General features: G+C 67.3%; 51 protein-coding genes (1 of these 51 running past the window's edge). 35 read left to right on the top strand and 16 right to left on the bottom strand.

Annotated features, from left to right (window positions below):
* Window positions 1–225 precede the first annotated feature (225 nt).
* Window positions 226–1,584 (bottom strand): hydrolase, encoded by a 1,359-nt coding sequence (locus AC07WJ_RS22925; protein WP_494936981.1) that lies wholly within the window; start codon window positions 1,582–1,584, stop codon window positions 226–228.
* A 181-nt stretch (window positions 1,585–1,765) separates the two neighbouring features.
* Between AC07WJ_RS22925 and AC07WJ_RS22920 the strand changes: the two genes are divergently transcribed.
* Entirely contained in the window at window positions 1,766–3,631 is a 1,866-nt protein-coding gene (locus AC07WJ_RS22920; RefSeq protein WP_494936980.1) for an ABC transporter ATP-binding protein, read from the top strand.
* 1 nt (window position 3,632) lies between these two features.
* Here AC07WJ_RS22920 and AC07WJ_RS22915 read toward each other — a convergent pair whose 3' ends face one another.
* Window positions 3,633–4,529, bottom strand: coding sequence for a LysR family transcriptional regulator (locus AC07WJ_RS22915; protein ID WP_494936979.1), 897 nt, complete (start codon window positions 4,527–4,529; stop codon window positions 3,633–3,635).
* 186 nt (window positions 4,530–4,715) lie between these two features.
* Between AC07WJ_RS22915 and AC07WJ_RS22910 the strand changes: the two genes are divergently transcribed.
* Together AC07WJ_RS22910 and AC07WJ_RS22905 are read left to right on the top strand one after the other, a co-directional pair.
* A complete protein-coding gene (locus tag AC07WJ_RS22910; protein WP_494936978.1) occupies window positions 4,716–5,552 on the top strand; it encodes a carbon-nitrogen hydrolase family protein in 837 nt (278 codons plus the stop codon).
* Window positions 5,553–5,635: 83 nt separating this feature from the next.
* Window positions 5,636–6,976, top strand: coding sequence for an MFS transporter (locus tag AC07WJ_RS22905; protein ID WP_494936977.1), 1,341 nt, complete (start codon window positions 5,636–5,638; stop codon window positions 6,974–6,976).
* Between the two features lie 126 nt (window positions 6,977–7,102).
* Here the strand turns inward: AC07WJ_RS22905 and gabT are convergent, their stop codons facing one another.
* Window positions 7,103–8,386: a 4-aminobutyrate--2-oxoglutarate transaminase gene (gabT, locus tag AC07WJ_RS22900; protein ID WP_494936976.1), complete on the bottom strand. Its 1,284-nt coding sequence runs from the start codon at window positions 8,384–8,386 to the stop codon at window positions 7,103–7,105.
* A gap of 143 nt (window positions 8,387–8,529) precedes the next feature.
* On the opposite strand from gabT, the gene AC07WJ_RS22895 reads away from it, so the two are divergent.
* Both AC07WJ_RS22895 and AC07WJ_RS22890 read left to right on the top strand, forming a co-directional pair.
* On the top strand, window positions 8,530–9,105 hold the full coding sequence (locus AC07WJ_RS22895; protein WP_494936975.1) for a cupin domain-containing protein: 576 nt from the start codon (window positions 8,530–8,532) through the stop codon (window positions 9,103–9,105).
* Window positions 9,106–9,255: 150 nt separating this feature from the next.
* Window positions 9,256–10,683: an aldehyde dehydrogenase family protein gene (locus AC07WJ_RS22890; RefSeq protein WP_494936974.1), complete on the top strand. Its 1,428-nt coding sequence runs from the start codon at window positions 9,256–9,258 to the stop codon at window positions 10,681–10,683.
* A gap of 310 nt (window positions 10,684–10,993) precedes the next feature.
* On the opposite strand, the gene gcvA is transcribed toward AC07WJ_RS22890, so the two are convergent.
* Window positions 10,994–11,902 (bottom strand): transcriptional regulator GcvA, encoded by a 909-nt coding sequence (gene gcvA / locus AC07WJ_RS22885; RefSeq protein WP_494936973.1) that lies wholly within the window; start codon window positions 11,900–11,902, stop codon window positions 10,994–10,996.
* A gap of 157 nt (window positions 11,903–12,059) precedes the next feature.
* Here gcvA and AC07WJ_RS22880 point away from each other — a divergent pair, with 157 nt between their 5' ends.
* Together AC07WJ_RS22880 and AC07WJ_RS22875 are read left to right on the top strand one after the other, a co-directional pair.
* The gene (locus AC07WJ_RS22880) at window positions 12,060–13,274 is read left to right on the top strand and encodes an acyl-CoA dehydrogenase (protein ID WP_494936972.1); all 1,215 of its coding nucleotides are present in this window, start codon (window positions 12,060–12,062) and stop codon (window positions 13,272–13,274) included.
* A gap of 59 nt (window positions 13,275–13,333) precedes the next feature.
* A complete protein-coding gene (locus tag AC07WJ_RS22875; protein ID WP_494936971.1) occupies window positions 13,334–14,518 on the top strand; it encodes a CaiB/BaiF CoA transferase family protein in 1,185 nt (394 codons plus the stop codon).
* Window positions 14,519–14,538: 20 nt separating this feature from the next.
* Here the strand turns inward: AC07WJ_RS22875 and AC07WJ_RS22870 are convergent, their stop codons facing one another.
* Window positions 14,539–15,450 carry a GntR family transcriptional regulator gene (locus AC07WJ_RS22870; RefSeq protein ID WP_494936970.1) on the bottom strand — a complete coding sequence of 304 codons (912 nt, stop codon included), beginning with the start codon at window positions 15,448–15,450 and terminating at the stop codon, window positions 14,539–14,541.
* 88 nt (window positions 15,451–15,538) lie between these two features.
* Here AC07WJ_RS22870 and AC07WJ_RS22865 point away from each other — a divergent pair, with 88 nt between their 5' ends.
* The 6 genes from AC07WJ_RS22865 to AC07WJ_RS22840 all read left to right on the top strand — a co-directional run bounded on the left by AC07WJ_RS22865 (window position 15,539) and on the right by AC07WJ_RS22840 (window position 21,670).
* On the top strand, window positions 15,539–16,657 hold the full coding sequence (locus tag AC07WJ_RS22865) for an ABC transporter substrate-binding protein (RefSeq protein WP_494936969.1): 1,119 nt from the start codon (window positions 15,539–15,541) through the stop codon (window positions 16,655–16,657).
* 73 nt (window positions 16,658–16,730) lie between these two features.
* Window positions 16,731–18,356 (top strand): amidohydrolase, encoded by a 1,626-nt coding sequence (locus tag AC07WJ_RS22860; protein ID WP_494936968.1) that lies wholly within the window; start codon window positions 16,731–16,733, stop codon window positions 18,354–18,356.
* Window positions 18,353–19,204: an ABC transporter permease gene (locus tag AC07WJ_RS22855; RefSeq protein WP_494936967.1), complete on the top strand. Its 852-nt coding sequence runs from the start codon at window positions 18,353–18,355 to the stop codon at window positions 19,202–19,204. The genes AC07WJ_RS22860 and AC07WJ_RS22855 overlap by 4 nt, the downstream gene beginning before the upstream one ends.
* Window positions 19,204–19,992, top strand: a complete 789-nt coding sequence (locus AC07WJ_RS22850; protein ID WP_494936966.1) for an ABC transporter permease — start codon at window positions 19,204–19,206, stop codon at window positions 19,990–19,992. The genes AC07WJ_RS22855 and AC07WJ_RS22850 overlap by 1 nt, the downstream gene beginning before the upstream one ends.
* 36 nt (window positions 19,993–20,028) lie before the next feature.
* Window positions 20,029–21,126, top strand: coding sequence for an ABC transporter ATP-binding protein (locus tag AC07WJ_RS22845; RefSeq protein ID WP_494936965.1), 1,098 nt, complete (start codon window positions 20,029–20,031; stop codon window positions 21,124–21,126).
* A gap of 139 nt (window positions 21,127–21,265) precedes the next feature.
* Window positions 21,266–21,670: a DUF2147 domain-containing protein gene (locus AC07WJ_RS22840; protein ID WP_494936964.1), complete on the top strand. Its 405-nt coding sequence runs from the start codon at window positions 21,266–21,268 to the stop codon at window positions 21,668–21,670.
* Window positions 21,671–21,715: 45 nt separating this feature from the next.
* Here AC07WJ_RS22840 and AC07WJ_RS22835 read toward each other — a convergent pair whose 3' ends face one another.
* Window positions 21,716–22,636 carry a LysR family transcriptional regulator gene (locus AC07WJ_RS22835; RefSeq protein ID WP_494936963.1) on the bottom strand — a complete coding sequence of 307 codons (921 nt, stop codon included), beginning with the start codon at window positions 22,634–22,636 and terminating at the stop codon, window positions 21,716–21,718.
* A gap of 106 nt (window positions 22,637–22,742) precedes the next feature.
* Here AC07WJ_RS22835 and AC07WJ_RS22830 point away from each other — a divergent pair, with 106 nt between their 5' ends.
* The 10 genes from AC07WJ_RS22830 to AC07WJ_RS22785 all read left to right on the top strand — a co-directional run bounded on the left by AC07WJ_RS22830 (window position 22,743) and on the right by AC07WJ_RS22785 (window position 32,655).
* A complete protein-coding gene (locus AC07WJ_RS22830) occupies window positions 22,743–23,366 on the top strand; it encodes a glutathione S-transferase (RefSeq protein WP_494936962.1) in 624 nt (207 codons plus the stop codon).
* Window positions 23,367–23,374: 8 nt separating this feature from the next.
* Window positions 23,375–24,289 (top strand): pyridoxamine 5'-phosphate oxidase family protein, encoded by a 915-nt coding sequence (locus AC07WJ_RS22825; RefSeq protein ID WP_494936961.1) that lies wholly within the window; start codon window positions 23,375–23,377, stop codon window positions 24,287–24,289.
* Between the two features lie 222 nt (window positions 24,290–24,511).
* Window positions 24,512–25,645 carry a mandelate racemase/muconate lactonizing enzyme family protein gene (locus AC07WJ_RS22820; RefSeq protein WP_494936960.1) on the top strand — a complete coding sequence of 378 codons (1,134 nt, stop codon included), beginning with the start codon at window positions 24,512–24,514 and terminating at the stop codon, window positions 25,643–25,645.
* Window positions 25,632–26,663, top strand: coding sequence for an ABC transporter ATP-binding protein (locus AC07WJ_RS22815; RefSeq protein WP_494936959.1), 1,032 nt, complete (start codon window positions 25,632–25,634; stop codon window positions 26,661–26,663). The genes AC07WJ_RS22820 and AC07WJ_RS22815 overlap by 14 nt, the downstream gene beginning before the upstream one ends.
* Window positions 26,660–27,646, top strand: a complete 987-nt coding sequence (locus AC07WJ_RS22810) for an ABC transporter ATP-binding protein (RefSeq protein WP_494936958.1) — start codon at window positions 26,660–26,662, stop codon at window positions 27,644–27,646. Before AC07WJ_RS22815 ends, AC07WJ_RS22810 begins: the two co-directional genes overlap by 4 nt.
* Complete coding sequence (locus tag AC07WJ_RS22805; RefSeq protein WP_494936957.1) at window positions 27,627–28,601, top strand: NAD-dependent epimerase/dehydratase family protein; 975 nt, start codon at window positions 27,627–27,629, stop codon at window positions 28,599–28,601. Before AC07WJ_RS22810 ends, AC07WJ_RS22805 begins: the two co-directional genes overlap by 20 nt.
* An 8-nt stretch (window positions 28,602–28,609) precedes the next feature.
* Complete coding sequence (locus tag AC07WJ_RS22800) at window positions 28,610–29,068, top strand: RidA family protein (protein ID WP_494936956.1); 459 nt, start codon at window positions 28,610–28,612, stop codon at window positions 29,066–29,068.
* An 85-nt stretch (window positions 29,069–29,153) separates the two neighbouring features.
* Complete coding sequence (locus AC07WJ_RS22795) at window positions 29,154–30,746, top strand: ABC transporter substrate-binding protein (RefSeq protein ID WP_494936955.1); 1,593 nt, start codon at window positions 29,154–29,156, stop codon at window positions 30,744–30,746.
* Window positions 30,747–30,841: 95 nt separating this feature from the next.
* Window positions 30,842–31,786, top strand: coding sequence for an ABC transporter permease (locus AC07WJ_RS22790; RefSeq protein ID WP_494936954.1), 945 nt, complete (start codon window positions 30,842–30,844; stop codon window positions 31,784–31,786).
* Window positions 31,787–31,794: 8 nt separating this feature from the next.
* On the top strand, window positions 31,795–32,655 hold the full coding sequence (locus AC07WJ_RS22785) for an ABC transporter permease (protein ID WP_494936953.1): 861 nt from the start codon (window positions 31,795–31,797) through the stop codon (window positions 32,653–32,655).
* Window positions 32,656–32,672: 17 nt separating this feature from the next.
* Here AC07WJ_RS22785 and AC07WJ_RS22780 read toward each other — a convergent pair whose 3' ends face one another.
* The gene (locus tag AC07WJ_RS22780; protein ID WP_494936952.1) at window positions 32,673–33,392 is read right to left on the bottom strand and encodes a FadR/GntR family transcriptional regulator; all 720 of its coding nucleotides are present in this window, start codon (window positions 33,390–33,392) and stop codon (window positions 32,673–32,675) included.
* 247 nt (window positions 33,393–33,639) lie between these two features.
* Between AC07WJ_RS22780 and AC07WJ_RS22775 the strand changes: the two genes are divergently transcribed.
* The 6 genes from AC07WJ_RS22775 (at window position 33,640) to AC07WJ_RS22750 (ending at window position 39,329) form a co-directional block, all read left to right on the top strand.
* On the top strand, window positions 33,640–34,518 hold the full coding sequence (locus AC07WJ_RS22775) for an alpha/beta hydrolase (protein WP_494936951.1): 879 nt from the start codon (window positions 33,640–33,642) through the stop codon (window positions 34,516–34,518).
* Between the two features lie 44 nt (window positions 34,519–34,562).
* Window positions 34,563–35,201, top strand: a complete 639-nt coding sequence (locus tag AC07WJ_RS22770; RefSeq protein WP_494936950.1) for a hypothetical protein — start codon at window positions 34,563–34,565, stop codon at window positions 35,199–35,201.
* A 426-nt stretch (window positions 35,202–35,627) separates the two neighbouring features.
* Window positions 35,628–36,104, top strand: a complete 477-nt coding sequence (locus tag AC07WJ_RS22765) for a MarR family winged helix-turn-helix transcriptional regulator (RefSeq protein ID WP_494936949.1) — start codon at window positions 35,628–35,630, stop codon at window positions 36,102–36,104.
* Window positions 36,101–37,762, top strand: a complete 1,662-nt coding sequence (locus AC07WJ_RS22760; protein ID WP_494936948.1) for an MFS transporter — start codon at window positions 36,101–36,103, stop codon at window positions 37,760–37,762. Before AC07WJ_RS22765 ends, AC07WJ_RS22760 begins: the two co-directional genes overlap by 4 nt.
* A 25-nt stretch (window positions 37,763–37,787) precedes the next feature.
* A complete protein-coding gene (locus AC07WJ_RS22755) occupies window positions 37,788–38,882 on the top strand; it encodes an HlyD family secretion protein (RefSeq protein WP_494936947.1) in 1,095 nt (364 codons plus the stop codon).
* An 84-nt stretch (window positions 38,883–38,966) separates the two neighbouring features.
* Window positions 38,967–39,329, top strand: coding sequence for a hypothetical protein (locus AC07WJ_RS22750; protein WP_494936946.1), 363 nt, complete (start codon window positions 38,967–38,969; stop codon window positions 39,327–39,329).
* A gap of 57 nt (window positions 39,330–39,386) precedes the next feature.
* On the opposite strand, the gene AC07WJ_RS22745 is transcribed toward AC07WJ_RS22750, so the two are convergent.
* The 3 genes from AC07WJ_RS22745 to AC07WJ_RS22735 form a co-directional block, all read right to left on the bottom strand.
* Entirely contained in the window at window positions 39,387–40,685 is a 1,299-nt protein-coding gene (locus tag AC07WJ_RS22745) for a TRAP transporter large permease (RefSeq protein ID WP_494936945.1), read from the bottom strand.
* Window positions 40,686–40,689: 4 nt separating this feature from the next.
* Window positions 40,690–41,208: a TRAP transporter small permease gene (locus AC07WJ_RS22740; protein ID WP_494936944.1), complete on the bottom strand. Its 519-nt coding sequence runs from the start codon at window positions 41,206–41,208 to the stop codon at window positions 40,690–40,692.
* Window positions 41,209–41,301: 93 nt separating this feature from the next.
* Window positions 41,302–42,369, bottom strand: coding sequence for a TRAP transporter substrate-binding protein (locus AC07WJ_RS22735; RefSeq protein ID WP_494936943.1), 1,068 nt, complete (start codon window positions 42,367–42,369; stop codon window positions 41,302–41,304).
* A 379-nt stretch (window positions 42,370–42,748) separates the two neighbouring features.
* Between AC07WJ_RS22735 and AC07WJ_RS22730 the strand changes: the two genes are divergently transcribed.
* From AC07WJ_RS22730 to AC07WJ_RS22710, 5 genes are all read left to right on the top strand, one after another.
* Window positions 42,749–43,213 (top strand): DUF3237 domain-containing protein, encoded by a 465-nt coding sequence (locus tag AC07WJ_RS22730; protein WP_494936942.1) that lies wholly within the window; start codon window positions 42,749–42,751, stop codon window positions 43,211–43,213.
* A gap of 107 nt (window positions 43,214–43,320) precedes the next feature.
* Window positions 43,321–44,811 (top strand): amidase, encoded by a 1,491-nt coding sequence (locus AC07WJ_RS22725; RefSeq protein ID WP_494936941.1) that lies wholly within the window; start codon window positions 43,321–43,323, stop codon window positions 44,809–44,811.
* A 165-nt stretch (window positions 44,812–44,976) separates the two neighbouring features.
* Window positions 44,977–45,858, top strand: coding sequence for a class A beta-lactamase (bla, locus tag AC07WJ_RS22720; protein WP_494936940.1), 882 nt, complete (start codon window positions 44,977–44,979; stop codon window positions 45,856–45,858).
* Between the two features lie 176 nt (window positions 45,859–46,034).
* The gene (locus AC07WJ_RS22715; RefSeq protein WP_494936939.1) at window positions 46,035–47,606 is read left to right on the top strand and encodes an ABC transporter substrate-binding protein; all 1,572 of its coding nucleotides are present in this window, start codon (window positions 46,035–46,037) and stop codon (window positions 47,604–47,606) included.
* Window positions 47,607–47,736: 130 nt separating this feature from the next.
* Window positions 47,737–48,702: an alpha/beta fold hydrolase gene (locus tag AC07WJ_RS22710; protein WP_494936938.1), complete on the top strand. Its 966-nt coding sequence runs from the start codon at window positions 47,737–47,739 to the stop codon at window positions 48,700–48,702.
* 84 nt (window positions 48,703–48,786) lie between these two features.
* Here the strand turns inward: AC07WJ_RS22710 and AC07WJ_RS22705 are convergent, their stop codons facing one another.
* The 6 genes from AC07WJ_RS22705 to AC07WJ_RS22680 all read right to left on the bottom strand — a co-directional run bounded on the left by AC07WJ_RS22705 (window position 48,787) and on the right by AC07WJ_RS22680 (window position 54,295).
* Window positions 48,787–49,869 (bottom strand): pyridoxal phosphate-dependent aminotransferase, encoded by a 1,083-nt coding sequence (locus tag AC07WJ_RS22705; protein WP_494936937.1) that lies wholly within the window; start codon window positions 49,867–49,869, stop codon window positions 48,787–48,789.
* Between the two features lie 67 nt (window positions 49,870–49,936).
* Window positions 49,937–50,587, bottom strand: coding sequence for a type B chloramphenicol O-acetyltransferase (catB, locus tag AC07WJ_RS22700; RefSeq protein WP_494936936.1), 651 nt, complete (start codon window positions 50,585–50,587; stop codon window positions 49,937–49,939).
* A 146-nt stretch (window positions 50,588–50,733) separates the two neighbouring features.
* Window positions 50,734–51,537: a crotonase/enoyl-CoA hydratase family protein gene (locus tag AC07WJ_RS22695; protein WP_494936935.1), complete on the bottom strand. Its 804-nt coding sequence runs from the start codon at window positions 51,535–51,537 to the stop codon at window positions 50,734–50,736.
* Complete coding sequence (locus AC07WJ_RS22690; protein ID WP_494936934.1) at window positions 51,534–52,589, bottom strand: acyl-CoA dehydrogenase family protein; 1,056 nt, start codon at window positions 52,587–52,589, stop codon at window positions 51,534–51,536. Before AC07WJ_RS22690 ends, AC07WJ_RS22695 begins: the two co-directional genes overlap by 4 nt.
* Before the next feature lie 5 nt (window positions 52,590–52,594).
* Entirely contained in the window at window positions 52,595–53,755 is a 1,161-nt protein-coding gene (locus AC07WJ_RS22685; RefSeq protein ID WP_494936933.1) for an acyl-CoA dehydrogenase family protein, read from the bottom strand.
* Between the two features lie 78 nt (window positions 53,756–53,833).
* Window positions 53,834–54,295, bottom strand: a complete 462-nt coding sequence (locus AC07WJ_RS22680) for a response regulator (RefSeq protein WP_494936932.1) — start codon at window positions 54,293–54,295, stop codon at window positions 53,834–53,836.
* Between the two features lie 258 nt (window positions 54,296–54,553).
* On the opposite strand from AC07WJ_RS22680, the gene AC07WJ_RS22675 reads away from it, so the two are divergent.
* Window positions 54,554–55,758, top strand: the 5' portion of a protein-coding gene (locus AC07WJ_RS22675; protein WP_494936931.1) for a sensor histidine kinase. 928 nt of this gene lie beyond the right edge of the window; the window shows 1,205 of its 2,133 coding nt (coding positions 1–1,205); it begins with the start codon at window positions 54,554–54,556; its stop codon lies off the right edge, out of view.

Genomic DNA, 55,758 nt, shown 5'->3' with positions numbered 1-55,758 from the left:
GCCGCTTCATCGGCGCTCTCGGCGCATGCGTCGACCGCACTTTCGCAGCGTTGAAGCCGGAGCCCAGCGGCTCCTGGATCCCCTTCCCCTCGCCTCCGCAGAAGCAAGCGCTTCTGCTCGGGCTCGGCCGGGGATGACGTAGAGCATTTGCCGGCCGCCGGCAGATTCGCTCGGGCGTCCCTGGACAGCACCTTTTCGATGCCAACACCTCCTATGTCCGATCCTTCACCACGTCAGTTCGGCCACCGCGACATGGTTCTCCGCCGCCGGCCAGGCGCGCGCAACGATGCGCTCCTCGTTGAACAGCCCGACGACCGGCCGGCCGATATCGGCTGCGGCGAGCCGGAGCGTCGCCGTCGCGTCGGTCGGCACGCCACGGGTGACATCGGCGGGTTCCTTGCCGTCGAGCAGCACGACGTCGCGCGGAATGCCGAAATAGCCGCGCGGCCGCGTCAGCTGGACGATGGCGCCGGCCGCCTTCTCGGCTTCGGCAAAGGGCCGCGCCGGCCTCAGGTGCACGACATCCGACGCGCGTGGAAACGGTGAGCGATAGATGTGGCTGACCGGGTGGCCCGGCGCCGTCAGGACGAATTCGAGGCAGTCGGTCGGCGTCACCTTGACCGGCCCCCAGCGGCCGTCGGCGCCAGTAACCTTCTTCAGCAGCGCCTCACCCTGGCGCTCGCCGGTCTCGGCCAGGACGCGATAGATCTCCAGGCTCGCGCCGGCGACCGGTCGGTTGGTCGGCACGCCCGCCGGATTGCCGGTCACCAGGCCGTCGAGCGTGATCTGCGCTTCCGGCGCCACCGCGATGGTCTGCGGTTCGGTGCCGGCGATGAACCGATAGATCTCGCGGAAGGCGCGCGGGTGGAAGGCCACCTCGCGATGGTCCAGCTGGCTGAGCACGATATCGGTCGCACCGCGCAGCGACGGGCCTTCCGCGGTGATGCCGGTCGGCACGCCGGGCCGGCCGAGCAGCCGCCCGTCGGCCTGCGCATATTTGTCGTAGCCGTCGCTGCGCAATGTCAGGAAGGCGGTGCCGGGCACGACGTCGGTGTCATGGCCGTTCAGCCGCTTCAGGAAGGGCCCGCGCCCGTTGAACTCGCTGCCCGGATTGGCATCCCAGTCGAACACGCCCCGATTGGGCGTCCCGCACAGCACCGCATGGCTCACCTGGGCTCCGCCGCCGGCCTCGACCACCGCGTTGCGGATGGCATAGCCGCCCCGCGAGCTGCCGACCAGCGCGACCCGCGGCGCGCCGGTGCGGGCCCTGACCTCGGCGATCACTGCGGTCAACTCGCGCAACTGGTCCTCGGTGCCGGAACGGCCGGCCATCGGCACGGCGTCGTCATTGCGCGACAGGGGATCGGTGAAGTTGAACGCGGTGAGCCGGTCGCGCGGCCAGCCATTGCTCTCGAACCGCCACAGCGTGGTCTGCCAGAGCGCCGCGTGGTCGCCATTGCCATGGACGAAGATCACCGGCGGTCGTTGCGCGCCCTGCGCGAAGGCATCGGACAAGGGCCATGCCGCCGGCGCGAGCGTAACGGCGGCCATGCCGCGCAGTGCCTGGCGTCTGGTCATGGTCATGGCGTTTCTCCCCTCGGGGGATGGTCGGGTGTGGCTCGCCGGCGGTCAAGCGCGACCTGAGATGGTCGACTCCCGACCCTATCCAGGTCACAATCCCGGCCCATCCCTCTTCGTCCAACGAGTCGCGGCCGTGCCGCAGCGTATTTCGCGCTGCCGCGATGCTTTTTCGACCGGATTTTTCATGTTCCGCTTTTTTGAAAGTCGTATCGACCCGACCGCCGCGCCGCCATCCGGAGATCCGCCGGCCAACCTGCTGGCCTTCTATTGGTATTTCGCCCGGCAGGCGAAGGGCGTCTTCGCGGCCTTTTTCCTGGTCAGCCTGGTGCTGGCGCTTCTGGAGACGTCGGTCCCCTATTTCATCGGCCAGCTGGTCGGCCTGCTCGCCCATACGCCGCGCGACCAGCTGATCGCGACCGCCTGGCCGACGCTCGCCCTGATGGTGCTGGTCATGCTGGTGATCCGTCCCGGGGTGACCTTGCTGCACCGGCTGATCTCCAACCAGGCGATCGTGCCGCCGTTCAACACCTTGATCCGCTGGCAGAGCCATTTCCACGTCGCCCGGCAATCCCTCGGCTTCTTTCAGAACGACTTTGCCGGGCGGATCGCCAACCGGGTCATGCAGGCCGGCCCTTCGGTCCGGGAGACCCTGGTCGCGCTGATCCGCTCGGTGCTGCACATCATCTTCTACGGCCTCGGCGCGGTCGGCCTGATGCTGGTGCAGGACTGGCGCCTGGCTCTGCCGATGATCGTCTGGTTCGGGCTCTATCTGGCGCTGCTGGTCTTCACCATTCCGCGCCAGCGGGAACTGGCGCGGGAGGCTTCCGCCAAGCGTTCGGCGGTGACCGGCAAGGTGGTCGACAGCTATACCAACATCCTCACCGTCAAGCTGTTCGCCAAGTCGGACGACGAGGACCGCTACGTCCGCGACAGCATGCAGGAGCTGACCGACGCCTTCTTCGCCCAGCAGCGGATGAACACGCTCTTCATCTTCCTTTTGACCGGGCTCAACGCCCTGCTGCTGACCGGCACCGGCGCGGTCGCCGTCTATCTGTGGCAGCTCGGCCGCGTCGACATCTCGACGCTCGCGATGGTCCTGCCGCTGACCTCGCAGATCATCGCCATGTCCGGCTGGGTGGCCTTCGAGATCCAGGGCATTTTCGAGAATGTCGGCATGGTCCAGGAGAGCATGCTGTCGATCTCCAAGCCCCTGACCATGCAGGACGAGCCGGACGCCCGGCCGCTCGCGATGAGCCGGGGCGAGATCCGCTTCGACCAGGTCAGCTTCGGTTACGGCCGGGAGGACATGCCCGTCATCGACGACCTGACGCTGACCATTCGCCCGGGCGAGAAGGTCGGCCTGGTCGGCCGCTCGGGCGCCGGCAAGTCGACGCTGGTGAGCCTGCTGCTGCGTTTCCACGACGCCGAGCAGGGCACGATTGCGATCGACGGCCAGGACGTGCGCGGCGTCACCCAGGAGAGCCTGCGCGGGGCCATCTCGGTGGTGACGCAGGACACTTCGCTGCTGCACCGCTCGATCCGCGACAACATCCTCTACGGCCGGCGCGGCGCCAGCCAGGACATGGTCGAGGCAGCGGCCGAGAAGGCCCAGGCGGCCCGCTTCATCGCCAGGCTCGAAGATGCCGCCGGCCGCACCGGCTACGACGCCTATGTCGGCGAGCGCGGCGTCAAGCTGTCGGGCGGCCAGCGCCAGCGCATCGCCATTGCCCGGGTCATCCTCAAGGATGCGCCGATCCTGGTGCTGGACGAGGCAACGGCTGCGCTCGACAGCGAGGTCGAGGCGGCGATCCAGGACAATCTCGCCGACCTGATGGACGGCAAGACCGTCATCGCCATCGCGCATCGCCTGTCGACCTTGCAGATCATGGACCGGCTGGTGGTGCTCGACCAGGGACGCATCGTTGAGGAGGGCACGCATGAGGCCTTGATCGCCAAGGGCGGCCTCTATGCCGACCTGTGGGCTCGCCAGTCCGGCGGTTTCATCGTCGAGCCGAAGCTCATCGGCCAGCCGAAACAGGCCGCCGAATGAACTAGGCGGCGCTTGCCGCCTGGGCAAAGGCGATGAACTCGGTGGCGAGCCGCGTCTGGCGGCTCTCGTGCCAGGCGATGCTGATGTCGAAGCTGGCATGCGGGTCGCTGATCGGCACGGCGACGATATCGGGCTGCAGCATGGGCGTGATGGCCGAACCATAGAGCGTCACGCCGCGGCCGAGCGAGACGAGCTGCAGCAGCACCGGCACGTCATCGGCCTCCTCGGCGATGTCAGGCAGGAAGCCGGCGCCGAGGCAGATATTGGTGACCAGTCCCCGGAAGCTCAGCCAGCGTTTCGGCGTGCCGATGACGAAGGGCGTGTCGGAAAGCTCGCGGAGGCTGACGGAAGCGCGGCCCGCCAGCGGATTGTGGCGCGACATCAGCACGACGAAACGCTGGCGCGCCACCACGACATGGCGCAGCGGCGGCTTGCAAGCCGCCGACAGCATGAAGCCGATATCGATCTGGCCCGCCTCGATCGCCGGCAATTGTTCCTGCGACGACAGCGAGTAGAGGCTGACCTGGGCATTCGGATAGGCACTGCGGAAGCGGATGATGATCTCCGCCATCGGCCCGTGAGTGGCCTGGGCCGAATAGCCGATGACCAGTTCGCCGGCATCGCCCGCCGCGACCTGGGACGCATCCCTGACGGCGCGCTGCAATTGCCGCAAGGCCGCATTGGCCTCGCGCGCCAGCACCGCGCCGGCCGGGGTCAGCGCCACCCGCCGGGTGGTGCGTTCGAACAGCTTGAAACCGACCTCCGCCTCCAGCTGCTGCACGGCGCGGCTCACCGCCGGTTGCGCCACATTGAGGCGGCCGGCGGCTTCACGAAAGCTCAGGGTTTCGGCGACCGCGACGAAATAGCGAAGCCTGGAGAGATCGGGGAGGTGGTTCATTGATGCCTGCTTGGTATCAATTACGTCGTCATTGATCTTAGACTCGCCAGGAATTCTGTTGTCAAAGGCTTAACCGAGCCAAGGGCGCCACCGGCTGGCCGGTGGCGGCTCCTGAGAGGCGCGCGTGCCGCCCCGAAGGGCCGCGCCGCCGCTCGCCCAAAGTGCATTCGTCCCGGAGGCTGCCTGATGACCGATACGCCCTTGCCCGATGCCGCCCTGACCGTGGCGGTCGCCCAGTTCACCGGCACCGCCGACGTCGCGGCCAATCTCGCCGGCATCGAGCGGCTGGCGGCCGAGGCCGTGGCCGGCGGCGCCGCCATCGCGGTGTTTCCGGAAGCCGCGATGTATGATTTCACCGCCCCCGCATCGCGGATCGCCGAGGTCGCGCGCAGCGACGGCAGCCGTTTCGAGGCGGAAATTCACGCCATCGCGCGTCGGCATGGCATCGCCATCGTCGCCGGAATGTACAGCGACGGCGGCGGCCCGCTGGCGCGCAACACCCTGATCGTTGCCGGAGCCGGCGGCGAGCGCCTGGGACGCTACGAAAAACTGCACCTCTATGACGCCTTCCACTATCGCGAATCCGACAAGAACGAGCGCGCGCCCTTGCGCGACGGTTTCGGCGAACTGACCACCTTCGATCTCGGCGGCTTCCGCTTCGGCCTGCTCAATTGCTACGACATCCGCTTCCCGGAAATGGCCCGGCTGCTGGTCGATCGCGGCGCCGATATCCTGCTGGTCTCGTCCGGCTGGGTGGCGGGTCCCTTGAAGGAACTGCACTGGGAAACCCTGCTGAAGGCGCGGGCCATCGAGAACACCTGCTACGTCGCGGCATCCTGCCAGCCGGCGCCACTTTCGGTCGGCCTGAGCATGATCGTCGACCCCAGCGGCATCGCCACCGCCACAGCGGCCGGCGGCGATGGGCTGGCGATGGCGAGGCTGACATCGGCCCGGCTGAAGGCGGTGCGCGACGTGCTGCCGTGCCTTCAGCACCGCCGCTACGCGATCGTGCAGAAGCCATAGGCGAGGGCCGCGCCAGGCCCCTTCGCTCCTTTCAACATGTCAAGAAAGCCGGTTCTGAACCGGTCTGTCTCGGAGGACGTTTCATGAGCGCACAGTCAAGCGCAACGGCCGTGGCGGGCGTCGCCCCGCAGGTTCAGGACAAGAGCGCGCTGCGCCGGGTACTGACGTCGGCGGCGATCGGCCAGTTCGTCGAGTGGTACGATTTCGTCGTTTATGCCTATTCGGCCGCGATCATCGCCAAGCTGTTCTTCCCGAATTCGGATCCGACCGCCGCGCTCCTGTCGACCTTCGCGATCTATGCGGTCGGCTTCGTCATGCGCCCGCTCGGCGGTTTCATCTTCGGCAGCCTGGGCGATCGCATCGGCCGCCGGCGCGTGCTGTCCTTCGTCATCCTGATGATGGGTGTCGCCACCCTCGCCATCGGCCTTCTGCCGACCTACGCCCAGGTCGGCATTCTCGCGCCCATCCTGCTGGTGGTCTGCCGCCTGGTGCAGGGTCTTTCCGCCGCGGGCGAGACGGTCGGCTCCAACGCCTTCGTCGCCGAACATGCGCCGGGCGAGCGCCGCGGCCTCTATGTCGCCTTCACCTATTCCTTCGCCAATCTGCCGCCGATCGCCGCCGCGCTCCTGGTGCTGCTCCTGACCAATGCGCTGAGCGGCGAGGCCTATGCCTCCTGGGGCTGGCGCATTCCCTTCCTGATCGGCGGTCCGCTCGCCCTCGTCGGCCTCTACATTCGCCAGCAGGTCGATGAATCGCCGGCCTTCAAGGCAACCCAGGCCGCCAGGCGTGTCGCCGCCACCCCGATCAGCGATGCCGTGCGCGACCAGAAAAAGGCCATGGCCTTCTCCTTCGCGCTCGCCGCCTTTTCCAGCCTCGGTTTCTATACGCTGGCCGGCTATTTCGTCAGCTATCTCACCGCCACCGTCGGCCTCAACAGCAATGCCGCGCTGATCTCCAACAGCGTCGCGCTGTTCATCGCGTTCGTTGCGATGATCATCGGCGGCGGCCTGTCGGATCGCTTCGGCCGCAAGCCGATCCTGCTGGTCGGGCTTGCCATCAATGCCGCCGTCTGCATCCCCGCCTATCTGCTGGCGGCCCAGGGCAGCCTGGTCACCGCCATTGCCGGCCAGGGCCTGCTCGCCTTCGGCTGCGGCCTGTTCTGGGGTCCGGTCGGCATCGCCCTCCTGGAGCTGTTCCCGACCCGCACCCGCTTCAGCGCCGCGGCGATCAGCTACAATCTCGCCTATACGATTTTCGGCGGCACGGCGCCGTTCCTGGCCACCTGGCTGATCCTGCAGTCGGGCAGCAAGATCGCCCCGGCGATCTACATGGCGGTGGTGTCGGTCGCGGTGTTCCTGGTCGTGCTGATGATCCCGGAAACCTATCGCAAGTCGCTGGTCCATGCCGAGGATGTCGCCGGCTGAGGCCGGCCCATTCGGTCCGGCGGGCTCGAAACCGGTGGGCCCCCAACTGACGGGTTCAAAAAGAAAAGGCCGCATCCGGGGTTACCGGATGCGGCCTTGTTGTTGACGGTGTCGGAGCTGCGAAGCTCAGTTCTTCACGACGGCGGCGAGCGAAGCCTCGAGAATGTCCATGCCCTTCCTGGCCTGTTCCATCGGCGTGGTCAGCGGCGCGAGCAGGCGGATGACATTGGCGTCGGGGCCGCAGGACAGGAGGATCAGGCCGTTTTCCTCGGCCTTGGCGACCAGCGCCGAGGTCAGGGCCGCGTCGGGCTCGCGGGTCTCGCGGTCCTTGACCAGCTCGAAGGCGACCATGGCGCCGAGGCCGCGGACGTCGCCGATGCAGGAGAAGGAGTTGCGCTTGGCCATTTCCTTCAGCCGCTCGATCATCATGTCGCCGAGTTCGGCGGCGCGGGCGCAGAGATCTTCCTTTTCGATGACGTCGAGCACGGCATGGGCCGCGGCCACGCCCACCGGATTGCCGCCATAGGTGCCGCCGAGGCCGCCCGGCTGGGCCGCATCCATGATTTCGGCGCGGCCGGTGACCGCGGCGAGCGGGAAGCCGCCGCCCAGGCCCTTGGCCATGGTCACCAGGTCGGGCACGACGCCGGCATGGTCGACGGCGAACATCTTGCCGGTGCGCGCGATGCCGGTCTGGATCTCGTCCAGGATGAGGAGAATGCCGTGCTCGTCGCAGACCTTGCGCAACTCCTTCAGGAATTCCGCCGGGGCGATGTAGAAGCCGCCTTCGCCCTGCACCGGCTCGATGATGATGGCGGCGACCCGGGCCGGATCGACATCGGCCAGGAACAGCTGCTTCAGGTTGGCGAGCGCCTGGGCGGTGTCTATGCCGTGATAGGTTTTCGGGAAGGCGACGTGGAACACCTCGGCCGGGAACGGACCGAAGCCCTTCTTGTAGGGCGACACCTTGCCGGTGAGCGCCATGCCCATCATCGTGCGGCCATGGAAGGCGCCGTTGAAGGCGACGACCGCCGAGCGGCCGGTGAAGTGGCGCGCCGCCTTGATGGCGTTCTCGACCGCCTCGGCGCCGGTGGTGACCAGCATGGTCTTCTTGGCATGGGTGCCGGGAGTGGCGGCGTTCAGGCGCTCGGCGAGCGCGATATAGCTCTCATAGGGCGCGACGTGGAAGCAGGTATGGGTGAAGGCGTCGAGCTGGGTCTTGACCGCCTCGATGATCGCCGGGTGGCGGTGGCCGGTATTGACCACGGCGATGCCGGCGGCGAAATCGATATAGCTCTTGCCGTTGGCGTCCCACAGCGTCGCGTTCTCGGCGCGGACGGCATAGACGCCCTTGGTCGCGACGCCACGCGGCACGGCCTGGCTCTGGCGGGTTGCAAGGTCTGCTGTGCTCATGGTCATCTCCCTCACGCGTCAAAAGCGAGCGTCGTCGCCGTGATTAGCTGGTGCTCAAAATTTTGAGCAGACAGCAAAATGCACGGCAACTATGCTGCGGGTCAATGGGGCGCTCGACGCGCTTGGACTTCAGGGAAACGGTGATGGATTTCGACGTCGGTGCGCGACTGCGGGAGCTTCGAGCGGCAGCTGGCCTGTCGCAGCGCGAGCTGGCGACGCGGGCGGGCGTGCCGCATGGGCTGATCGCCACCGTCGAGCAGAACAAGTCGAGCCCGTCGGTCGCCTCGCTGCGCAAGATCCTCGATGGGCTGACGGTCAATTTCGTTGATTTTTTCAGCGCCGGGCCACCGCAGCAGGACAAGGTTTTCTTTGGTCACGACGAGCTGATCGACCTGACCTCGATCATTCCGGGCGCGATGAAAAGCAAAAAGGGCCGCATCACTTTCAAACAGGTGGGCGATGCCCGCGCCAACAACCTGCAGATCCTGCACGAAGTCTACGAACCGGGTGCCGACACCGGCAAGGCCATGCTGGCCCATGCCTCGAAAGAGGGGGGGGTGGTGATTTCCGGCCAGCTCGAGATCACCGTCGGGCAGTCGGTGCGCGTGCTGAGGGCGGGCGAGGCCTATCTGTTCGACAGTCAGACACCTCACCGTTTCAGGAATGTCGGCAGTGAGCCTTGCGAGGTGGTCAGCGCCTGCACGCCGCCCTATTTGTAGGCGGCGGTCGTTGCGCCGGATGACGTTACAATCACTTTGCCTCTGCATGAAATTTTGAGCAGTTCGCGCTTCCAAGAGACACCATACCTCCCAGAGACATCACGGCTCTTCCAGACCTCAAGCTTCCTCGATACCCCAAGGAAACGAACCATGTCGCAGCACAATCTCGAATTCTACATCAACGGCGCCTGGGTCGCCCCGATCAGCACCGTGACGCTCGATGTGTTTGATCCGGCCACCGAAGAGGCCTTTACCAAGATCGCGCTCGGCACCGTCGAAGACGCCGACAAGGCGATCGCCGCGGCCAAGAAGGCCTTTGCCTCGTTTTCGCGCACCAGCCGCAAGGAGCGCATCGAGCTGCTCGAGCAGGTCATCGCCGTCTACAAGAAGCGCTCGGGCGACATGGCGGAGGCGATTTCCCGCGAGATGGGCGCGCCCATGTCGCTGGCCAAGTCGGCCCATGTCGGCGCCGGTCTCGGCCATCTCGCCCAGGCGCTCGAAGTGCTGAAGACCTATGAATTCGACGAGATGATCAACAAGACCATGGTGACGCGCGAGCCGGTCGGCGTGGTCGGCCTGATCACTCCGTGGAACTGGCCGATGAACCAGATCGGCTGCAAGGTCGGGCCGGCGCTCGCCACCGGTTGCACCATGGTGCTCAAGCCGAGCGAGATCGCCCCGGTCTCCGGCCTGGTGTTCACCGAGATCATGCATGAAGCGGGCGCTCCCGCCGGTGTCTACAACATGGTCAATGGCGACGGCGCGACCGTCGGCCACCGCCTGTCTAGCCATCCCGATATCGACATGGTGTCGTTCACCGGCTCGACCCGTGCCGGCATCCTGGTCGCCAAGGCGGCCGCCGATACGGTCAAGCGTGTCGCCCAGGAACTCGGTGGCAAGTCGCCGAACATCATCCTGGCCGATGCCGATTTCACCCGCGCCATCACCCACGGGGCCCGCTCCTGCTTCGGCAATAGCGGCCAGTCCTGCAACGCCCCGACCCGCATGCTGGTGCCGGCCGACCGGCAGGAAGAGGTGATCGCCATTGCCCGCGGCGTCGCCGAGCAGACGGTGGTCGGCGACCCGCGCGCCGAAGGCACCACCATCGGCCCGGTCGCCAGCGACGTGCAGTTCGCCAAGATCCAGAAGCTGATCGAACAGGGCATCGCCGAGGGCGCGCGTCTCGTCACCGGCGGCACCGGCCGCCCCTCCGGCCTCAACAAGGGCTATTACATCCGCCCGACCATCTTCGCCGACGTCACCAATTCGATGACCATCGCGCGCGAGGAAATCTTCGGGCCGGTGCTGTCGATCCTGCCCTACAAGACCGAGGAAGAGGCGATCGAGATCGCCAACGACACGGTCTACGGCCTGTCGAGCTACGTCACCTCGGGTGATCTCGACCATGCCCGCACCGTGGCCCGCCGCATTCGCGCCGGCATGGTCCATATCAACGGCGCCGGCGGCGACCTGGCCGCGCCCTTCGGCGGCTACAAGCAGTCCGGCAACGGCCGCGAGTGGGGCCGCTACGGCTTCGAGGATTTCCTCGAGGTCAAGTCGATGTTCGGCCACCAGTGATCTGACGGGCAGCTCGCACCGTCCAGATCGACCAGCGCGGCTCCCGTTTCGAACGAAACGGGAGCCGTTCTTTTTAGGTCGATAGTACGGCCTGCAATTCGGTCAGCCGTCCTTCGAGGCTCGCGCAACGGCGCGAGCACCTCAGGATGAGGGGAAAAAGGTGAGTTGCATCAACGTTGATCATGAAGCGTCGAGCGTGTCGCTTATCTGGCATCGCCGCTGCTGCAATACTCCACAATCCTCATTCTGAGGAGCGAGCGCAGCGAGCCTCGAAGGACGGCTATCTTCGATGCAATGCCGCTCAATTGCTTCAATTCGGCTTGCCGGCCGTTTTCGCTTCCCTGACGATCCAATCACGGAACGCCTTGACCAGCGGCGCCTCCGCCTTGTGCTCGGGGCAAACGAAATAATAGGCCTTGGTCGAGACCAGCGTCTGCGGGAACAGCACTTCAAGCCTGCCGGCGGCGAGATCCGCCTCGACCAGGATATGCGGCACCAGGCCGACGCCGATGCCGGCGACCGCCGCCTCGGCGACCATGGAGAACTGCTCGAAGCGGTGACCGCGCAGCGCCTGGGGGGCTTCGACGCCGGCCTGCTCGAACCATTCCGCCCAGGCGGTCGGCCGGGTCATCTGCTGCAGCAGGCTGGCGCGAACGAGATCAGCCGGAGCTTCGATCGCCTGGGCTGCGCGATAGCGCGGGCTGCAGACCGGCACGCTCTCCTCGATCATCAACGGCTCGCAGACGGCGCCGGCCCAGTCCGGCCGGCCGACATGGATCGCCGCGTCGAACGGCTCCTGGGCGAAGTCGAAGGGCGCGACACGGGCGGTGCAATTGACGATCACGTCCGGGTTCTCGGCGAGAAAGCCCGGAAGACGCGGGATGAGCCAGCGTGCCGCGAAGGTCGGCAGCACGGCGAGGTCGAGCACGCCGCCGGCGCCTGCATAGGCCATCATCTTGTGGGTCGCGTCCGACACGCCGGTCAGCGCCTGGCGCAGGTCGCTCGCATAGATGCGGCCGGCATCGGTCAGCACGATGCGCCGGCGCACCCGGTGAAACAGCGCTACCCCCAGCGTCGCTTCCAGGTGCAGGATCTGGCGCGACACCGCGCTCTGCGTCAGATGCAGTTCTTCCGCGGCCCGCGATATGCTGCCATGGCGGGCGGCGGCCTCGAAGGCCAGGAGATTGCCGACCCCGGGGAGGAAACTGCGTCGAAGCATATCCATTCCTGTTTGGAATGATCTTTGTCGAACATGTCGCTTTTCGCCGGCGCCGTCCACCTGTAAGGGAGCGCCAACCGCATGGGAAGAACCGCTGTCTCTCCGGCAGGCGCCGACAGGCGTCGCCCGCGAGCACAAACCTCAAGGAGAATGTTTCATGGCCGCTCAGCTGAAAGCCAAGGACCGTCCGGACCTCGCCGAGTTCTCCTGGGACGACGCCTTCCTGCTCAACGACCAGTTGACCGAGGACGAGCGGTTGATCCGCGACGCGGCCCGCGCCTATGCGCAGGAAAAGCTGATGCCGCGCGTCTCCGACATGTATCTGGAGGAAAAGACCGACCGCTCGATCTTCAACGAGATGGGCGAGATGGGTTTCCTCGGACCGACAGTGCCGGAAGAATATGGTGGCGCCGGCGCCAATTACGTCAGCTACGGCCTGGTGGCGCGCGAGATCGAGCGCGTCGATTCCGGCTATCGCTCGATGATGAGCGTGCAGTCCTCGCTGGTGATGTATCCGATCTATGCCTATGGCTCGGAAGAGCAGCGCAAAAAATACCTGCCCAAGCTCGCCTCGGGTGAATGGGTCGGCTGCTTCGGCCTGACCGAGCCCGATGCCGGTTCGGACCCGGCCGGCATGAAGACCCGCGCCGAGAAGGTCGCCGACGGTTATCGCCTGACCGGCTCGAAAATGTGGATTTCCAACTCGCCGATCGCCGATGTCTTTGTCATCTGGGCGAAGTCGGCGGCCCATGACAACAAGATCCGCGGCTTCGTGCTGGAAAAGGGCATGAAGGGCCTGACCGCTCCGAAGGTCGGCGGCAAGCTGTCGCTGCGCGCTTCCATCACCGGCGAAGTGGTGATGGATGGCGTGATCGTGCCGGAAGAAAACCTGCTGCCCAACGTCTCCGGCCTGAAGGGGCCTTTCGGCTGCCTCAACCGCGCCCGCTACGGCATTTCCTGGGGCGCGCTGGGCGCCGCCGAGGACTGCTTCCACCGGGCCCGCCAATATGGCCTGGACCGCAAGCAGTTCAACAAGCCGCTGGCCCAGACCCAGCTGTTCCAGAAGAAGCTCGCCGACATGCAGACCGAGATCTCGCTCGGCCTGCAGGCATCCCTGCGCGTCGGCCGGCTGTTCGACGAGGGCAAGGCGGCGCCCGAGATGATCTCGATCGTCAAGCGCAACAATTGCGGCAAGGCGCTCGATATCGCCCGCCAGGCCCGCGACATGCACGGCGGCAACGGCATCCAGATCGAATATCACGTGATGCGCCATGCGCAGAACCTGGAAACCGTCAACACCTACGAGGGCACGCATGACGTCCATGCGCTGATCCTCGGTCGTGCGATCACCGGTCTGCAGGCATTCTTCTGAGACCAGGATTCGTCCAAGTCCGCGACCAAGAAACCAACCGCATCGGGAGCAAGCCGGGAATGACGACGAAACCTCTTGCCGGCTTGCGCGTGCTCGAACTGGCGCGCGTGCTCGCCGGTCCGTGGTGCGGGCAATTGCTCGCCGATCTCGGCGCCGACGTGGTCAAGGTGGAGCGCGCCGGCGTCGGCGACGATACCCGGGAATGGGGGCCGCCCTTTGTCGAGGACAAGGACGGCGGCTATCACGGCTCGGCCTATTACCACTCGACCAACCGCGGCAAGCGGTCGATCGCGCTCGACTTCAACAGCGCCGACGACCAGGCGACGATCCGCCGTTTCGCCAACCACGCCGATGTGGTGATCGAGAATTTCAAGGTCGGCGGCCTGGTCAAATACGGGCTCGATTATCCGAGCCTCAAGGCCATCAATCCGCGTATCGTCTATTGCTCGATCACCGGTTTCGGCCAGACCGGGCCCTATGCCCCGCGTCCGGGTTATGACTTCATCATCCAGGGCATGGGCGGCATCATGTCGCTCACCGGCGACCCGCAGGGCGAGCCGCAAAAGGTCGGCGTCGCCTATGCCGACATCTTCACCGGGGTCTATTCCACCGTCGGCATCCTGGCGGCGCTGCGCCATCGCGACGCCACCGGCGAGGGCAGCCATATCGACATGGCGCTGCTCGATACCCAGGTGGCTTTGCTGCAGAACCACTCGATGAACCACATGATCGCCGGCATCGATCCCAAGCGCATGGGCAATGCCCACGCCAATCTGGTACCCTATCAGGTGGTGCCGGTCAGCGACGGCCACATCATCCTGGCGACTGGCAATGACGGCCAGTATCGCCGGACCTGCGAAGTGCTGGGCGTGGCGGAACTGGTGACCGATCCGCGCTTCGTCGACAACGAGCAGCGGGTCAATAATCGCGAGCTGCTGATGCCGCTCTTGATCGCCCGCACCGTGCTGTTCAGCAAGGCCGACCTGATCGAGAAGCTGGAAGCCGCCGGCGTTCCGGTCGGCCCGATCAACAAGGTGCCGGAAGTGTTCAGGGATCCACAGGTCATCGCGCGCGGCATGCGCGTCGATCTGCCCGCGCCGGAGACCAAGGCCGGCACGGTGCCGAGCGTGCGCCAGCCGATCATCATCAACGGCGAACGGCTCTACGGCGCCCATGGGTCGCCGGCGCTGGGCGAGAACCAGGACGACGTGCTCAACGATCCGAACTGGGGTGCGGGGGCCTGAGGCGCGCCTGTGCTGAGGCCTCAGACCTCGGCCAGTTCGGCGGTGATGACCGCCTTGGTGAAGTTTTCCATCGCTTCGAGAAACACCTCGGTCGCGGCGACCGCCGCGGCCTCGTCGCCACGGCCGATCGCCTCGATCGCCTCGGCATGCGACAGCGCGATCGGCACGTTGGTCGTTTCGAGGTGGGTGAAATAGAAGCGGCGCGAATGGGCGTGGATCGGGGCCAGCGCCGCGGTCAGATATTTGTTGGCGGCGGCCTGCAGCGACAATTCCTTGAACTGACGGTCCACCGTCATCAAAGCCAGCTTGTCGCGGGTCTCGCCGGCGAGCCGCATCGTGGCGGCAAGCTGCAGGAACTTCTGCCGTTCCGCTTCGTTGGCGCGCCGCGCGGCCCGGTGGGCGACCAGCCTTTCGAGGTCGTGACGCACCTCCATGACCAAGAGCTGGCTGCGGAAGTCGACACGGGTCACGAACACACCTGAGCGCGGCAGGATGTCGACGAGGTGGTTTTCGCGGAGCTTCTGCAGGGCTTCGCGGATCGGCGTGCGGCCGAGACCGAGCGCCTGGGCGAGCATCTGCTCCGACAGCCGCGTATCCGGTGTCAGCTTGCCGAGGATGATCATTTCCTCCAGCCGGGCATAGGCCTCCGCCGCCATGGTCTTCGGACTGACGGCCTTGAGGTTCCCGGATGAAAGGTTTTTGGCCAGCCCTTTGCGAAGGGAGGGGGCGGTCGTCAGGCCTGCCATCGATATCCCCGGCATCGCCGTGGCGACGGTCGTCGTGCCGCGCGCCATCGTCGTTTCAGGCCGCATGACTAACATGTCAATCGGCGAATTGAAAAGTGCGCCGATCACGGCATGATCGCGATATCTGCCGAAAATCCCCAATCCATTGTGATTGACAAGGGTTTCGGCTTCGGCAATCAATTGCAATCTGACATGTCAGTTTGACTTTACGATCAAGAACGGCGGCTGGGCCACGGCATGGGCATCGGCACGGACCAGGCAGAAGGAGGGCACCATGGGTGAGGCAGGCAATTATCTGAGCGACGCCTTGCAGATCGCGGCGGAACGGGCCGAGGCGGGCGCGATCGACCGGCGGCAGGTGCTGGGGCTCGGTGCCCTGTTGGCGGCCGCCGGCATCGGTGCCGGCATCGACCCGGCCAAGGCCCAGGCGGCGGCCAAGGAAATCGTCTTCGCCATGTGGGGCGGCGACGCCGAGGCGGCCTACCAGAAGGTCTGGGGCGAGCCCTTCACGGCCAAGACCGGCATCAAGGTGGTCATGGACGGCACCGGCCCGTCACCCGGCCGGGTTCGCGCCATGGTGCAGGCGCGCAACGTCACCTGGGACATCATCGACGGCGGCGTCGGCACCCAGGCTTCGCTGGGCGCGGCCGGCGTGGTCGAGGAAATCGACTATTCCATTGTCGACCGGGCCAAGGCACTGCCCGGCATGGACTATCGCTGGGGCGCGACGGTTTTCGTCTACGGCTCGGTCATGACCTTCGACAGCCGTGCCTTCGGCGGTAAGACGCCGCAGAGCTGGGCGGATTTCTGGGACGTGAAGGCGTTCCCCGGCAAGCGGGTGCTGTACAAATACATGGCGGGTGCCCTGGAAGCCGCGCTGCTGGCCGACGGCGTCGCCCTCGACAAGCTCTACCCGCTCGACGTCGACCGGGCGCTGAAGAAGATCGCCGAGATCAAGGATCACCTGGTGCTGTGGGACACCGGCGCCAGCAGCCAGCAGCTGTTCCGCGACGGCGAAGTGACCATGGGCCAGCTCTGGCACACCCGCGCCAACCTGCTGCAGGAGGAATCCGGCGGCCGGTTCCGCTACACCTTCAACCAGGGCATGCTGCAGCCCGGCGTCATGTCGGTCACCAAGAACAATCCGGCCGGCAAGGCCGCCATGCAGTTCCTCGCCTCCATGCAGGATCCGCAGGCGCAGGTGAAGCTTCTGGAACTGCTCGGCAACGGCCCGGCCAATCCGGCCGCCGACGGCACCTATAGCGAGGCCCTGGGCAAGAAGAACCCGGGCCATCCGGACAATCGCAAGCTGATGGTGCTGCAGAACGCCGATTGGTACGGCGCCAACATCATCCCGGTCACCAAGCGCTTCCTCGACCTGATGGCGTCCTGAGCACGGCCTGACCGAACCGCCGTCGGCCCGTGCGGGCCGGCGGTTCCCATCCCGTTTTCATGAAGCCATGCTGATGACCCGGCCAGCCGATACCATCGTCACCCATGCCAAGGTGGCGACCATCAATGCCGCCATGCCGTTCTGCGAGGCGGTGGCGATATCAGACGGCCGCATTGTCGCGGTCGGCAGCGCCGCCGAAGTCGCCACCTTCGCCGGCCCGGACACCGAGATTATCGATGCCGGCGGCCGTACCGTCCTTCCGGGCTTCATCGAGAGCCATTGCCACGCCGACGTCTATGGCGCGCGCGTCCACCGCTGGGCGGATTTCTCCTGGCCCAAGGTCGGCTCCAAGGACGAGGTGCTGGCGCAGATCGCGGCGGCCACGCCCCACCTGGCGCCCGATGCCTGGTTCGTCGGCTTCCGCTACGATGACAACAAGCTCGGCGGCTTCCCGACCATCGACGAGCTCGATCGGGTCGGCAATGGCCGGCCCGTCTTCATCTACCGGACCGATCATCACAACGGCGTCGTCAACACCGCCGCGCTGGTCCGATCCGGTCTCGCCGATGCCAAGGAAGACCCGCCTTTCGGCCGCATCGACCGGGATCCGGCGACCGGCCGGCCGACCGGCCTGCTGCGCGAGAATGCCGCCTATGTGGTGGTCGACGAGATCAGCCGGGACTACACCGTCGGCGATTTCACCAAGGGGCTGAAGCAGGTCTTCGCCGAGTTCCTGAGCTACGGCATCACCTCGATCCACAATTCGCTGACCCAGTCGAACGGCATCCGCGCCTTCCAGGACATGCGGGCGGCCGGCGAACTGCCGCTCAGGGTCGGCATCATGGTCAGTGGCAAGGAGAACGGCCTGGTCGAATCCTATATTCGCGCCGGCGTACGCTCCGGCCTCGGCGACGAATGGGTGCGTATCCTCGGCGTCGAATGGTGCCCGGATTGCTCGACCACCGGCCGGACCGCCGCCTATTACCAGCCTTATGTCGGCGCCAAAGTGCTGGGCGAGCCCGAGCACAATACCGGCATGCTGCTCTATGCCAGCGAAGACTTCGCCAAGCGGGTGATGGACGCGACCGCGGCCGGCCTTGCCGTCTTCGCCGACGGCATCGGCGACCGCGGCATCGACTATGTGCTCGATGCCTTCGAGGCGGCGCTCGCGGCCCACCCGAATTCCGACAGCCGCATGCGGGTCGAGCACACCTGCTACGCCACGCCGGCGATCCGCGAGCGGATGCGCCGGCTCAACGTCATTCCATCCTCGGCGGCCGCCTTCCTCTACGATCTCGGTGACGGCTATATCCGGGTGCGCGGCGAGGCGGCGATGCAGGACATGTGGCCGCACCGCTCCTGGAAGGAGCTCGGCGTGGTGGCGCCGGCCCATTCGGACGCGCCGATCTGCCACCCCAATCCGCTGCGCGGCATCTACGCGCTGGTCGCGCGCAAGACCGATACCGGGCAGAGCCTCGGGGCAGGGGAGGCGATCAGCGTCTGGGACGCAGTCAAGGCCTATACGCTCGACGGCGCCTATGCCGGTCGCGAGGAGATGCTCAAGGGCAGCATCGAAGTCGGCAAGCTCGGCGACCTCGTCATTCTCGACGAGGACATCTTCACCGCCGATGTCGAGCGCATCCCGTTTATCAAGGTTGCCAGGACCATCGTGCACGGCAGGACGGCCTACCGGGCATGATCTGGACCCTCGATCACCGTGCGCGCCTGGCGCTGATCATGATCGCGCCGGCCGTGCTGCTGATCGTGCTGCTCTACCTCGTGCCGCTGCTGCGCATCCTGGGGCTGAGCCTGACCGAGGAGCCCGGCGCGCTGGCCAATTACAGCCAGCTGTTCACCTCGCCCGTGCTGGGCCGGGTGATCTGGACGACGCTGCGCATCTGCGTCATCACCACCGCCATCACCCTCGTCATGTCCTATGTCATGGCCGCGGCGCTGACGCTCGCCGGGCCGCGCATGCGGGCGCTCATGTTCGTCCTGGTGCTGCTGCCCTTGTGGTTGTCGGTGCTGATCCGCGCCTTCGCCTGGGTCACCGTGCTGCGCGGCAATGGCGTGCTGAACACCACGCTGGTCGGGCTCGGGCTGATCGACATGCCGCTCAACCTGGTGCGCAACGAGATCGGCGTCATCATCGGCATGGTCCACTACATGCTGCCCTTCGGCATCCTGCCGCTCTATGCCGGCATGCGCACCATCGACCCGCGCGTGCTGAACGCCGCCCGCAGTCTCGGCGCCAACGGCCTCACGGTGTTCCGCCGGGTGTTCTTTCCGCTCACCGTGCCGGGCCTGTTCTCCTCCTTCATCCTGACCTTCGTGTTCTCGCTCGGCTTCTACGTGACGCCGGCCATCCTCGGCGGCGGCCGGGTCATGATGGTCGCCGAATATATCAGCGTGCAGGTGCATGAGACGCTGGAATGGGGCACGGCGACCATGCTCGCCTCGGTGCTGCTGATCACCGTCTTCGCGGTGATCTTCGCGGTCGGCCGTTTCGCCGACTGGGACAGCATCGTCGGCAAGGGGGACGAGTAATGGATGTCGCCGACCGGCCGCGGCTCGGCCGCTATCTCGTCCTGGCCTGCGGCTGGCTCGGCCTGATCTTTCTGCTGGCGCCGCTCGCCGTGGTGTTTCCGGTGTCGCTGACGCCGGAGCGCTATCTGTCCATGCCGACCACCGGCATCTCGTTCCAGCACTATGCGAAGCTCGTCACCGACCTGCGCTGGTCGCACAGCATCCTGACCAGCCTGGCCATCGCCGCGCTTACCACCGTCTTCGCCACGCTGTTCGGCACGTTGTGCGCCATCGGGCTGTGGCGGCTGAATTCCCGCGTGACCCGCTATTTGCGCGTCATGATCCTGGCGCCGTTGATCGTGCCGCCGATCGTCCATGCGCTGGCCTTCTATCGCACCTGGATCGACCTCAACTGGCTGGACACCCTGATGGGTGTGGTGGTGGCCCATACCGTGGTCTGCATTCCCCTGGTCCTGATCACGGTCTCGACCTCGCTCAGCGGCTTCGACCGCCGGCTCGAGCAGGCGGCCCGCAGCCTCGGCGCGTCTCCCTTCACGGTGCTCCGGCGCATCGTCGTGCCCAATATCGCTCCGGGCATCCTGTCGGGCGCGGCCTTTTCTTTCGTCACCTCGTGGGACGAGGTGGTCGCGGTGCTGTTCCTGACCAGCCGCAAGGTCGTCACCTTGCCGATCGTCATCTGGAACAGCCTGACCGAGAGGGTCGATCCTGCGGTCGCCGCGGTTTCCGCCGTGATGATCCTCGCCACGCTCGCAGCCGTCGCCATCCGCCTGGTCCTGCGCAAGGCCTGAGGCGAGCCGTCTGGATCCATGCCCGAAAGAGCCATCGTGACCGACCAGAGCCAACCCTTCCTCGCCGTCGAACGCCTGTCGAAACGCTATCGCGAGGTCGCGGCCATCGACGACATGTCGCTCGCCATTCCCCGCGGCGAGTTCCTGACCTTGCTGGGGCCGTCGGGGTCCGGCAAGACCACGCTGCTCATGGCGATCGCCGGCTTCGTCACGCCGAGCGCCGGCGCGATCCGGCTCGACGGACGCGACATCACCGCCTTGCCGCCGGAGAAGCGCGACCTCGGCGTGGTGTTCCAGGGTTACGCCTTGTTCCCGCATATGACGGTCGCCGAGAACGTCGCCTTCCCACTGGAGGTGCGCAAGCTGCCGCGCCCCGAGATCACGCGGCTGGTCGCCGGTGCGCTCGACACCGTCCAGCTCGGCCCGCTCGCGTCGCGCAAGCCGGCGCAGCTGTCCGGCGGCCAGCAGCAGCGCGTCGCGCTGGCCCGCGCCCTCGTCTTCTCGCCGCCGCTGATCCTGCTCGACGAGCCGCTGAGCGCGCTCGACAAGCAGTTGCGCAGCCAGTTGCAGGAGGAATTGAAGAGCCTGCACCGGCGGCTCGGCGCGACCTTCATCAACGTCACCCATGACCAGGACGAAGCGCTGTCGATGTCGACCCTGATCGCCGTGGTCAATCACGGCCGCATCGTCCAGGTCGGTACGCCGCTCGAGGTCTATGAGCGTCCGCAGACCATGTTCGTCGCCAATTTCGTCGGCCGCAGCAACATCGTCGAGGCCGAGGTCAAGGGCCGCGAAGCCGACGGCCGCGTCGTTCTGGTCGCGGCCGGCACCACGCTGATATCGCGTTCGGCGACCGCGGGCGCGGTCGGAGCCAAGGTTGCCGTCAGTCTCCGGCCGGAAAAGCTCAGTGTGGCGCTGGAAGGGGACGAGGGGCCGAACCGCGTCCGCGGCACCATTGCCGACTATACCTATCACGGCAACAGCACCCAGCTCGTGGTCTCCACGCCGCTCGGCTCGCTGCGGGTCGAGGAACAGACCTGGCGCATCGGCTTTCCCCTGGCGAACGGCCTGTCCGTTTCCTTGAACTGGGCCGAGGATGCGCCGGTGGTGGTGGCGCACGACCCGGCGTCGTGATCGCGGCGCCATTGAACCTTGGCGCCACGGCGACCGACCCAGTGACGCGGTGACCTCGATCTCGCGTGAGGAGGGCACCCATCCGGCGCAACGGTCATCTGGCCGGGCCGGATCAACCGGTCACGCCCAGGAGCCTTTCATGCGTTTGGTCATCGCCGCTTGCGCGGCATTCCTGTCGATCTCGGTCTTGCCGGCCTCGGCCCAGAAGGCGCTCGGCGAGTGGCAGAGCGAGACCGGCACCACCCGGATGAGGGTCGCGCCCTGTCGCGGCGGGTTGTGCGGCACCATCACCTGGCTTCAGCAGCCGGGCCTCGACGTCAACAATGCCTCGGCGCGCCTGCGGACCCGTCCCCTGGTCGGCGCGCGGCTGTTCTTCGACATGCGTCCGAACGGCACCAATCGCTGGACCGGCCGCGCCTATGTGCCGGGCGACGGGCAAAGCTATGCCGGCCGCATGACCATGGACGGCGACAAGCTGCAGGCCGTGGCCTGCTCGCTCGGCGGCACGATGTGTTCGGGAAACCTCTGGACCCGCATCAAATGACCGGCGAGCGGCCGCTCGTCGCGCGCGCTGTTCCACCGGGTGTCGTCAGGCCGGAGCGGGGCTCCCCGGAGCCTGTTCCGGCCGGATGACGCTGAGCCGCTCCAGCGCCGCGACAGCGTGATCGAGGAAGGCGCGAACCTTCGGCGCCATGTGGCGGCTGCTCGGCACCACCAGATGGACTGGCAGCGCCGCCGGCTCGAATTCCGGCAGCAGCCGGATCAGCGAGCCATCGGCGATTTCCGTGGCGACCTGATAGGACAGCACCCGGCCAATGCCGCGCCCGGCGCGGATTGCCATCAGGTTGGCGTCGATGTCATTGCCGGAAAATCGCGGCGACAGCCGCACCACCGGTCCGCGATGGCCCACTCCGAAGCGCCACTCCTGCGCCATGATCAACCCGGTGATCGTCTCGTGGCCGGTGAGATCGGCGGGCTGCCGCGGCCTGCCGCGCCCGGCCAGATAGCCGGGGCTGGCCACCAGCATGCGCCGGACCTCGCCGACGCGCCGGGCGACAAGGCTGGAATCGGCGAGGGGGCCGATCCTGACGGCGACATGCACGTCCTCCTCGATCAGGTCGACATTGCGGTCGTTGAGCAGAAGCTCCGCCTGCACCTGCGGGTGCCGGTCCAGAAAGTCGGTGACGACGGGCGCGACATGGCGTCGGCCGAAGACGCGCGGTGCGGTGACCCTGAGCAGGCCGCGCGCCTCGGTCGCCGCCGCGCCGCCGATCGAGGCGTCGTAGTCGCCGATCAGCCGGCGCGCGTGGTCGGCGAGGTTGCGGCCCGCATCGGTCGGCGTGAGGCGCCGGGTGGTTCGCTCCACCAGCCGGACGCCAGTTCGCTCCTCCAGCGCGTTCAGCGCCCGGGTGACCGCGGGAGCCGAGCGCCGCAGTCGGCGTGCCGCGGCGATCAGGCTGCCCGTGTCGATGATGGTGACGAAGATGGTGAGCTCGTCGAGGCGATCCATCGATCATTCCATAATTTGAAATTTTGACTTTCCAATTTTTAGAATTCTGTTCACCCGGCGCAACAGTCATTCTGCGGCTCTCGTCACCGCTGAGGAGCCATTTTCGATGTCCGAACCCGCGATCACGCTCTATGGCACGCCGCTTTCCGGCCACGCCCATCGCGTCGAACTGCTCCTGCTGACCTTTGGCCTGCCCTATCGCTATGTCACGGCCTCCGCCGATGTGCGCAGGTCGGCGGAGTTTCGCGCGCTCAACCCGCTCGGCCAGATCCCTGTGCTGCGGGACGGCGATCTGACGCTCGCCGACAGCAACGCCATCATGGTCTATCTGGTCGGCCGCTATGCGCCCGGCAGCGCCTGGCTGCCGAAAGAGCCGGTCGCGGCGGCGCAAGTGCAACGCTGGCTCTCCATTGCCGCGGGCGAGGTGATGTATGGCCCGGCGACCGCCCGCATGGCGCTGCTCTGGGGCATGCCGGGCGACCCGGTCAGGGCCGCCGAAATCGCCCACCGACTGCTGGCCTTCATGGATGGCCATCTGGCGGGCAGGGCTTATCTCGCGGCCGATCACCCCACCATTGCCGATCTCGCCTGCTACTCCTACGTCGCGCATGCGCCGGAAGGCGGCATCGCGCTCGATCCCTATCCGGCGGTGTGTGCCTGGCTCGGCCGCGTCGAGGCCCTGCCGCATTTCAAGGCCATGCCGCGCTCGCCATTGCCCAAGGTCGCGTGAGGCATGCCATGGACAGCTCGCCCTTCCATGCCGGGGAAATGAAGGCCCAGGCGCTCGCCGGCGTCGGTTCGCGTGGCGCCGGCATTCGCGATTTCATGCCGGACCAGCACCGCATCTTCTTCGGCCACTTGCCCTATCTGTTCCTCGGCGCGCTCGACGCGGCGGGGGGGCCGATGGCCACCATGCTGACCGGGGAGCCGGGCTTCGTCGCGAGCCCGGACGCCAGGACCTTGCGTATCGACGCGCGGCCCGACGCCTGCGATCCGGTGGCGGGCCTGATTGGCGCCGGTGCGGCCGTCGGCCTGCTTGGGCTTGATCTCGCGACCCGCCGGCGCAACCGGGCCAATGGCGTCATCAGCGCGAGCGACCCGGCCGGCATGACGGTCGACATCCGCCAGAGCTTCGGCAATTGCCCGCAATATATTCAGCTGCGCGAACTCCAGCCTGGCGCCGCGGCGACGGTCCCCGCGCAACGCCTGGCCGGGCTCGGTGGCCGGCCGCGCGCCATGGTCGCCGGCGCCGACACCTTGTTCGTCGCCAGCAGTTCCGGGCCGGATATCGAGGCCGGCGGCGGCGTCGACATATCCCACCGTGGTGGCCGCCCGGGCTTTGTTCATATCGAAGGCGACCGGCTGACCATTCCCGACTTCAGCGGCAATCGCTATTTCAACACGCTCGGCAATCTGCTGGTCGAGCCGCGCGCGGCCTTGCTGTTCGTCGACTTCGACCAGGGCGACGTGCTGCAGCTGCAGGGCCGTACCGAGATCGTCTGGAACGGCGCCGAGATCGGCAGGATCGCCGGCGCCGAGCGGCTCTGGCACTTCCACGTCGGCGACGGCTGGCTCAGGCCCGGGGCCCTGCCGCTGCGCTGGTCGTTCGGCGGCTTCGCGCCGACCACGGAGCGCACCGGCACCTGGGTTTGAGCCGCACCAGGGGGCCGAGCACGCCATTTCCTGACGCTCCGGTTGCGGCTCGATGTCCAGCTCTACCGGGCGTTTTCACCTGCGGGCGAGACATGCGGGGCCGGTCGTGCATAGGTGGAAATTCCCCTGGCGGACTTGTGCTCACTTTTGAATTGGCTCACTATTGGCCTCAATTGATCCGGCATTGGCCGCCATCTGGGCGGCGCGCCGGTGGAGGCGCGTATGGTGATCCAGGATATCTCTTTCGTTCCGATACAGGCGCAGCTTCCCGGCGGCGGTGCCTATGGCATGTCCAAGTCGCTGGCGACTGCGCGCGCGACCACCCTGGTACGGCTCAAGCTCGCCGACGGCACCGAGGGCATTGGCGAGGCCTGGGGCATGCCGCAGGTCAATCTCGCCTATTTGCCGCTGCTCAGGAGCTATCTGGTCGGGACCAATGTGCTCGACATCGAGCATGCCTATTCGCTCATGCTCGCCCGGCATTATCACTTCGGCGTTCAGGGTCCGCTGACCTGGTGTATTTCCGGCATCGACATGGCGGCCAAGGATGCCGCCGGCAAGATGCTCGGCCAGCCGGTGCACCGGCTGATCGGCGGCAAGCAGGCCGCCAAGGTGTCGATCTACGCCTCGGGTGGTTATCTCACCGAGAACAGCGATCGCGATTTCGAGCCGCAGATCGAAGCCATGGCCAAGGCCGGCCACCGCGCCGTGAAGATCAAGATCGGCGTCTCGCCGGCCTCCGACGAGGCGCGCGTGGCGACCGCCCGGCACATTCTCGGCCCGGATGTCGACATCATGGTCGACATCAACTCCAACTACACCCTGGATGTGGCGCGCGAGAGCATCACCCGGCTCGCCCCTTACAAGATCGGCTGGGTCGAGGAGCCGCTCAGCCCGCAGGACTTCTCCGGCTACGAGATCCTGCAGCGCTGGAGCCCGGTGCCGATTGCCACCGGGGAGGCGCTCTACACCGCCTTCGACTTCAAGCGGCTGATCGATCGCCGCGCCGTCGACGTGGTCCAGCCCGACCTGTCGCTGTGCGGCGGCTTCTGGCAGGGCAAGCAGATCGCCCAGCTCGCGATGATGGACCACCTGCGCCTGTCGCCGCATGTCTGGGGCAGTGGCGTCGGCCTGGCCGCCGCCGTCCATTTCGTCGCGTCCCTGCCGGTCTATCCCCACGCCAACAACGTGCCGCGCCCGACGCTGGTCGAATATGATCTGGGCACCAATCCCTTGCGCGACTCGATCCTGAAGAACCCGCTGAAGCCGGCCGACGGCGCCATCGTGGTACCGGATGCACCGGGGCTCGGCATCGAGGTGGATTGGGACGCGGTCGAGCGCCATGCTCTCCGCTGACCCCGGCCGCGAGGCCGTCGCCGACCGTCGGCCGGTTCTCGAGATCGCCGATCTCAAGACCTGGTTTCATACCGATGCCGGCATCGTCAAGGCCGTCAACGGCGTCACCCTGTCGGTCGCCCATGGCGAGACGCTGGCGATCGTCGGCGAGTCGGGCTCGGGCAAGTCGGTGACCGGCCTGACCGTCATGCGCCTGCTCGGCCGGACCGCCGGCCGGGTCGAGGGCGGCAGCATCCGGTTCCAGGCGCGTACCGGCGCGCCGGTCGATCTGGTCGCGGCGAGCGATGCCGAGATGGCGCGCATCCGTGGCCGCGACATCGCGATGATCTTCCAGGATCCGATGTCGAGCCTCAATCCGGTGTTTCCGATCGGCGACCAGATCGCCGAGCCGATCCGCATCCACAAACGGGTCGACCGGCGCAAGGCACGCGAGATGGCGATCGACCTGTTGCGCGATGTCGGCATCACCGATCCGGAGCGGCGCGTCGACGCCTTTCCCCATCAGCTTTCCGGTGGCATGCGCCAGCGCGTGATGATCGCCATCGCGCTCGCCTGCGATCCGGTCCTGCTGATCGCCGACGAGCCGACGACAGCTCTCGACGTCACCATTCAGGCGCAGATCATCGCGCTGTTGAAGCGGCTGCAGCGTGAGCGCGGCATGGCGCTGATCTTCGTCACCCACGACCTGAAGCTGGTCGAGGAGATTGCCGACCAGGTGGCGGTCATGTATGCCAGCCAGATCGTCGAGCAGGGCCCGGCCGCCGACGTGCTGGCCCGTCCGCGCCACCCCTATACCAAGGCGCTGCTCGCCTGCACGCCCCATGGCGCGGGCCACGGTGCCCGGCTGGTGCCGATCCCCGGCGCCTTGCCGAGCCCACTCAATCCGCCGGCCGGCTGCCGCTTCCATCCGCGCTGCGGCCTGGCGGTGGCGCAATGCGCTGCGACGCTGCCCGCGCTCGAGACCGTCGGCGCCGACCATGTCGCGCGCTGCTTCCGCTGGCGCGAGCTCGCATCATGACCAGTGCCGTCCTCGCCCATACCACCGAAGCCAGCCGCGACCAGCCCTTGCTGACCGTGGAAGGGCTGACCAAGCATTTCGGCGCGAGCCCTGCCGTGCGGGCGGTGCAGGATGTCTCCTTCACCCTCGACAAGGGCAAGGTCTTGGGTGTCGTCGGCGAATCTGGTTCGGGCAAGTCGACCATTGGCCGCCTGGTGCTGCGCCTGCTCGAGCCGACCGCCGGCACGGTGACCTATGCCGGCCAGGATCTCGGCGCGCTCGCGCCGCGCGAGCTCAGGCGCTTCCGCCGGCACATGCAGATGATCTTCCAGGATCCCTTTGCCAGCCTCAACCAGCGCATGACCGTCGGTGACGCGCTGGTCGAGCCGATCCGCCTGCATCGCGGCCTCGGCAAGGCGGAGGCGATGGACGAGGCCGGCAAGCTGCTGGAACGGGTCGGCCTGACCCGCGAGCATCTCGGCCGCTATCCGCGCGCCTTTTCCGGCGGCCAGCGCCAGCGCGTGGCGATCGCGCGGGCGCTCGCCTCCAATCCGAGCTTCATCGTTGCCGACGAGCCGGTCTCCGCACTCGATGTGTCGATTCAGGCCGAGGTGCTGAACCTGCTTCAGGACCTGCAGCGCGATCTCTCGCTGACCCTGATGTTCATCAGCCACGACCTGTCGGTGGTCGAGGTCATTTCCGACCGGGTCATGGTGCTCTATCTCGGACGCGTCATGGAGCTCGCGCCGAGCACGGAACTGTTCGCACAGCCAGCCCATCCCTATACCGCGGCGCTGATGCATGCGGCCCCCGGTTCGGCGCGCGCCGCCGACCGGATCATGCTGTCGGGCGAAATTCCGAGCCCCAGCGCACCGCCCTCCGGCTGCGTCTTCCGCACCCGCTGCCCCTTCGCCTTGCCCGACTGCGCCAAGACCGTGCCGGATCTTCGCGAGATTTCTCCCGGCCACTGGAAAGCCTGCATCCGTGACGACATCGCACTCTGACAGCAGGGGCGGGGACCGGGGCTCGGCCGTGCTGGTTGCCGGCGGCCGTGGCTTCGTCGGCTCCCATGTCGTCCGCGCGCTGGTCGGCGCCGGCTTCCATCCGGTGCTGTTCGGCCCGGCCATGGCCGAGGACCGGCTCGCCGACATCGCCGGCCGTTATGGCGAGATCCATGGTTCGATCGAGGATCGCGCGGCGCTCGCGGCGGCCTTTGCCGAAGTGCGCCCGTCCCTGGTGGTCTCCTGCGTCGCCCATGGCGTCGGCAAGCTCGGCCTGATGCGCTCGGGCGAAGCCGAGGCCGATGCCGCCTTCGCGGTCAATGTGGCCGGCCACGGCAAGCTGATCGACGCCGCGCATGCGGCCGGCATCCGCCGGCTCGTCTGGACCAGCTCGACCGTCGTTTATGGCCCGGCTTCGGACTATGGCGACGCCCGCGTCGATGAAGACGATCGTTCGGCGCCGACCACGACCTATGGCCTGACCAAGCAAATGGCCGAGGCGCTCTCGGCCTTTCACGCGCGCCGTCACGGCCTCGGCATTGTCGGGCTCCGGCTGCCGCTGATCCTCGGGCCGGGTCTCTGGTATCAGGGCGCGGCAAGCGCCATTGCCGATGTTTTCACCGCCGCCCGCACCGGCCGGGCGGCGCGCATCGCCTTCCACGACCAGCCGGTCGACCTGATGCATGTCGCCGATGTCGCGGATGCCGTTCTGGCCGCGCTGCGCCATCCCGACGCGCTCGATCCGGTCTATAATCTGAAAGGCTTCGAGGCGAGCCTGGCCGATCTGATCGCCGCGGTGGAACGCCAGGTGCCCGGCGCCCGGATCGTGCTCGACCGCACCGAGCCAGCCTTGCTGTTCCCGCTGATCGACGGCGGCCGGCTGGCCGCCGCCACCGGTTTTGTCGCCCGCCACGATCTCGACGGCCTCGTTCGCGCCCTCCTGTCTCCTGAGAGCTGAGCATCACCATGATTGACCAACGTCTCGCCGAACTGGGCATTACGCTGCCGGACGCAGCCGCGCCCTCCTTCAACTATGTGCCGGTGACCCTGCATCGCGGCGTCGCCTATCTGGCCGGCCAGATGCCCAAGGTCGACGGCGAGGTGAAGCTCTTCGGCAAGGCCGGAGGCGCGGTCTCGCTGGAGCAGGCACGCGGTGAGGCGCGCATCTGCATCCAGCAGGGGCTGGCTTGCCTGAAACAGGCGCTCGGATCGCTCGACCGGATCGAGCGCATCCTCAAGGTGACCGGTTTCGTCGCCTCGGCGCCCGGCTTCAACGACCAGCCGAAGGTGCTGGACGCGGCCTCCGACCTTCTCGGCGAGATCTTCGGCGAGGCCGGCCGGCATGCCCGCTCGGCGGTCGGCGTCGCCGAGCTGCCGCGCAATGCCGCGGTCGAGATCGAGATGATCGTGGCCTATCGCGAATAACGACATTCACCCGATCAACGATCCCGGCGCGGGCCGCCGAGGGATCGCCGAGACAGATATCAAGGCCCATCTGGAGGCGAGAACCATGTCCCTTTCCGATTTTCTTGGCGTGATGGACCGGCGCGCGCTGCTGGCGCTCGGCGGCATGGCCGCGGCGGCCGCACTGGTCGGCCCGGCGCAGGCGACCGATCTCTACGGTCCGAAGCCGACCGGTGCGAAGACCGGCGGTACGCTCAACATGGGCCTGCTGGTCGAGCCGCCCGGGCTCGATCCGTTCCATCAGGCGGCCGATGCCCGCATCCGCCTGACCGTGCTGATCTATCAGGGACTGTTCTACGAAAGCCCGGATGGCGAGGCCATGCCGCTGCTCGCCGAGGGTTTCGACCTCTCGGCCGACCGGCTTGTCTATACCGTGCGCCTGCGCAAGGGCGTCAAGTTCCATACCGGTCAGGCAATGACCGCCAAGGACGTCGCCTATAGCTATAACTACATCCGCGATCCGAAGAACGGCTCGCCCGGCGCCGGCGACTTCGCGGCCATCCAGGCGGTCGAGGCGGTCGACGATGCCACCGTCAAGATCACCATCTCGGCGCCCAACGCGGCGCTGCCGATGACGCTCGGCAACAAATATGGCGGCGTGGTGCCGGCGGGCTATTTCGACGCGGCCGATGCCAAGACCAAGCTCAACCAGGCGAGCGTCGGCACCGGACCGTTCAAGCTCGCCGAGTTCAAGCCGAACAGCAATGCCACGCTGGTGCGCAATCCCGACTATTGGGAGCCGGGCGTTCCTTATCTCGACCGGATCAATTTCGTCTTCGTGCCGAACGGCGCCAGCCTGCTGGTCGGCCTGCGCAACAAGCGGGTCGACATCGCCACCTTGACCCGTCCCCAGGACGTCCGGCAGGTCGAGGGCGTCGCCGGCCTGGTCATCGAGCGCAGCCCCTCGTTCAACCAGAAGGCCATCGATCTCGGCGCCGAGCTGAAGCCGCTCGACGACGAGCGGGTGCGCCGGGCCATTGCGCTTGCCGTCGACAAGGACGAGATCATGCGCGCCTCGATCGGCGGGCTCGGCAAGGTGATCGGCACCATGGTCGCCGGCATGCAGGACAGCTGGGGCGTGCCGCTCGACAAGCTGCCGAACCAGAAGCTCGATATTGAAGCGGCCAAGAAGCTGCTCGCGGAAGCCGGCCACCCCAATGGCTTCGACCTGACGCTGACCTCGATCATCGGTTACGACTGGATGGATGCGGCCGCCGTGACGCTGCGCGAGCAGCTCGGCAAGGTCGGCATCAAGCTCACCATCCAGCGTGTCGAGCTCGGCGTCTGGGTCAAGAATTTCCAGTCGAAGCAGATGGGCTTCACCTTCAACGACTGGGCGACCGTGCCGGACCCGAACCTCTTGTTCTACCGGCACTTCCACAAGGCGCCCGAGGGTGCGGATTTCCGCAACTGGAAAAATGACGAGGCCAGCCGCCTGCTCGACGAAGGCCGGGTGGAGAACGATCCGGCCAAGCGCAAGGAGATCTACGCGCGCTACCAGCAGGTGATGGCGACCAGCGTGCCGACCATCATGCTGTTCTCCGCCGACCATATCGTCGTGCGCAACGACAAGGTCCGCAATTACCAGCAGCATCCCACCGGCTGGTATTACGGCCTGGCGCGCGCCTGGATCGCCTGACCTTCAGCCTGGCGCGCGGCGGTTCGCCGCCGCGTGCAAGGCCTGGATCACAAGGCCCGCTTCAACGGCCGACACTTCAACCCCTGAAGAGTTCGATGGGCGCTTATCTCGCAAAACGGCTGGCCGCCTCGATCGTCACCGCGATCCTGGCCTCCGTCGTCGTCTTCCTGCTGGTGCGCAGCGTGCCGGGCGACGTCGTCGGCCAGATGCTCGGCCAGACCAGCGATCCCGTCGCGGCCAAGGCCCTGCGCGAGTTCTTCGGCCTGGACCAGCCGGTCTGGCGGCAATATCTTGGCTGGCTCGGCCATGTCGTCACCGCCGATTTCGGCACCAGCTGGACCCGCGGCCAGCCGGTTCTCGGCATGATTTCCTCGGCGCTCGGGGTCACCTTGCAGCTCGCCTTCGTGACGCTGCTGGTGGCGACCGGCATCGGCGTGCCGCTCGGTGTCGTCGCCGCCATTTACGAGGGCCGCTGGCTCGACCGGGTGATCCAGACCTTCAACCTGCTCGGCCTCGCCGCCCCGGTGTTCTGGATCGGCCTCATGCTGCTGGTCGGCGTCTCCGCCGCCTTCGACTGGTCGCCGCCGCTGATGTACGTGCCACCGACCGAATCGCTCGGCGAAAACGCCTCGATCATGGCGCTGCCGATCCTCAGCCTCGCCTTGCTGCAGGCGGCCGCTTACAGCCAGTTCGTCCGCCAGAGCGTGGTGGCCGCCTTCGGCCAGGACTATGTCCGCACCGCCATCGCCAAGGGCGTGCCGACCCGCATCGTCTTCTTCAAGCATGTGCTGCGCAATATCGCGATCCCCCTGGTCACCTTCATGGGCCTGATCCTGATCCAGATCCTGGGTGGCGCGGTCATCATCGAAAGCCTGTTCGCGCTGCCGGGCCTCGGCCGCCTGCTGCTCTCCTCGATCGAGACGCGCGACTATCCCGTCCTGCAGGCGGGCCTCCTGGTCGTCGTGGTGATCGCCATGCTGGTCAATCTGGCGGTCGACCTCCTCTACCGGGTCATCGATCCGCGCGTGCGGCTGAGCTAGGTGCTGCCATGACAGAGATGAGCCTTCCCGCGCAGACCCCCGGCCGCCTGGCACTGGTCGCCAGGCGCATGCGCCGCGAGCCGGATCTGGCGCTTGGCCTGATCCTGCTCGCCTTCGTCCTGCTGGTGGTGTTGTTTCCAGGCCTGTTCACCGCCCATTCGCCGCTGACCATCAGTGTCGACAAGGCGATGGAGGCACCCTCCGCCCTGCATCCTTTCGGCACCGACGATGTCGGCCGCGACATTCTGGCACGCGTCGCCTATGGCGCCCGCATCACCCTGTCGATCTGTGCCAGTGCGCTTTTCGCGGCGGCGGTGATCGGCGGTGGTTTCGGCATCATCTCGGGTTTTGTCGGCGGCCGCATCGACATGCTGCTCGGCCGGCTGATCGACGTCATCCTGAGCTTCCCGCCGATCATTCTCGGCGTCATGGTGACCGGCATTCTCGGGCCGAAGACCGTCAATCTGGTTTTCGCCCTGACGGTCGTCTACGTGCCCGTCTTCTTCCGCATCGCCCGCTCCGGCGCCATGGCGGAAGCCGGCCTGACCTATGTCGAGGCCGCCCGCAGCATCGGCCTGTCGGAACCGTGGATCCTGTTCCACCACGTCATGCGCAACGTGCTGCCGCTGGTCCTGGTGCAATGCATGGTGCTGTTTCCGCTGGTGCTGCAGATCCAGTCGGCGCTCGGCTTTCTGGGTCTCGGCGTGCAGCCGCCGACGCCGGACTGGGGCGCCATCCTGCAGCAGGGCAAGGACTACATCCTGCTCGCGCCCTGGATGTCGGCCTTTCCGGGCCTGGCGATCCTGGTGACGGCGCTGGCGCTGATGCTGGTCGGCCGCGGGCTGCAGCGGCGGATGGACCGGCGGTGAGCCGGCCGCTCATGCCCTCAGCTGTCGCTGACCGACATCAGGGTCCGCAGCAGGTAGGACCGGATCGCGTCGCGGGCGGCGGCGGCGTCACGGCTGCGCAGGGCCTCGACGATCGCGGCATTGTCGCGCGCGGCGACTTCCCGGACCGCGCTGATCGGCAGCGGGTGGCCGCCAGGCCGGCCCCAGCCGGATTTGCGGCGCGAGGCGATGATCGCCTCGAACATGGAGATCAGGAAGCTGTTGCGCGAGGCGCGGACGATGGCCAGGTGCATGGCATATTTGGCTTCCTTGAACTCGGTCCAGGTGGCGGCGTTGCGCAAGGCTTCGAGATAAGCGGACAGCCCGGCGAGGTCGGCATCGGTCGCTCGCTCGGCGACCAGCTCGGCGAGCATGGGTTCGAACATCAGGCGGGCTTCGAGCAATTCGCCCAGGCTGAACTCGGGCGTCTCGGCGACCGCCTCGACGCCCTTGGCGACATCCCGCGCGACAAAGGTGCCGCGGCCGACATGGCGGATGATCAGGCCTTCGCTGACCAGCATGTTCATCGTCTTGCGCACGGTGTTGCGCGCCGCTCCGAAGCGGCTCGCCAGCGCCCGCTCGGTCGGCAGCCGCGTGCCGGAGCGCAACCGGCCCTCGACGATCGAGCCCCGGAGGCTCTGATAGATCGCCTGGCTGTCGGAGTCGGACTTGACCCGTGTGCTGGGCTCTTCGGGGGATTTGCGCAAGGTCTCGAGCATGCTTGGTCTGATTTGGTTCCACCGCCGCAAATGATGGATACACCATTTGCTTTGATTGTTCAAAAGCCCTGCGGCCAAGTCCTGGAACAGGCCGAATGATCGGCAATTGGTCGCTATTGGATCATATTGGTCACAAGGTGTCACCGCGCCCTGCTTTCCGGCGCGCGCTGCTCCGCGCCCGGCGCGCTTGCCAAGGCCGCCTGACCGGGCGCATCCCAATCATCGCATCACGTGGACGGATATGGACATGACGACGGATCAGCCGCTCTGGTCGGGGCTCTCGGTGCAGGAACACGAGTTCCAGTACAATCCCCAGGCCGCCTTCCCGAATTTCGCCGATGCGCAGGTGGGCCGGCAGGCGGCCAACGCCGAGGCTCGCGCGACGCTCGTCTGCCAGGCCGATCTCGCCTATGGCGAACACCCCTTGCATCGCGTCGACGTCTATCCGGCGGCAAGCGGCGCGAGCGGCCCGGCGCCGGTTCACGTCTTTTTCCATGGCGGCTACTGGCGCGCCCAGGACAAGCAGAATTTCGCCTTCGTCGCGCGCCGGCTGGTCGAGGCGGGCGTCACCACCGTTATCGCCAATTACGAGCTCTGCCCGGCATCGACCCTCGACGGTGTCGCGACCTCGGCGATCGCGGCTGTCGACTGGGTCCGGCGCGAGGCGCCGGGTTTCGGCGGCGACGCCGCGCGCATCAGCCTGTCCGGCCATTCGGCCGGCGCCCATCTCACCGCCGAGGCCATGGCCCATGACTGGACCGCCGGAGGTGTCGACCCGTCCTTCATCGTCGGCGCGGTGCTGATCAGCGGCATCTACGATCCCCGTCCGGTCATGGGCACCACGGTCAATGCCCAGGTCCAGTTGACCGAGGAGATCGCGCTGCGCCGGGACGTCGAGCGCCGTCCGGTCTTCGCCAAATGCCCGGCGACCGTCTTCGTCGGCGGCCTGGAACCCTGGCAGTGGATCGACCAGAGCTACCGTTATGCCCACCACCTGCATCGCAGCGGCATGAACCCGGAGGTTCACACCCTGCCGCGCTGGGGTCATTTCGATATTCTCAACGAATATATCGAGCCGGGTACACCGATCCTGAATGCGGTCATCAAGCGGGCGAAGCAGGTCTGACCGGCCGCCGTCGGCACGGGACGGTCCAGAGGCAGGAGTGAAGAATGAGCGGGCAGCACTGGCGGATGACCGTCTATGATCTTGGTCCGGGCGCGGCCTGCGCCGTGCAGGAGCGATCATTCGCCTTCATCTATGCCGAGCGGGGCGAGGCCGCGGTGACCGCGGGCGGCAGGACCGAGCCGGTTGCGCCGGGCGAGGGCGCCTTTGCCGCGGCGGGGGACCGGATCACCAGCACCGGCAATGCCTGGCTCTACGAGATCGCGCCGAGCTCGCTGCCCTTGCGTTTCGATGCCGGTCTGTCGCCCGTGCTGTCGCGCATCGCCATTGTCGACGATGGCCCGCATATCCTGCGGGCCGACCGGGTGGAGTCGCAGGCCGGCGCCCAGACGCCGGCTCACCGCCATCGCGGCCCCGGCATCCGCCGGCTCGAGCATGGCCTGCTCAGTGCCGAGGTCGGCGATGCGCTCGACCGTATCGGCGCCGGCGGCGCCTGGTTCGAGAGCGGGCATGAAACCGTCATCGGCACCAATATCAGCGGCGGCACCAATATCTTCGTGCGCGTCATGCTGCTGCCGGCCGAACTTGCCGGCGGGCTGAGCTCCTTCGTCGCGGCGAGCCCGGCCGATGCGGCCAAGCCCCGGGCGGTCAACCTGCGCCTGTTCGGCGAGCGCCCGGTGGGGTGAGGTTGGGCGCGGCGGCAGGCTGTCGTCGCGACGTCCGCAGAGTGCACACGAAAAAGCACAAAGCGTAGTGAAAACAACCCTCTCCCATAGGGAGAGGGTGGCGCCGTCAGGCGCCGGGTGAGGGGCGTAAGCTCTCAGAGCTGGTGCCGACGCTCACGCCGCGTACCACCCGATCCAGAGATGGACGACCCCTCACCCGGCAGCTGACGCTGCCACCCTCTCCCTATGGGAGAGGGTTGGTTTGGCTACGCTTTTCGCTTGCGACCTCCGCGGCTGCGGGTCCTCCCGCCGACCACCCCCATTCCCCACACATCGACGTGATCGCTCAGCGAAGCGCTGGACAGGCCGGTCTCTTGAAATATATGTAGCTTCCTACAATATGTCTTTTACACATTATGTATGAGCACATATCAGCCGGAGGCCGCCATGGACGCTTACAAGGATTTCATGCGCAATCTGGCGCTGGCGTCGCGCTGCATGCGGACCTGTTTCGACCTGCGCCTGAAGGCGCTCGACCTGACGCTGGCGCGTGGACGTATCCTGCTCAATCTGGTTTCCGCCGAGCGGCCGGTGAGCCAGGCGGAACTCACCGCCTTTCTCGAGGTCGAGCATTCGACCGCGGTGCGCCTGTTCGATAGCCTGGAACAGATCGGCTATATCGCGCGCCTGCCTTCCGAAACCGATCGTCGCGCCAAGGACATCGTGCTGACCGCGAAGGGCCGGCCGGTCGCCGACCAGGTCGTCGAAATCATCGACCAGATGCGCGTCGACGTGCTGCGTGACATCGACCCGCAGGAGCTGGTCATCGCCGACCGCGTGCTCACCCTGGTGTCGCGCAACCTCATCGCTCTGACCGCGTCATCGGCCGCCGCCTTGGCGCCGGTTCCGGAGCCGGCGTCATGACCGCTCCAACCCTTGATCACGCCGCGGCGGAAGCGCCGCCGGCCGCTGCTCCCGTCGCGCCGCCACCGCCGGCGGCTCCGGCGATCCGGCCGGCCGCCTCGCCCTTGGTCTTTGCGACCTATGCCGGGGCATCCTTGCTGCTCGGCCTGACCCAGGGGCTCGGCCTCAACCTGGTCGCGGTCAATCTGACCGGCATCCAGGGCGCGCTCGGCATCACCCAGCTGGAGAGCAACTGGCTGGTCGCCGCCTATATGGCCACCAACATCACCGGCATGATGCTGCTCTACAAGATGCGCACCCAGTTCGGGCTGCGGCGCTTCGCCGAGATCGGCCTGGCGGTCTACGTCCTGGTCGCCTTCGCCCATCTCTTCAGCAACGACCTTCGTTCGGCCGTCGCCGTGCGCGCGGTGATGGGCTTCGTCGCTGCGCCACTCAGCACACTGGCCTTCTTCTACATGCTGGAAAAGGCGCCGGAGGCGAAACGCTTGGCCGTCGGCGTCTGTTTCGGCCTGCTCGGCGCCCAGCTGGCCGTGCCGCTGTCGCGCGTCGTCTCACCGGAGCTCCTGGAGATCGGCGAGTGGCACGGCCTCTACCTCCTGGAATCCGGGCTCGCCCTGATGAGCCTCTGCGTCATCCTCACCCTGCCGCTGACCCACCCGCCGCGCATGAAGGTGTTCGACCGGGCCGATCTCGTCAGCTTCCCCCTGCTCGCCGTCGGCACCGGCTCGCTGATCCTGGTGCTGGCGCTCGGCCGCGCCTATTGGTGGTTCGAGGCTCCCTGGCTCGGCGTGCTGCTCGCGCTCGGCATGGGCGCCCTGGCCCTGTTCGCCGCGGTCGAACTCAACCGCGCCAATCCGATCATTGATCTGCGCTGGCTCGCGTCGCGCGAGATGCTGGCCTTTACCGGCGCGCTCATGCTGTTCCGCGTGCTGCTGTCCGAGCAGTCGGTCGGCGCGGTCGGCCTGTTCAATACGCTCGGCCTGCAGAACGACCAGATGATCCCGCTATTCTGGATCGCGGCGGCCGCGACCGTTGCCGGTTATGCCTTCACCAGCCTGGTCGTTCAGCCGGCGCGGGTGCAGGTGCTGCATCTGGCCGCCCTGGTGCTGATCGCCGTCGCGGCCTGGATGGACGCCCAGGCGACCAATCTGACCCGTCCCGCGCAATTCTATCTGAGCCAGGCGATGATGGCCTTTGCCGGCGCCGTCTTCCTGGCGCCGTCCATGGTCGCGGGCCTGGTCAAGGCGCTGCAGCGTGGACCGAGCTATATTCTCAGCTTCCTGGCGGTGTTCCTGGGCTCGCAGACCATTGGCGGCCTGCTCGGCTCGGCGGTGCTCGGCACCTTCGTGACCATTCGCGAGAAATTCCATTCGAACATCCTGACCAGCACGCTGACCCTGACCGACCCGGTGGTCGCCCAGCGGGTCCAGGCCTATGGCACCGGCTATTCCAAAGTCCTGCAGGACGGTGCGCTGCGCGACGCCCAGGGCGTCGCCGCGCTCGGCCGGCTGGCGACCCAGGAGGCCAATGTGCTCGCCTATAACGACCTGTTCCTGCTGGTCTTCGCGATGGCGCTGTTCGGCATCGCCGCCCTGGTCGTCCACATGATCATCGACGCCGTCGGCGCCTCGCGGCCGCCGGCGCTCAAGCCCGCCTGACCCTATTGAACCGAGAAGTACCGTCATGTCCCTTGCCCAATCCCTGAGGCTGAAAACCGTCTTTCCCGCCCTGATCGTCGGCCTTGCCGGCGTCCTCCTGGTGCTGTTCGCCTGGCAATTGCCGCCGTTTCAATCGGCGGTGCAGAGCACCAACAATGCCTATGTGAAGGGCCAGGTGACCCTGCTCAGCCCGCAGATCCCCGGCTATGTCACCGAGGTCGCGGTGCAGGACTACATGGTGGTCAGGAAGGGTGACCTGCTCGCCCGCATCGACGATCGGATCTATCGCCAGCAGGTGGCCCAGGCCCAGGCCGCGCTGCAACAGCAGCAGTCGGCGCTGGCGAGCTTCGACCAGAACCGGCTCGCCCGCGAGGCGAGCCTCGACCTCGCCAAGGCGCAGCTGCAAAGTGCCGAGGCAGCGCTGCAGAAGGCCCAGCACGACCAGGAGCGGACGGGATCGCTGGTCAGCCGCGGCATTTCCTCGGCGGCGATCGGCGACCAGGTGCGGGTGGCCCTGATGCAGGCCGAGGCCGGCGTTGCGCAAGGCCGTGCCAATGTCGAGCTGGCCGAGCAGAACCTGGCTCTGGTCGATGCCGGCAAGCCCGCGCTCGAGGCCGGCGTGAAGAGCGCCGAAGCCGCCGTCGCGCTGGCCGAGATCAATCTCGGCAATACGCGCATCGTCGCGCCCGTCGACGGGCGCCTCGGGGAGGTCGGCATGCGCGTCGGCCAATATGTCACCGCCGGCAGCCAGCTCACCTCGGTGACGCCGTCGACCGTCTGGGTCATCGCCAATTTCAAGGAGGCTCAGCTCGCCAATCTGCGCGTCGGCCTGCCGGCGACCTTCAGCGTCGATGCGCTGGATCATGCCACGCTGCACGGCCATGTCATGCGCATCTCGCCGGCTGCCGGTTCCGAGTTCAGCGTGTTGAAGCCGGACAATGCGACCGGCAATTTCACCAAGGTCGCGCAGCGCATCCCGGTCCGGATCGAACTCGACGGCGGCCAGGATCTCGCCGACCAACTGCGGCCCGGCATGTCCGTCGTCGTCGCGGTCGATACCGGGGCGCCGGTCGCGGCGGCGGTCGCCGCCGCCGATCGCGGCGCCAGCGCGGTGAACTGACGGGCAGTTGCCGAGGCGCGACGGTTGCCCGCAACGCGCCAGCTGGTAGCTTGCGGCGGTCGCGTCATCGGGATCGCCCTTCACATGAAACGTTCAACAGGTCTTGTCGTCGCAGCCGTCCTGGCAGCCGGTTTTGCCTCTGCCGGACCCGCCGTGGCGCGCGATGTCGGCTGCCGGATCGAGCAGCAGGGCAAGGTGGTGCTCGACCGCGCCTGCGATTTCCAGGCCGACGGCCGGGACGGTTCCTTCGTGCTATCGGCGCGCGGCCGGCAAGGCGAGCTGCTTCCGGGTATTTCCCTGGTCACCGTCTCAGTCATTTCGCCGGGGCTCGCCGAGGTTCGCGGCCTGACCCGCGACGGCATCAATTCGCGCTGGGGCGAGGCCCGCCGCTCGGCCCGTGACGGCGCCTGCTGGGACGGCGGCGACTTCCGCATCTGCGCCCGCTGAGCGACCTCCCGAGCGCCGGGGATCGGACCCGGCTCCGGCGTGTATGGACGCGCCGGCTCACATCCGGCTCGGCAGCCACAGCGCCAGGATCGGGAAGGCGATCAGGATGACCAGGCGGATCAGATCGGTGACGATGAAGGGAATGACGCCCTTGAAGATCGTGGAGAAGCTGACCTCCTGAACCACGCTCTTGATGACGAAGACGATCATGCCGACGGGCGGATGGATCAGGCCGAGCTCGACGGTCATGACGATGATGACGCCGAACCAGATCGGGTCGAAGCCGAGCGCGATGATGACCGGGAAGATGATCGGCACCGTCAGGATGATCATCGCCATGGCGTCCATCAGGCAGCCGAGCACGAGATACATCAGCATGATCAGGGCGAGCACGCCGTAGCGCCCGAGCCCCATGCCGGTGAGGATCTCGGTGACCTTCTGCGGCACCTGGGTGATGGTCAGGAAATAGCCGAAGAGCAGGGCGCCGATCAGCACGGTGAATACGGCGGCGGCGGTGCGGGTCGCCTCCAGCAGCGACTTGCGGATGGCCGGGCCTGGCAGGCGCCGGCGCAGCACGCCGAGGATGAAGGCACCGCCGGCGCCGACCCCGCCGGCTTCTGTCGGCGTGAACAGGCCACCATAGAGGCCGCCGATGACGAAGGCGAAGAGCGCCAGCGGCGCCCAGACGTCCTTCAGCGCGCCGGCCCGCTCGGCCCAGGTCGTGACCTGGCCGCGCGGCAGGAAATCCGGCTTGGCCCAGCCGATCAGCGCCACCGTGATCATGTACATAGTCATGGCGAGCAGGCCCGGAATGATGCCGGCGACGAACAGCTTGCCGATATCCTGCTGGGTGATGATGCCGTAGACCGCGAGCACGGTGGAGGGCGGCAGCATGGCGCCGAGCGTGCCGCCGGCGGCGATCACGCCGGTGGCGAAGGATTGCGGATAGCCGTAGCGGCGCATTTCCGGATAGGCGACGGTGGAGAAGGTCGCCGCGGTCGCCACCGACGAGCCGGAGATGGCGGCGAAGCCGCCGCAGGCGACGATGGTGGCGAGACCGAGGCCGCCGCGCAGATGGCCGACCAGGGTATGGGCGGCGCGGAACAATTCGCGGCTGACGCCGGAATTGGACACGAAGGCGCCCATCAGCAGGAACATCGGGATGATGCCGAAGGTGTAATCGGTCACCGTCCGCATCGACGTCTGGCCGATCAGCTTCAGCGCCGGCTGAAAGCCGACGAGATAGCTGTAGCCGGTGATGCCGACGAGGCCCATGGCCATGCCGACCGGCACGCGCAGCAGCATCAGCACGAACAGCACGACAAAGCCGGTGACGGCAACCCAGTCTTCGCTCATCTGATCATCCTCGATCCGCGGGCTGTTCGGCGTGGTCGGCGGTGTCGAGGTCCTGGTGGAAGATCAGGCGATAGGTGCGCACCGCGATCAGCAGCACCGCCGCGGCGTCGCCTGCCCAGGCGAGCGCGAAGAACGGCCAGGTCGGCAGGTTGAGGTCATAGGTCAGGACGTTGTCGGCATAGGTGGCGCGCACCTTGTCGAACAGGGTGTAGGTCTGCACCGAGACGACGAACAAAAGGACGAGCGTGGCGAAGACGTCGATGGCGCGCTGCCAGCGCGGGCTCGCCGAGCTCCACAGGAGATCGACGGTGATATGGGTGCCGCGATAGGAGGTCGCGGCAATGCCCCAGAAGATCAGGATGCCGAGCAGCATGCGGCCGAAGTCATAGGCGTCGGGGATCTGGATCGTGAAGAAATAGCGCAGCATCACCGAGATGAAGATATTGGCCGCGACCAGGCCGACGAAGCCCGCGGCGATCAGCTCGATGCCGTCGATGAAGCGATCCATGGGATTGCGTTTCAAGCGCACCTCCGTCGGCGGCGGCCGGGCTGGTCCTTGGGGCGGTCGACGGCCGAGGGTGGCGAAGCCCCACCGGCGGCCGGCGCAAGGGATGTCTCAGAGGGCCGCACCGAACTGGGCGAGCGCCGCGCGCAGTTCCTTCATGGCGGCCTCCGCGTCGATGCCGACCTTCTTGACGCTGTCTTCCCAGGTCTTGTGCAGCGGCTCCGCGGCACGCCGCCAGCCCGACAATTGCTCGTCGGTCAGCCTGTAGACCTCGTGGCCGGCGGTGGCCTTCATCTTGTCGCGGCCGGCGGCCTCGAAATCGGCCCAGGGACCGGCGACCTTCTCGGCCCATTCGGTGGTGCAATGGGCGTCGAACACCTGCTTCTGCCCGGGCGACAGCGTGGCATATTTGGCCTTGTTCATGGTGTAGGTGAACACGGTCGAATAGAGCGGCGCGTCAATGTGGTAGCGCACGACCTTGTCGATGCCGAACAGGAAGATCGACCCCCAGGGGAAGAAGATCGCGTCGGCGACGCCGCGCTCCAGCATGTCGCGGGATTCGGGTGCGGAGGCCTGCACATTGGTGCCGCCGAGCAGCGTCACCAGCTGGCCGATCGTGCTCTGCGCCGGCCTGACCTTGACCCCCTTCAGGTCCTCGGGAACGACGATCTTGCGGCGCGCGTGAACCGAACCTGGATCGTGGATGAAGGAGAAGCAGTGATGTGTGTCCTTCATCTCGGTGGCGGCATATTTGCGATACCAGACGTCGAGCGCCTTGGAGCCCTTGCGGCCGTCATTGAAGATGAACGGCATCTGGCCGATCGCGATGACCGGGAAGCGGCCGGGCTGGTAGCCCGGATTGACATAGGTGATGTCGGCAATGCCGTCGCGCGCCATGTCGTAATGGTCGAAGGCCTTGCCGAGCTGCTCGGACGGAAAGATCGTCGACTTGATGGTGCCGCCCGACGCCTGTTCCAGCGAGGCCGCCCATTCGCGGGTTGCCGGCACCAGGGGATGGGCGGGCGGCACCCAGAGCGAGATCTTGAGCTGGACCGGCCGGTCCTGGGCAAAGGCGATGGCCGGTGCCAGGACCGCCGCGGCCGCCCCCGCGCCGGCGATCTTGAGAACCTGCCGGCGTGTCCGTCGCCGCCCGTCGGTGCTTGCAGTCGTTAGGCTCATGACAGTCTCCCAGGCTGACGTTTCGACGCAGGCCGCGCGCTCGGTCGCCTGGGTCGCATGCCTTGCCGGGAGAGGGCTGGACACGACCTTGCCGCACCCGCCGCGCCGAAGCGCGGCCTGGTCCGAAGCCTCGTCCTGCCATGCCGTGGAGCCCCATGGCCCTCGACCCGGTCGTTTCCTGCCGGGGTCCGTTGTCGCCAGGCGCCGGACCCTCGTTGACAGCCTCAGGATGGCGCAGCGCGCGCCCGCGGACAAGACGATTCATCAAAAAATGATGTTAGAATATATCTGTTGGAGTTCTCACTGATTGCCCGGCGAATTGTCGGCGGCCGCGAACGCGGGCATGGTCCTGGCATCGAACCATCGAGGTTGCCGATCCATGTCGCTCGCGCCGCCGGAGCTTCGCCCTTTCGCCCGCCTGTCGATCGCGGTCGCCAGCCCGATCGAGGTCGGCGATATCGGGTCCGGCGACCGCCGCCTGATCGCGATATCCGGGGGAAGCGTGGAGGGGGCGGCGATCCGCGGCCGGGTCCTGCCCGGCGGCGCCGATTTCCAGGTCATCCGTCCCTCGGGGCTGACCGAACTGCAGGCGCGCTACGTCATCGAGACCGAAGACGGCGCGCTTGTTTATGTCGAGAACAACGGCCTGCGCTTCGGGCCGCCGGAAGCCTTGGACAGGATCAGGCGCGGCGAGCCGGTCGATCCGGCTTTGATCTATTTCCGCAGCACGCCACGCTTCGAGACCGCGGCGCCGGCCTATCGCTGGCTGATGCACAGGCTGTTCGTCGCGACCGGCGCCCGCCATCCCGACCGGGTCGAGCTGGCGGTTTTCGAGGTCGGCTAGGAACCTCTCCCGATCCGCCGCAGTTGCAGCCTGCATCCCCCGCTGTGGCCAGGCGGCCAGGACCGTCCTAGGCTCGCGCTCCCAGCATCGAAGGAGCGGATGGCGAGATGGAACCCTGTGATCTCAGCGCGGTGGAAGCGCGTGCACTGATCGGCGCCAGGCAATTGTCCGCGACCGAATTGCTGGACAGCTGCATCACCCGGATCGAGGCAGTCGATCACGCGGTCAACGCCATGGTGGCGCGCGATTTCGAGCGCGCCCGCGCAACCGCGAAAGCCGCCGACGCGGCGACCGTCAGGGGCGATGCCCTTGGGCCTCTTCACGGCCTGCCCATCGGCGTCAAGGATCTTGAGAACACCGAAGGCCTGCGCACCACCTTCGGCAGCGTGCTGTTCCGCGACAATGTGCCGACCGAAGACCAGCTGATCGTCCGGTCGGTTCGCCAGGCCGGCGCCATCGTCATCGGCAAGACCAACACGCCGGAATGGGGCGCCGGCGCCAATACCCGCAACGCCGTCTATGGCGCGACCGGCAATCCCTTCGATCCCTCCCGCTCGGCCGCCGGTTCCTCCGGCGGTTCCGGCGTGGTGCTGGCGACCAACATGGTGCCGATCGCCACCGGTTCCGACACGGGCGGCTCGCTGCGCAACCCTGCCGCCTTCAACGGCATTGTCGGGTTCCGGCCCTCGCCCGGCGTGGTGCCGAGCGAAAGGCGGCTGCTCGGCTGGAACCCGCTGAGCGTTTCCGGGCCGATGGCGCGCACCGTGCCGGATCTCTGCCTGCTGCTCTCGACCATGGCCTCCGACGATGCCGCCGATCCGCTGTCGACCACCATTCACGGCCGGACCGTGCGCCGGCCGGAAGACTTCGCCGTGCCGGGCTCCGCCGATCTCTCGGCGCTGCGCGTCGCGCTGACGCCGGATTTCGGCTTTGCCCCGACCGAGAGGCATATCCGCGCCGTCTTCGCCGAGAAGACCGGGCTGTTCCGCCATGTCTTCGCCGCGGCAGACGACACGACGCCGGATTGCACCGGCACCGACGAGACCTTCGAAGTGCTGCGCTCGCTGTCCTTCATGGCCAGCATGTATGAGCGGGTGCGCGATACGCCCGAACTGGTGGGACCCAATGTCCGCGCCAATGTCGAGGAGGGCCTGCGCTATTCGGCGCTCGACGCGACCCAGGCGATGAAGCACCAGACCGTGCTCTACCGGCGCTGGCAGACCTTCTTCGACCGCTACGACGTGATGTTGACACCGGCGGTCACGCTGAGCCCGCGGCCCTGGTCCGAGCTCTATCCGGCCGAGATCGACGGCCAGCCGACCCGCACCTATTTCCACTGGCTCGCCAATGCCTATGCGGTGACGGTGGTCGGTCATCCCGCCATTTCCCTGCCGGTCGGCCTTGACCATGACGGCATGCCGTTCGGGCTGCAGATCGTCGGTCCGCGCGGCGGCGACGCCAAGGTCCTGGCGGTGGCGGCGGCGCTCGAGAGGCTGCTCGCCGGCGACCCGCGCACCGCGCGGCCGGTGCCCGACATCGCCAGGCTCAAGGCCGCGCCGAAGCTCAGCGACAGTCCGGGCTTCATGGGTTTCGAATAGGGTTTCCCGCGCGGTCATCTTCCGGCAATCCAGGGCCACAAGCTTCACCCGACAAGACCTCCTTGATGCCACAAACCCGCCGCGGCTTCGCTCGCGGCGGTGGCGATCAAGACACGGCCGGCGCGACGCCGCGCCGGCCTTGCATCAATCCCTGGGTGACGTTTCATGTCTCATCTGATCACGCGCCGCATGGCGGCCGCCGGCTCGCTGCTGGCCGCGCCGCTTGTCGCCGCCGCGCCCGCGCGGGCCGCCATCGGTCCCGACCTCGCCGCCAAATTCGCAGCCCTGGAAAGTCGCAGCGGCGGCCGCCTGGGCGTCGCCGTCCTCGACACCGCGACCGGCGCCCGCGGCGGTCATCGTATCGGCGAGCGCTTCGCCCTGTGCAGCACGTTCAAGGTCCTGGCCGCGGCGCAGATCCTGGCGCGGGTCGACAAGGGCGACGAGCAACTGGACCGGCGGGTCATTTTCTCGGAGAGCGATCTGGTCGATTATTCGCCGGCGACCAAGCCGCGTGCCGGCGGCCGCGGCATGACCATGGCCGAGCTCTGCGAGGCGGCGATCACGCTCAGCGACAACACCGCCGGAAATCTCCTGCTGGCGAGCTTCGGCGGGCCAGCCGGGCTGACCGCTTTCCTGCGCGCGCTGGGCGATGGGGTGACCAGGCTCGACCGCATCGAGCCCGAGCTGAACGTGGTGGCGCCGGGAGATCCGCGCGACACCACGGCGCCGGCCGCCATGGTGGAGACCCTGCGCAAGCTGGTGCTCGGCGACGCGCTGAAGCCTGTCTCGCGCACCCAGCTCACCGATTGGCTGGTCGGCAACAAGACCGGCGACACGCGCATCCGGGCCGGCGTGCCGCGCGACTGGAAGGTCGGCGACAAGACCGGCACCGGCAATGCCGGGGAGACCAATGACGTCGGCGTTCTCTGGCCGCCCGGCCGCGCGCCGATCGTCCTGTCGGTCTATTACGCGGAATCGCGCGCCTCGGCCGACGCGCGCAATGCGGTCGTCGCCGAGGCGGCCCGGATCGTCGCGGCGAGCCTCTGAGACAAATGCTTGGGGCGCGCTGCGCGCAGGCGCGTCGCGTCCCATCTGTTCGAGGCCGGTCCCAAGACCGCCGCATGACAAGGCCGCGGCGCGAGCGGCGTGGCCAGACATGGGTTGACGCAGGGGGCACCGATCGTCTCGACTGCGGGCTCCGCCGCATTCCGGAGTGACCCCCCATGCATCGTCGTACGCTTCTCAAAGGTGCCGCCGCCTCGCTTCTCGCCGCGCCGGCGCTTGCCCAGGACGCCAGGGCGACGACGCTGCGCTTCGTGCCCCAGGCCAACCTGACCTCGCTCGATCCGATCTGGACGACGGCGACGGTGACCGGCAATCACGGCTATTACGTCTACGACACGCTTTATGGCGAGGACGCCAACTACAAGCCGCAGCCGCAAATGGCCGAGGGCCACGAGGTTCTCGACAATGGCCGCAAGTGGCGGATCCGGCTGCGCGAGGGCCTGAAATTCCACGACGGCAGCCCGGTGCGTTCGGCCGATTGCGCCGCCAGCGTCAACCGCTGGTGCCAGCGCGACACCTTCGGGCAATTGCTCGGCAAGGCGACCGAGGGCTTCACCATCGTCGACGACCGGACTTTCGAGATCCGGCTGACCCGCGCTTTTCCGCTGATGCTGAACGCGCTGGCCAAGGCCGACAGTGCCTGTTTCATCATGCCCGAGCGGCTGGCCAAGACCGACGGCAACCGACAGATCACCGAGGTGGTCGGCTCCGGTCCCTATCGCTTCGTCGCGGCCGAGTACAATTCCGGCGTTCGCTCGGTCTATGAGAAGTTCGACGGCTATGTGCCGCGGCCGGAGCCGTCAAGCCGCAATTCCGGCGCCAAGATCGCCTATTTTCCGCGGATCGAGTGGCAGATCATTCCCGATCCTGCGACCGCCGCAAGTGCGCTCATGCGCGGCGAGGTCGACTGGTGGGAACGTCCGCTTGCCGACCTCCAGCCGATGCTGGCCCGCAACCGCGACGTCGTGCGCGAGGTGATCGACCTCACCGGCCGCACCTCGGTCATGCGGCTCAATCACCTGCAGCCGCCCTTCGACGACGTGCGGGTGCGCCAGGCGGTCCGCATGGCGGTGCGCCAGGAAGAATACATGCGCGCCAGTCAGGGCGACGACACCAGCGTCTGGCAGACCTGCCGCAGCCTCTGGGGCCGCGGCACGCCGAACTATGCCGGCGAGCAGGAAGACCTGATGCCGCAGAGCATCGAGAAGGCCAGGGAGGCGCTGAAGGCCGCGGGCTATTCCGGCCAGAAGGTGGTGATCATCAACCCGACCGATTTCCCCGATATCGGGCCGCTCGGCCAGGTCACCGCCGATGTGCTGGCCAAGATCGGCATGAATGTCGATCTGAACGAAAGCGACTGGGGCACGGTGATCCAGCGGCGCAACAGCCGCGAGCCGGTCGAGAAGGGCGGCTGGAGCATCTTCCACACGACAGGCAGCACCTTCGGCTGGAGCAACCCGGCGCTCTCAACCCTGGTGCGCGGCCAGGGCCAGGCCGGCTGGTTCGGCTGGTGGACCAATCCGCAAGCCGAGGCGCTGGCCGAGGAATGGCTGTTCGCCACCGAAGAGGCGGCGCAGAAGAAGGCGGCCGGTGCCCTGGGGCGCCTGGCGCTCGACCAGGTGGCGACGGTGCCGCTCGGCCAGTTCACCATCAAGACCGCCTATCGCAAGAGCCTCACCGGCGTCCTGCCGGGCTCGGCACCCTATCCCTGGTCGGTCCGGCGCGCCTGAGGCGGGCGGCGACGGTTCGGCTCGCGCCGAACCGACAGGCCGCCTTTCGGCATAGGATCGCAAGCGAGACCAATGCGGCGGGCCCTTGGGCATCCGGGCCGGCAGGGGTCGGTTCCGCGACGGGGAGACCATGCCGATGGATGCGGCCTGCGAACGTATGATGATCCTGCCGGGCGGCGCGGCCACGGCGCCGGCCGGCTGGCGACCGGCCCTGCTGGTGCGCGAGCAGACCCTGGCCGCGGCCGACCGGGCGCGGCCGGTCATCTATGTCCACGGCGCGACATTCCCCTCCGCCTCGTCGATCATGTTCCGTTTCGATCGGGTGTCCTTCGCCGATGTGCTGGCCTGTGTCGGGTTCTCCGTGTGGGGTTTCGATTTCGCCGGTTTCGGCGGATCCGAAACCTATCCGGACGACTGGGCGGGATCGGTGATGTCCGGCGACCCTCCGGGCCGCGCGCCGGAAGCCGCCTGCCAGATCGAGCGGGTCGTCCGTGCCGTGCTGGCCGTGACCGGCGCCGCCAGGGTTTCGATCATCGCCCATTCCTGGGGCACGATCGCCGCGGGGCGGTTTGCCACCGAGCATCCCGATCTCGTCGACCGCCTCGTCTTCTTCGGCCCGATCGCCCAGCGCGCGACGATGCGCGAGGCGCCGCCGCTCGATCCGACCCGCCTGGTCACCATCGCGCAGCAGCACCAGCGTTTTGTCGAGGATGTGCCGGCGGGCCATCCACCGGTCCTGCTCGACCGCCATTTCGAACCCTGGGCCGCGGAATATCTCGCCTCCGATCCGGCTAGCGCCGGCCGTTCGCCGCCGGCGGTGCGCATTCCCAACGGTCCCGCGGCCGACATTGCGGCGGCATGGTCGGGCAGGCTTGGTTACGACCCCGGCCTGATCACGGCGCCGACCGCCATCCTGCGCGGCGAATGGGACAGCCTGACCACCGACGCCGATGCCGCCTGGCTGCTCGCGGCATTGACGGCGGCGCCCGAAAAACGCGATGTCAAAATCGCCAAGGGCACCCACCTGATGCATCTCGAAGAGAGCCGCGGCGACCTCTACCGGGCGACGATCGCCTTCCTCGACAACGGCCGATAAGGGCGGGTTCGCCGCCGGCGAGCGCCGCCGGAGCCTGGCCGATCCGGACCGGCTCCGGTGGCGGTCGTTCGGATGGACCAGGGCTCAGGCCGGCCGCATCAGCGTATCGATCGTCGACAGCAGCGCATTGTTTTCAGCCGGGGTGCCGATCGTGATGCGGATGCGGTCGCGCAGGCGTTCCTGATCGAACCAGCGCACGAAAACGCCGTGCGCCGAAAGGCTCCGGTGGAGCGCCTGGGCGCCGCCGATCGGCAGAGCCGGAACCGACGCCAGCAGGAAGTTGGTCTGCGAGCCCAGGCATGCGAAGCCGCGGGCCGCAAGTTCATGGGCCAGTCGGGTGCGTTCGCCGCGGACCACCGCCCACCCCGCGGCGGCATGGTCGCGATGGCGCAAGGCCGTTTCGGCGAGCCGCTGCGACACCGCGTCGACATTGTAGGAATCCTTGGTCTTGGTCAGCATCGGCGCGATGAGGTCCGGCGCGCCGATGCCATAAGCGAAACGCAGGCCCGCCAGCGAATAGCCCTTGCTCATGGTGCGCAGCAGCAGGACGTTCGGCAGGTCGCGAACGAGGCAAAGGCTATCGTGGCCGAGCGCCGGGTCGACGAAATCGACATAGGCTTCGTCGACCAGGAGCAGGCCGCTGAAGGCCCGCGCGATTTCGGCGAGCCTGGCGACGGCGTCGAGGCGCCCCGAGGGAGCCTGGGGATTGACCAGAAGGCCGAGCCGGGCTCCGGCGGCGTTCCAGGCGTCGGCGAGGCCGGTGGCGGGCGCCCAGTCGCCGGCGAGCGGCACGCTGCAGAGGCGACAGCCCTGGATGGCGGCAAGGACCGGGTAGAGCGAGTAGCTGGGATCGGCGATGCCGACGACGCCACCGGGTTCCAGAAAGGTGGTGAAGGCCAGGCGCAGCAGTTCGTCACCGCCATTCGTGGCGATGACATGGTCGGCCGTGACGCCATGCAATTCGGCCGCGGCCTGCCTGAAGCTGCGCGCCATCGGATCGGGATAGCGCCGCAGGGCGTCGGCCTGGATGCCGCGCAGCGCCTGCATGACGGCGGGGGCGGGAGGGAAGGGGTTCTCGTTGGTGTTCAGCTTGGCGACGACCGGCCCGTCCGGCTGCGCGCCGGGGACGTAACCGGCCATGTCGCTGATGTTCTGACGTTCAAACACTGTGGCGCTCCTGGCCGACTGGTTCTTGCCCGGTCGCCCGAATGGTGCGATCGGGCCGAGGGTTGGGTCATCGATCGTCGCGGCGATCCGTTTGAGGGGCCTTCCACTGGGCGTGGAGCGCGGCGACCTGGCCGGTGCAAAGCAGCGGCATGGCATCCCGGATCGCCTCCACGGACCAATCCCACCAGGCCATTTCGAGGAGCTTTTCGATGTCCTCGTCGGCAAACCGCTTGCGGATCGGCCGGGCCGGATTGCCACCGACGATGGTGTAGGGTTCGACATCCCTGGTCACCAGCGCGCGGCTGCCGATGATGGCGCCATGGCCGATCCGGATGCCGGCCAGGATCATCGCTTCCGAGCCGATCCAGACATCGTTGCCCACCACGGTATCGCCGGCCGGCCGGAAACCGTCGAGCGCCTCGGCAAAGGCCTGTTCCTCCTGCATGTAGAAGAACGGGAAGGTCGAGATCCAGTCGGCCCGATGCCCCTGGTTGCCGGCCATGATGAAGGATGCGCCGCTGCCGATCGAGCAGAAGCTGCCGATGATCAGCTTGTCGACGTTATCCAGGTCGGCACGCAGATAGCGGGCACAGTCATCGAAGCCGTGGCCATGATAATAGCCGGAATAATAGCTGTAGCGGCCGACCTCGATGTTCGGATTGGTCACCTGGTCCGAAAGCAGGGCGCCCTTGAACGGGCTTTCAAAGACGTTGCCCATGCCGGTTTCCTCGCTGCGCGCGCCTGTCTCGCCTGATGGTTCGGGCGAGGCATATATCCCCCGGCCCGCGCCAGGAAGGTCTCCTGGCGCAAGGGTGAGGATCGCGTGATCGGCGAGACCGCGAAGCGGCGCCCGGCAGTGGCCGCTCAGCGGCCGGTGAACACCGGCTTGCGTTTTTCGAGCCAGGCGTCGACCGCCTCGCGATGGTCCTCGGTCTCATGCGCCATCGCCTGGAAGGCCGCGGACAATTCGAGCAGAGTGTCGAGGCGGACATGCTGGCCCTCGCGCATCAGGCGCTTGCTGAACCTGACCGCCGCGATCGGGTTGGCGGCGATGCGGGCGGCCATGGCCCTGGCCGCCTCCATCAGCGTCTCGTGAGGTACGACCTTCGATACCAGGCCGCAGGCCTTGGCCTCGTCGGCCGACAAGGTGTCGCCGGTAAAGGTCATCTCGGCCGCCTTCGACATGCCGACCACGCGCGGCAGGAGCCAGGCGCCGCCGTCGCCGGGAATGATGCCGAGCTTGACGAAGCTCTCGGCGAACACCGCCTTGTCCGAGGCGATGCGGATGTCGCACATGCAGGCGAGGTCGAGGCCGACCCCGATGGCATGGCCGTTGACCGCCGCGATTGTCGGCACCTCCAGTTCGTAGAGCGCCAGCGGAATGCGCTGGACACTGCGCCGGTAGCTGTTGCGGGTGGCGATCGGGGTGTCCTTGGGCGCGAATCCGGTGCGGTCGCGCATCTTCTTCAGATTGCCGCCGGCACTGAACGAGGCGCCGGCGCCGGTCAGGATCACCGCCGCGATCGATGTGTCGGCGGCGATGTCGCGGCAGGCGTCGACGAATGCGTCGCAGCTCTCGACATCGGAGATCGCATTGCGCTCCTCCGGCCGGTTCATGGTGAGGGTGACGACCGCGCCGTCGCGGGTGATGTCGAGGAAGGAGGTCATGCCGGATCGTCTCGTGTCAGGAGGGGCCAAAGCTGGTCGCCGCCGGCGGCCAGAACCTTGGCGCCCAGCTCTTCGGCCCACCAGGCCTCGGCGCCGAATTCCAGGCGCCAAAGCCAGAGGCGGCGGGTGAAATAATGCAGCATATGCTCGTCGGTGACGCCGATCGCGCCATGCACCTGGTGCACGATGGCAGCGCCGAGCCGCGCGGCTTCGCTGCAGCGGATCCGGGCGACGGCGGCCTCGTAGCCGGGGTCTCCCAGACCGGCCTCGGCCTTGTCGCGCGCCCGCCAGCCGGCGGCCGAGGCAACCTCCGCCGCGGCGACCTCGGCGGCCAGTTGCGCCAGCGATTGCTGGATCGCCTGGAACCGGCCGATCGGCCGGCCGAACTGCTGGCGCGTATTGGCGTAGTCGACCGCGAGCTCCAGCACCCGGCGCAGCGCGCCGGCGATCTGGCTGGCGCGCATCAGGGCGCCGAGCTCGAGGATGCCGATGGCCGCCGCGCCGTCGAGCGGAGCAGTTGCTACCGGCTTTGCGCGGCGCAGCACCACGTCGTCCCGGGCATCCCGCCCGGTCGTCCGCAGCGGCCGCGTCTCGACCTGATCGAGATCGATCAGGCAGAGGCGGGTATCGGTCTCGGGCCCGGCGGCGACCACCATGTGGCTTGCCGCATGGGCCCAGGCGACCGCCGGCAGCCGCCCTTCGAGCAAGCCGTCGTCGACCGCGAGCGCGCGGCCGTCGGCGAAGGTCAGGACGCCCTCGGGAATGGCGATGCCGGCACGGCTCAGCAGGGCGGCGGCGATCATCGTTTCGCCGAGCGGGATCGGCGCGGCGAAGCGCCCGGCCCGCCGCAGGATCGCACCGGCATCGGTCCAGGAGAGGCCGCTGCCGCCGGCGGCTTCCGCGACCAGCGCCGTGCGCAATCCGAAATCCTCGACCGCCGACCACAGCGCCGCCGGCCAGATGCCGCTTTCGGCGGCATGCAGGCAGTTGCGATCGACATGTTCGACGAACAGGCGTTCGAGCTGGTCGCCGAGAAGGGCCGCAAGGTCCATCGCGCTCACCTCAGGCCAAGGCCGCGGGCGGTCAGCCCGCGCATGATTTCGCGCGTGCCGCCGCGCAGCGAGAAGGTCGGTGCGACCTGGGTGACATAGGCGGTCGCCGCGGCGAGCCCTCCGGGATCGTCGAAGGCCGGCGGCAGGCCGACGAGCTCTTCGACCAGGCGCGGCATGTCCTGTTCGAGATCGACCCCGAGATCCTTGATCAGCGCCGCTTCCTGCAGCGGCGTCGCCCCGGCCTGCAGCATGCCGGCGACCGAAATCGACATGGCGCGCAAGGTGGCGAGTTTCGCCACCAGCCGGCCGACGTCGCGGGCGGCCTGCGGCTCGAATCCGCTCCTGCCGATCGCGTCGAGCATCGGCGGAACCAGCGGATAGGCGCTGAGATAACGATCCGGACCGCTGCGCTCGAAGGCGAGCTCGGCATTGACCTGGGCCCAGCCGTCGCCTTCGCGCCCGACGATCATGCTGTCGGGCACGAACACCGCATCGAAATGCACCTCGTTGAAATGGCTCTCGCCGGTGAGGTCGGCGATCGGCCTGATCTCGATGCCGGAGGCCTTGAGGTCGATCAGGAACTGCGACAGGCCGGCATGGCGTGCGGTTTCCGACGCCGGCGCGGTGCGGAACAGCCCGATCATGAAGTCCGAATGGTGGGCGTTGGTGGTCCAGATCTTGGTGCCGTCGAGCCGCCAGCCGCCGCTGACCCGGGTTGCCCTGGACCTGAGGGAGGCGAGATCCGAACCGGAATCGGGTTCGCTCAGCCCGATGCAGAAGGCGAGGTCGCCGCGAATGATGCGCGGCAGGAATTCGCGCTTCTGCGCCTCCGTGCCGACGCGCAGGATCAGCGGACCGCTCTGCCGGTCGGCGATCCAATGGGCGCCGACCGGCGCGCCGGCGGCCAGCATTTCCTCCAGCACGACATATCGTTCGAGCGCGCTGCGGCCATGCCCGCCATAGTCCGCAGGCCAGGTCATGCCGATCCAGCCGTGCCGGCCGACCTGGCGGCTGAAGTCGCGGTCGAAGGCGGTCCAGGACCGCGCCCGGTCGGCGATCGTCCAGTCGCCGGAGACCTCGGCGAGGAAGTTGCGGACCTTCAGCCTGAGCGCGCGCGTCTCGTCGCGCGGCAGGTCGCACAGCTCGAAATGAAACGCGGCCGACATGATCTGTCCTCCCGGGGAGGAGAGGCTATCACTGCCCGGTGCCCGAGGGGAGGAAGGCGCCGTCCCCCAAAGGTCGGATCAGGCCGGGGCTCCGGCCGGAATCGAGGCGTGGCGTGCCGTCTTCTTCCAGTAGTCGACAATGGCGCCGATCATCGACCGGTAGTCCTGCAACGAAGACGGCTTGCGGAACATGGCGTTGGCGCCGGCCTCATAGGCCTTGTCGATCGCCTGCTTGGTATCGGCGCCGGAAATCACCACGACCGGGATCTGCTTCAGCGTCTCGTCCTTGCGCAGGGCCTTCAGGAAATCGAAACCGTCCATCGCGCCCAGCTCGAGGTCCAGAATGATGATGTCGGGATCTTCGGCGAGCGTCGGGTTGTCGCCGCGCTCATTCTCGAAATTCAGCCGCGCCAGGGCGAGCTCGGCCGAGGCGAAGGTCTCGAAGGTGCACTCGCTGAGCGCCTCTTCGAAAAACTGCATCATGAAGCCGATGTCGTGCAACTCGTCGTCAACAATCATCAAGCGGGTGAGCTGCCGCATGTCCGTCTCCGGCAAGGCCAAGGCACGATTGGGGCAACACGCAACAATGTCGCCATTGAATTTTTGCAGGCCGGACGCGTCCTGGGAAGACTCGCCGGGCCGGCCAATATGCGCACGCGCAGGTTGCTGCGTCCGACTCACGCGGGGCTAGAGGAGGGCTCTTGGCACCCGCTGTCAAGTTGTCGTAGCGCTGAATGGTAAAATCGCGAATCGGGGGGCGGAAAAGTGGGCATGCGGGGGCCGGTCGGAGCGAGGTCCTTGACGCATTATCTCGCGGCTTTTGCCGCGGCGCTGGCCATTCCGCCGATGATTTTCGCCGCCTATGTGACCTACCGCTATGCCTGGTCGGAATGGCAGCGTTTCGAAGCAGTCGCCTATCAGCGCAACGAGGACATCGTTTCCGATCTCGATGGGCTGCTGTCCTCGCGCATTTCCCTGCTCCAGGCGCTCGCGACCTCACCGGCGATCGACGCCGGCGACTTCAGGCGCTTCGACGTCCAGGCCCGCCAGTTCGTCGAGCGCGGCATTGCGATGCGGATGCGCGACCGGACCGGCCAGCTCATCATCGACACGGCGCTCGTCTGGGGCGCTCCATTGCCGCACGACCCCATTACCGTCCGGCAGCAAAGCGTGCTGGAATCCAAGCAGCCCTTCATCACCGATCTCTACACCCGCCGGGCCGACGGTCTCCATGCCGTCGGCATCAGCGTTCCCGTCATTCGCGGCGGCGAAGTGCTCTATTTCCTGACGACGGCGCTGAGCCCAGCCTATCTCTCGCGCTTCCTCGCCGAACGCGGCGTCCAGCCGCCCTATTTCGTATCGATCGCCGATCGAACCGGCCTGGTCATCACCCGGTCGTCGCGATACGAGGAATCGGTTGGCCGCTTCCTGCCGGGCTATGACCGGATTCGCGACGACAAGGGCGCCTGGAGCGGCGTCAATCCCGAGGGCGTGGCCGTTTCCGCCTATTACACCCGTTCGGAGCTGTCGGGCTGGCTGGTCACCACCGGCGTCGATCGCCGCACGCTCGAGGCGCCCATGCGGGCCTTGCTGTGGCGGCTGTTCGCTCTCGGCGCCGGCCTGCTCATCCTGTCCGTGGCGACCGCGGCTTTCCTCGCCCAGCGCTTCTCGGCGGCGAGCACCGCGCTCGTCGGCGCGGCCGATGCGGTCGGCACCGGCCAGGTGGCGACCATGCCGCATACGCCGATCACCGAGATCAACCGTGTCGGCGCGGCCTTCGCCCGGGCCTCGGTCCAGCTGCAGGAACAGGCAAGGGCGGTCGAGCGGGCCAATCAGGACCTCGAGCGGCGGGTCGGCCTGCGCACCCGTGAACTCGCCGCCAGCGAGGAGCGCTACCGCCTGCTCGCCGAGAATGCGACCGACGCCATCCTTTTGCGCAACGCCGAGGGGCCGATCGCCTTTGCGTCGCCGGCCTGCCTGAAGCTGCTCGGCTATTCCGTCGA

The sequence above is a fragment of the Phreatobacter sp. GW821-FHT04C01 genome, from assembly GCF_059420385.1.
This window is presented reverse-complemented; position numbering and strand designations above follow the sequence as displayed.

Excerpts from the sequence above, each read along its gene's own strand:
- AC07WJ_RS22925 (WP_494936981.1), bottom strand. The coding sequence starts at position 1,584 with ATGACCATGACCAGACGCCAGGCACTGCGCGGCATGGCCGCCGTTACG.
- AC07WJ_RS22920 (WP_494936980.1), top strand. The coding sequence starts at position 1,766 with ATGTTCCGCTTTTTTGAAAGTCGTATCGACCCGACCGCCGCGCCGCCA.
- AC07WJ_RS22915 (WP_494936979.1), bottom strand. The coding sequence starts at position 4,529 with ATGAACCACCTCCCCGATCTCTCCAGGCTTCGCTATTTCGTCGCGGTC.
- AC07WJ_RS22910 (WP_494936978.1), top strand. The coding sequence starts at position 4,716 with ATGACCGATACGCCCTTGCCCGATGCCGCCCTGACCGTGGCGGTCGCC.
- AC07WJ_RS22905 (WP_494936977.1), top strand. The coding sequence starts at position 5,636 with ATGAGCGCACAGTCAAGCGCAACGGCCGTGGCGGGCGTCGCCCCGCAG.
- gabT (WP_494936976.1), bottom strand. The coding sequence starts at position 8,386 with ATGAGCACAGCAGACCTTGCAACCCGCCAGAGCCAGGCCGTGCCGCGT.
- AC07WJ_RS22895 (WP_494936975.1), top strand. The coding sequence starts at position 8,530 with ATGGATTTCGACGTCGGTGCGCGACTGCGGGAGCTTCGAGCGGCAGCT.
- AC07WJ_RS22890 (WP_494936974.1), top strand. The coding sequence starts at position 9,256 with ATGTCGCAGCACAATCTCGAATTCTACATCAACGGCGCCTGGGTCGCC.
- gcvA (WP_494936973.1), bottom strand. The coding sequence starts at position 11,902 with ATGCTTCGACGCAGTTTCCTCCCCGGGGTCGGCAATCTCCTGGCCTTC.
- AC07WJ_RS22880 (WP_494936972.1), top strand. The coding sequence starts at position 12,060 with ATGGCCGCTCAGCTGAAAGCCAAGGACCGTCCGGACCTCGCCGAGTTC.
- AC07WJ_RS22875 (WP_494936971.1), top strand. The coding sequence starts at position 13,334 with ATGACGACGAAACCTCTTGCCGGCTTGCGCGTGCTCGAACTGGCGCGC.
- AC07WJ_RS22865 (WP_494936969.1), top strand. The coding sequence starts at position 15,539 with ATGGGTGAGGCAGGCAATTATCTGAGCGACGCCTTGCAGATCGCGGCG.
- AC07WJ_RS22860 (WP_494936968.1), top strand. The coding sequence starts at position 16,731 with ATGACCCGGCCAGCCGATACCATCGTCACCCATGCCAAGGTGGCGACC.
- AC07WJ_RS22855 (WP_494936967.1), top strand. The coding sequence starts at position 18,353 with ATGATCTGGACCCTCGATCACCGTGCGCGCCTGGCGCTGATCATGATC.
- AC07WJ_RS22850 (WP_494936966.1), top strand. The coding sequence starts at position 19,204 with ATGGATGTCGCCGACCGGCCGCGGCTCGGCCGCTATCTCGTCCTGGCC.
- AC07WJ_RS22840 (WP_494936964.1), top strand. The coding sequence starts at position 21,266 with ATGCGTTTGGTCATCGCCGCTTGCGCGGCATTCCTGTCGATCTCGGTC.
- AC07WJ_RS22835 (WP_494936963.1), bottom strand. The coding sequence starts at position 22,636 with ATGGATCGCCTCGACGAGCTCACCATCTTCGTCACCATCATCGACACG.
- AC07WJ_RS22830 (WP_494936962.1), top strand. The coding sequence starts at position 22,743 with ATGTCCGAACCCGCGATCACGCTCTATGGCACGCCGCTTTCCGGCCAC.
- AC07WJ_RS22825 (WP_494936961.1), top strand. The coding sequence starts at position 23,375 with ATGGACAGCTCGCCCTTCCATGCCGGGGAAATGAAGGCCCAGGCGCTC.
- AC07WJ_RS22820 (WP_494936960.1), top strand. The coding sequence starts at position 24,512 with ATGGTGATCCAGGATATCTCTTTCGTTCCGATACAGGCGCAGCTTCCC.
- AC07WJ_RS22815 (WP_494936959.1), top strand. The coding sequence starts at position 25,632 with ATGCTCTCCGCTGACCCCGGCCGCGAGGCCGTCGCCGACCGTCGGCCG.
- AC07WJ_RS22810 (WP_494936958.1), top strand. The coding sequence starts at position 26,660 with ATGACCAGTGCCGTCCTCGCCCATACCACCGAAGCCAGCCGCGACCAG.
- AC07WJ_RS22800 (WP_494936956.1), top strand. The coding sequence starts at position 28,610 with ATGATTGACCAACGTCTCGCCGAACTGGGCATTACGCTGCCGGACGCA.
- AC07WJ_RS22795 (WP_494936955.1), top strand. The coding sequence starts at position 29,154 with ATGTCCCTTTCCGATTTTCTTGGCGTGATGGACCGGCGCGCGCTGCTG.
- AC07WJ_RS22790 (WP_494936954.1), top strand. The coding sequence starts at position 30,842 with ATGGGCGCTTATCTCGCAAAACGGCTGGCCGCCTCGATCGTCACCGCG.
- AC07WJ_RS22785 (WP_494936953.1), top strand. The coding sequence starts at position 31,795 with ATGACAGAGATGAGCCTTCCCGCGCAGACCCCCGGCCGCCTGGCACTG.
- AC07WJ_RS22780 (WP_494936952.1), bottom strand. The coding sequence starts at position 33,392 with ATGCTCGAGACCTTGCGCAAATCCCCCGAAGAGCCCAGCACACGGGTC.
- AC07WJ_RS22775 (WP_494936951.1), top strand. The coding sequence starts at position 33,640 with ATGACGACGGATCAGCCGCTCTGGTCGGGGCTCTCGGTGCAGGAACAC.
- AC07WJ_RS22770 (WP_494936950.1), top strand. The coding sequence starts at position 34,563 with ATGAGCGGGCAGCACTGGCGGATGACCGTCTATGATCTTGGTCCGGGC.
- AC07WJ_RS22765 (WP_494936949.1), top strand. The coding sequence starts at position 35,628 with ATGGACGCTTACAAGGATTTCATGCGCAATCTGGCGCTGGCGTCGCGC.
- AC07WJ_RS22760 (WP_494936948.1), top strand. The coding sequence starts at position 36,101 with ATGACCGCTCCAACCCTTGATCACGCCGCGGCGGAAGCGCCGCCGGCC.
- AC07WJ_RS22755 (WP_494936947.1), top strand. The coding sequence starts at position 37,788 with ATGTCCCTTGCCCAATCCCTGAGGCTGAAAACCGTCTTTCCCGCCCTG.
- AC07WJ_RS22750 (WP_494936946.1), top strand. The coding sequence starts at position 38,967 with ATGAAACGTTCAACAGGTCTTGTCGTCGCAGCCGTCCTGGCAGCCGGT.
- AC07WJ_RS22745 (WP_494936945.1), bottom strand. The coding sequence starts at position 40,685 with ATGAGCGAAGACTGGGTTGCCGTCACCGGCTTTGTCGTGCTGTTCGTG.
- AC07WJ_RS22735 (WP_494936943.1), bottom strand. The coding sequence starts at position 42,369 with ATGAGCCTAACGACTGCAAGCACCGACGGGCGGCGACGGACACGCCGG.
- AC07WJ_RS22730 (WP_494936942.1), top strand. The coding sequence starts at position 42,749 with ATGTCGCTCGCGCCGCCGGAGCTTCGCCCTTTCGCCCGCCTGTCGATC.
- AC07WJ_RS22725 (WP_494936941.1), top strand. The coding sequence starts at position 43,321 with ATGGAACCCTGTGATCTCAGCGCGGTGGAAGCGCGTGCACTGATCGGC.
- bla (WP_494936940.1), top strand. The coding sequence starts at position 44,977 with ATGTCTCATCTGATCACGCGCCGCATGGCGGCCGCCGGCTCGCTGCTG.
- AC07WJ_RS22715 (WP_494936939.1), top strand. The coding sequence starts at position 46,035 with ATGCATCGTCGTACGCTTCTCAAAGGTGCCGCCGCCTCGCTTCTCGCC.
- AC07WJ_RS22710 (WP_494936938.1), top strand. The coding sequence starts at position 47,737 with ATGCCGATGGATGCGGCCTGCGAACGTATGATGATCCTGCCGGGCGGC.
- catB (WP_494936936.1), bottom strand. The coding sequence starts at position 50,587 with ATGGGCAACGTCTTTGAAAGCCCGTTCAAGGGCGCCCTGCTTTCGGAC.
- AC07WJ_RS22695 (WP_494936935.1), bottom strand. The coding sequence starts at position 51,537 with ATGACCTCCTTCCTCGACATCACCCGCGACGGCGCGGTCGTCACCCTC.
- AC07WJ_RS22690 (WP_494936934.1), bottom strand. The coding sequence starts at position 52,589 with ATGGACCTTGCGGCCCTTCTCGGCGACCAGCTCGAACGCCTGTTCGTC.
- AC07WJ_RS22685 (WP_494936933.1), bottom strand. The coding sequence starts at position 53,755 with ATGTCGGCCGCGTTTCATTTCGAGCTGTGCGACCTGCCGCGCGACGAG.
- AC07WJ_RS22680 (WP_494936932.1), bottom strand. The coding sequence starts at position 54,295 with ATGCGGCAGCTCACCCGCTTGATGATTGTTGACGACGAGTTGCACGAC.